Origin of the sequence: Pseudomonas sp. LM13, assembly GCF_041381355.1 — a bacterium.
Classification (GTDB): Bacteria; Pseudomonadota; Gammaproteobacteria; order Pseudomonadales; family Pseudomonadaceae; genus Stutzerimonas; species Stutzerimonas frequens.
The window spans coordinates 1-56618 of the sequence record NZ_JACBXH010000010.1 but is presented as its reverse complement, the minus strand read 5'-3'; the positions used below and the strand labels follow the sequence as shown (position 1 = coordinate 56618).

At 62.5% G+C, this 56618-nt stretch carries 53 protein-coding genes and 1 pseudogene (1 of these 54 running past the window's edge); 20 read left to right on the top strand and 34 right to left on the bottom strand.

What is annotated here, in order from left to right; genetic code table 11:
- Nucleotides 1-570 carry the 5' portion of a helix-turn-helix domain-containing protein gene (locus tag HZR81_RS09370; RefSeq protein ID WP_500127940.1) on the bottom strand. Its footprint begins 360 nt before the window's first position, so 570 of the gene's 930 nt are visible here — the first part of the coding sequence; it begins with the start codon at nt 568-570; its stop codon lies off the left edge, out of view.
- A gap of 192 nt (nt 571-762) precedes the next feature.
- Between HZR81_RS09370 and HZR81_RS09365 the strand changes: the two genes are divergently transcribed.
- The gene (locus HZR81_RS09365; RefSeq protein WP_500127939.1) at nt 763-1527 is read left to right on the top strand and encodes an SDR family NAD(P)-dependent oxidoreductase; all 765 of its coding nucleotides are present in this window, start codon (nt 763-765) and stop codon (nt 1525-1527) included.
- A gap of 68 nt (nt 1528-1595) precedes the next feature.
- Here the strand turns inward: HZR81_RS09365 and fabI are convergent, their stop codons facing one another.
- From fabI to HZR81_RS09335, 6 genes are read right to left on the bottom strand one after another with little or no spacing between them, the layout of a single operon-like run.
- Entirely contained in the window at nt 1596-2390 is a 795-nt protein-coding gene (gene fabI, locus HZR81_RS09360; protein WP_500127938.1) for an enoyl-ACP reductase FabI, read from the bottom strand.
- On the bottom strand, nt 2371-4032 hold the full coding sequence (locus tag HZR81_RS09355; protein WP_102841000.1) for an ABC transporter ATP-binding protein: 1662 nt from the start codon (nt 4030-4032) through the stop codon (nt 2371-2373). The genes fabI and HZR81_RS09355 overlap by 20 nt, the downstream gene beginning before the upstream one ends.
- Nucleotide 4033: 1 nt before the next feature.
- Nucleotides 4034-5053, bottom strand: a complete 1020-nt coding sequence (locus HZR81_RS09350) for an ABC transporter permease (protein WP_063540631.1) — start codon at nt 5051-5053, stop codon at nt 4034-4036.
- A complete protein-coding gene (locus HZR81_RS09345) occupies nt 5054-6127 on the bottom strand; it encodes a microcin C ABC transporter permease YejB (protein WP_063540630.1) in 1074 nt (357 codons plus the stop codon).
- Between the two features lie 2 nt (nt 6128-6129).
- On the bottom strand, nt 6130-8016 hold the full coding sequence (locus HZR81_RS09340) for an extracellular solute-binding protein (protein ID WP_500127937.1): 1887 nt from the start codon (nt 8014-8016) through the stop codon (nt 6130-6132).
- The gene (locus HZR81_RS09335) at nt 8013-9842 is read right to left on the bottom strand and encodes an extracellular solute-binding protein (protein ID WP_063540628.1); all 1830 of its coding nucleotides are present in this window, start codon (nt 9840-9842) and stop codon (nt 8013-8015) included. Before HZR81_RS09335 ends, HZR81_RS09340 begins: the two co-directional genes overlap by 4 nt.
- A gap of 138 nt (nt 9843-9980) precedes the next feature.
- Between HZR81_RS09335 and HZR81_RS09330 the strand changes: the two genes are divergently transcribed.
- Nucleotides 9981-11432 carry an HDOD domain-containing protein gene (locus HZR81_RS09330; protein WP_500127936.1) on the top strand — a complete coding sequence of 484 codons (1452 nt, stop codon included), beginning with the start codon at nt 9981-9983 and terminating at the stop codon, nt 11430-11432.
- An 11-nt stretch (nt 11433-11443) separates the two neighbouring features.
- On the opposite strand, the gene HZR81_RS09325 is transcribed toward HZR81_RS09330, so the two are convergent.
- Nucleotides 11444-13006 (bottom strand): LysM peptidoglycan-binding domain-containing protein, encoded by a 1563-nt coding sequence (locus HZR81_RS09325; protein WP_500127935.1) that lies wholly within the window; start codon nt 13004-13006, stop codon nt 11444-11446.
- A 100-nt stretch (nt 13007-13106) separates the two neighbouring features.
- On the bottom strand, nt 13107-13886 hold the full coding sequence (gene gloB, locus HZR81_RS09320; protein ID WP_500127934.1) for a hydroxyacylglutathione hydrolase: 780 nt from the start codon (nt 13884-13886) through the stop codon (nt 13107-13109).
- 161 nt (nt 13887-14047) lie between these two features.
- Between gloB and HZR81_RS09315 the strand changes: the two genes are divergently transcribed.
- The 7 genes from HZR81_RS09315 to nudC all read left to right on the top strand — a co-directional run bounded on the left by HZR81_RS09315 (nt 14048) and on the right by nudC (nt 21925).
- Nucleotides 14048-14818, top strand: a complete 771-nt coding sequence (locus HZR81_RS09315; RefSeq protein WP_270053888.1) for a class I SAM-dependent methyltransferase — start codon at nt 14048-14050, stop codon at nt 14816-14818.
- A 34-nt stretch (nt 14819-14852) separates the two neighbouring features.
- Nucleotides 14853-15308: a ribonuclease HI gene (rnhA, locus tag HZR81_RS09310; protein ID WP_500127931.1), complete on the top strand. Its 456-nt coding sequence runs from the start codon at nt 14853-14855 to the stop codon at nt 15306-15308.
- A gap of 14 nt (nt 15309-15322) precedes the next feature.
- Nucleotides 15323-16048 carry a DNA polymerase III subunit epsilon gene (dnaQ, locus tag HZR81_RS09305; protein WP_110776844.1) on the top strand — a complete coding sequence of 242 codons (726 nt, stop codon included), beginning with the start codon at nt 15323-15325 and terminating at the stop codon, nt 16046-16048.
- A gap of 84 nt (nt 16049-16132) precedes the next feature.
- Entirely contained in the window at nt 16133-18385 is a 2253-nt protein-coding gene (locus tag HZR81_RS09300; protein ID WP_500127929.1) for an Orn/Lys/Arg family decarboxylase, read from the top strand.
- A gap of 177 nt (nt 18386-18562) precedes the next feature.
- A complete protein-coding gene (locus HZR81_RS09295) occupies nt 18563-19375 on the top strand; it encodes a crotonase/enoyl-CoA hydratase family protein (RefSeq protein ID WP_102841007.1) in 813 nt (270 codons plus the stop codon).
- Between the two features lie 37 nt (nt 19376-19412).
- A complete protein-coding gene (locus HZR81_RS09290) occupies nt 19413-21095 on the top strand; it encodes a FimL-related protein (RefSeq protein ID WP_500127926.1) in 1683 nt (560 codons plus the stop codon).
- Nucleotides 21095-21925 (top strand): NAD(+) diphosphatase, encoded by an 831-nt coding sequence (gene nudC / locus HZR81_RS09285; protein ID WP_500127925.1) that lies wholly within the window; start codon nt 21095-21097, stop codon nt 21923-21925. The genes HZR81_RS09290 and nudC overlap by 1 nt, the downstream gene beginning before the upstream one ends.
- Here the strand turns inward: nudC and HZR81_RS09280 are convergent.
- Nucleotides 21893-22678, bottom strand: coding sequence for a TSUP family transporter (locus HZR81_RS09280; protein ID WP_267930535.1), 786 nt, complete (start codon nt 22676-22678; stop codon nt 21893-21895). The two genes, nudC and HZR81_RS09280, sit on opposite strands and share 33 nt — an antisense overlap.
- A gap of 192 nt (nt 22679-22870) precedes the next feature.
- Here HZR81_RS09280 and HZR81_RS09275 point away from each other — a divergent pair, with 192 nt between their 5' ends.
- Nucleotides 22871-23518: a hypothetical protein gene (locus tag HZR81_RS09275; protein WP_500127923.1), complete on the top strand. Its 648-nt coding sequence runs from the start codon at nt 22871-22873 to the stop codon at nt 23516-23518.
- Nucleotides 23519-23575: 57 nt separating this feature from the next.
- Here HZR81_RS09275 and HZR81_RS09270 read toward each other — a convergent pair whose 3' ends face one another.
- The 4 genes from HZR81_RS09270 to HZR81_RS09255 form a co-directional block, all read right to left on the bottom strand.
- Complete coding sequence (locus HZR81_RS09270) at nt 23576-24343, bottom strand: SDR family oxidoreductase (RefSeq protein WP_102841012.1); 768 nt, start codon at nt 24341-24343, stop codon at nt 23576-23578.
- A 56-nt stretch (nt 24344-24399) separates the two neighbouring features.
- Entirely contained in the window at nt 24400-25467 is a 1068-nt protein-coding gene (locus tag HZR81_RS09265; RefSeq protein WP_500127922.1) for a phosphotransferase family protein, read from the bottom strand.
- Between the two features lie 208 nt (nt 25468-25675).
- Complete coding sequence (locus tag HZR81_RS09260) at nt 25676-25990, bottom strand: SCP2 sterol-binding domain-containing protein (RefSeq protein WP_003296758.1); 315 nt, start codon at nt 25988-25990, stop codon at nt 25676-25678.
- A gap of 59 nt (nt 25991-26049) precedes the next feature.
- Nucleotides 26050-26748, bottom strand: a complete 699-nt coding sequence (locus HZR81_RS09255) for a histidine phosphatase family protein (protein ID WP_500127920.1) — start codon at nt 26746-26748, stop codon at nt 26050-26052.
- A 179-nt stretch (nt 26749-26927) separates the two neighbouring features.
- Here HZR81_RS09255 and sohB point away from each other — a divergent pair, with 179 nt between their 5' ends.
- Complete coding sequence (gene sohB / locus HZR81_RS09250) at nt 26928-27950, top strand: protease SohB (RefSeq protein WP_500127919.1); 1023 nt, start codon at nt 26928-26930, stop codon at nt 27948-27950.
- 14 nt (nt 27951-27964) lie between these two features.
- Complete coding sequence (locus HZR81_RS09245; protein WP_500127918.1) at nt 27965-28957, top strand: YhdH/YhfP family quinone oxidoreductase; 993 nt, start codon at nt 27965-27967, stop codon at nt 28955-28957.
- 267 nt (nt 28958-29224) lie between these two features.
- Here HZR81_RS09245 and HZR81_RS09240 read toward each other — a convergent pair whose 3' ends face one another.
- The 9 genes from HZR81_RS09240 to HZR81_RS09200 all read right to left on the bottom strand — a co-directional run bounded on the left by HZR81_RS09240 (nt 29225) and on the right by HZR81_RS09200 (nt 37196).
- Complete coding sequence (locus HZR81_RS09240; protein ID WP_011913363.1) at nt 29225-29725, bottom strand: DUF934 domain-containing protein; 501 nt, start codon at nt 29723-29725, stop codon at nt 29225-29227.
- Complete coding sequence (locus HZR81_RS09235; protein ID WP_500127916.1) at nt 29709-31367, bottom strand: nitrite/sulfite reductase; 1659 nt, start codon at nt 31365-31367, stop codon at nt 29709-29711. The genes HZR81_RS09240 and HZR81_RS09235 overlap by 17 nt, the downstream gene beginning before the upstream one ends.
- A gap of 344 nt (nt 31368-31711) precedes the next feature.
- Nucleotides 31712-31927 carry a DUF2970 domain-containing protein gene (locus HZR81_RS09230; protein ID WP_500127914.1) on the bottom strand — a complete coding sequence of 72 codons (216 nt, stop codon included), beginning with the start codon at nt 31925-31927 and terminating at the stop codon, nt 31712-31714.
- A gap of 145 nt (nt 31928-32072) precedes the next feature.
- The gene (locus HZR81_RS09225) at nt 32073-32603 is read right to left on the bottom strand and encodes an Hsp20/alpha crystallin family protein (RefSeq protein WP_500127912.1); all 531 of its coding nucleotides are present in this window, start codon (nt 32601-32603) and stop codon (nt 32073-32075) included.
- Between the two features lie 148 nt (nt 32604-32751).
- Nucleotides 32752-33201 carry a hypothetical protein gene (locus HZR81_RS09220; protein ID WP_011913359.1) on the bottom strand — a complete coding sequence of 150 codons (450 nt, stop codon included), beginning with the start codon at nt 33199-33201 and terminating at the stop codon, nt 32752-32754.
- A 28-nt stretch (nt 33202-33229) separates the two neighbouring features.
- Nucleotides 33230-34540 (bottom strand): leucine-rich repeat-containing protein kinase family protein, encoded by a 1311-nt coding sequence (locus HZR81_RS09215; protein WP_500127910.1) that lies wholly within the window; start codon nt 34538-34540, stop codon nt 33230-33232.
- Nucleotides 34541-34631: 91 nt separating this feature from the next.
- Complete coding sequence (locus tag HZR81_RS09210; protein WP_500127909.1) at nt 34632-35660, bottom strand: RNA methyltransferase; 1029 nt, start codon at nt 35658-35660, stop codon at nt 34632-34634.
- 22 nt (nt 35661-35682) lie between these two features.
- Nucleotides 35683-36831: an MFS transporter gene (locus HZR81_RS09205; protein ID WP_500127908.1), complete on the bottom strand. Its 1149-nt coding sequence runs from the start codon at nt 36829-36831 to the stop codon at nt 35683-35685.
- Between the two features lie 233 nt (nt 36832-37064).
- On the bottom strand, nt 37065-37196 hold the full coding sequence (locus HZR81_RS09200) for a hypothetical protein (protein ID WP_256332379.1): 132 nt from the start codon (nt 37194-37196) through the stop codon (nt 37065-37067).
- A 93-nt stretch (nt 37197-37289) separates the two neighbouring features.
- Between HZR81_RS09200 and HZR81_RS09195 the strand changes: the two genes are divergently transcribed.
- Nucleotides 37290-37586, top strand: coding sequence for a DUF1883 domain-containing protein (locus tag HZR81_RS09195; protein WP_473774531.1), 297 nt, complete (start codon nt 37290-37292; stop codon nt 37584-37586).
- Nucleotides 37587-37629: 43 nt separating this feature from the next.
- A complete protein-coding gene (locus HZR81_RS09190; RefSeq protein ID WP_500127907.1) occupies nt 37630-38619 on the top strand; it encodes a DMT family transporter in 990 nt (329 codons plus the stop codon).
- Nucleotides 38620-38624: 5 nt separating this feature from the next.
- On the opposite strand, the gene HZR81_RS09185 is transcribed toward HZR81_RS09190, so the two are convergent.
- Both HZR81_RS09185 and pnuC read right to left on the bottom strand, forming a co-directional pair.
- On the bottom strand, nt 38625-39149 hold the full coding sequence (locus HZR81_RS09185; protein WP_500127906.1) for an AAA family ATPase: 525 nt from the start codon (nt 39147-39149) through the stop codon (nt 38625-38627).
- Nucleotides 39146-39706 carry a nicotinamide riboside transporter PnuC gene (pnuC, locus tag HZR81_RS09180; RefSeq protein WP_500127905.1) on the bottom strand — a complete coding sequence of 187 codons (561 nt, stop codon included), beginning with the start codon at nt 39704-39706 and terminating at the stop codon, nt 39146-39148. The genes HZR81_RS09185 and pnuC overlap by 4 nt, the downstream gene beginning before the upstream one ends.
- 230 nt (nt 39707-39936) lie before the next feature.
- Here pnuC and HZR81_RS09175 point away from each other — a divergent pair, with 230 nt between their 5' ends.
- Nucleotides 39937-41043, top strand: a complete 1107-nt coding sequence (locus HZR81_RS09175; RefSeq protein WP_500127904.1) for an acyltransferase family protein — start codon at nt 39937-39939, stop codon at nt 41041-41043.
- 97 nt (nt 41044-41140) lie between these two features.
- Here the strand turns inward: HZR81_RS09175 and HZR81_RS09170 are convergent, their stop codons facing one another.
- On the bottom strand, nt 41141-41467 hold the full coding sequence (locus HZR81_RS09170) for a DUF5629 family protein (RefSeq protein WP_037000814.1): 327 nt from the start codon (nt 41465-41467) through the stop codon (nt 41141-41143).
- A 54-nt stretch (nt 41468-41521) separates the two neighbouring features.
- Nucleotides 41522-45214 carry a methionine synthase gene (gene metH, locus HZR81_RS09165; RefSeq protein ID WP_500127903.1) on the bottom strand — a complete coding sequence of 1231 codons (3693 nt, stop codon included), beginning with the start codon at nt 45212-45214 and terminating at the stop codon, nt 41522-41524.
- A gap of 162 nt (nt 45215-45376) precedes the next feature.
- Between metH and HZR81_RS09160 the strand changes: the two genes are divergently transcribed.
- The 4 genes from HZR81_RS09160 to HZR81_RS09145 all read left to right on the top strand — a co-directional run bounded on the left by HZR81_RS09160 (nt 45377) and on the right by HZR81_RS09145 (nt 50452).
- On the top strand, nt 45377-47653 hold the full coding sequence (locus HZR81_RS09160; protein WP_500127902.1) for a fatty acid cis/trans isomerase: 2277 nt from the start codon (nt 45377-45379) through the stop codon (nt 47651-47653).
- Between the two features lie 119 nt (nt 47654-47772).
- A complete protein-coding gene (gene nfuA / locus HZR81_RS09155; protein WP_063540598.1) occupies nt 47773-48357 on the top strand; it encodes a Fe-S biogenesis protein NfuA in 585 nt (194 codons plus the stop codon).
- 146 nt (nt 48358-48503) lie between these two features.
- Entirely contained in the window at nt 48504-49487 is a 984-nt protein-coding gene (locus HZR81_RS09150) for a response regulator (RefSeq protein ID WP_063540597.1), read from the top strand.
- A 2-nt stretch (nt 49488-49489) separates the two neighbouring features.
- Nucleotides 49490-50452 (top strand): sensor domain-containing diguanylate cyclase, encoded by a 963-nt coding sequence (locus HZR81_RS09145; RefSeq protein ID WP_063540596.1) that lies wholly within the window; start codon nt 49490-49492, stop codon nt 50450-50452.
- A gap of 15 nt (nt 50453-50467) precedes the next feature.
- On the opposite strand, the gene HZR81_RS09140 is transcribed toward HZR81_RS09145, so the two are convergent.
- From HZR81_RS09140 to HZR81_RS09110, 7 genes and pseudogenes are all read right to left on the bottom strand, one after another.
- Complete coding sequence (locus tag HZR81_RS09140; protein ID WP_500127901.1) at nt 50468-51568, bottom strand: DNA topoisomerase IB; 1101 nt, start codon at nt 51566-51568, stop codon at nt 50468-50470.
- 55 nt (nt 51569-51623) lie between these two features.
- Nucleotides 51624-51953 (bottom strand): hypothetical protein, encoded by a 330-nt coding sequence (locus HZR81_RS09135; RefSeq protein WP_500127964.1) that lies wholly within the window; start codon nt 51951-51953, stop codon nt 51624-51626.
- Nucleotides 51893-52585 carry a DUF421 domain-containing protein gene (locus HZR81_RS09130; protein WP_133457230.1) on the bottom strand — a complete coding sequence of 231 codons (693 nt, stop codon included), beginning with the start codon at nt 52583-52585 and terminating at the stop codon, nt 51893-51895. Before HZR81_RS09130 ends, HZR81_RS09135 begins: the two co-directional genes overlap by 61 nt.
- Nucleotides 52586-52675: 90 nt before the next feature.
- Nucleotides 52676-52957: a hypothetical protein gene (locus HZR81_RS09125; protein ID WP_063540593.1), complete on the bottom strand. Its 282-nt coding sequence runs from the start codon at nt 52955-52957 to the stop codon at nt 52676-52678.
- Nucleotides 52958-53099: 142 nt separating this feature from the next.
- Nucleotides 53100-53369 (bottom strand): hypothetical protein, encoded by a 270-nt coding sequence (locus tag HZR81_RS09120; protein ID WP_038659962.1) that lies wholly within the window; start codon nt 53367-53369, stop codon nt 53100-53102.
- A 400-nt stretch (nt 53370-53769) separates the two neighbouring features.
- Entirely contained in the window at nt 53770-54504 is a 735-nt protein-coding gene (locus HZR81_RS09115) for a methyl-accepting chemotaxis protein (protein WP_500127962.1), read from the bottom strand.
- A gap of 123 nt (nt 54505-54627) precedes the next feature.
- A pseudogene (locus HZR81_RS09110) lies at nt 54628-55314 on the bottom strand (cache domain-containing protein); the annotation flags it as partial.
- 438 nt (nt 55315-55752) lie between these two features.
- Between HZR81_RS09110 and HZR81_RS09105 the strand changes: the two are divergent.
- The gene (locus HZR81_RS09105) at nt 55753-56583 is read left to right on the top strand and encodes an undecaprenyl-diphosphate phosphatase (RefSeq protein ID WP_125869226.1); all 831 of its coding nucleotides are present in this window, start codon (nt 55753-55755) and stop codon (nt 56581-56583) included.
- Nucleotides 56584-56618 lie beyond the last annotated feature (35 nt).

Sequence of the window (56618 nt, the reverse complement as noted above, 5' to 3'; positions counted from 1 at the left end):
ACGCACCAGATGCACGGCAAGTGCCTGGGCCAGGCCGCGAACGTATAGCAGGCTGGGCTGGCGCTGGTCGATCAGCTCGTGACTGAGCTTCTCCATCAACCAGCGAACCGTGTCGTCCTGAGCGCCGGAGACATCCCGCAAGGCAACCGCTGTGCTCTGCGGCCCGAGCAGTTCCCGAGCGGCCTGGTCGATGAGCGGCAGGCCGAGATACAGGTGCATCACCTCGAAGCACTCACCTTCCAGCGTCTGCCAGCGCATCTCGTAGGGCTCATGGGTATCGGTCAGGAAGAAATCGCCGGCCCTGACGGTGGCCGCGCTCCATTGCCCAGCCAGTGCACGTTCCTCGACCCGTGCAGCACCGGCCAGTACCAGCACCAGCAGCGGCTCCAACACTGCTGGTACCTGTATCGGCTCGGCGATCGTGCGATGGCTGAACAGCTGCACCACCACGTCCTGCATCGGCGGCTGCTGTGTGGTCGCGTGCGCTTCACCAGGCAGGTAATGGCTCATCGACTGCGGGCTGGCCTGCCCCGCATGGGGCCGTGGCGGGGCTTGTGATGACCGCGGCATGACGTGCTCCTGGGAAGAATTTGAAAGCGTTCAGCGCCGAAAGGTTAGCGCACGACCCTGCGCGCCGGCAGATCACTGCTGCGCGCAAAACCGCGACAGCCAGCGCAAGCGGGCGAAAGCCCGGCCTGCTGCGATAGGCGACAGTTTGTCCATCGCGCCTCGTGGCGCAGCCCCTAAAGAGAGGAGAGCACCATGACTGATTCGAATCACACCGTCGTTCAGGAAGTTGCAGGCAAGGTCGCGCTGGTCACCGGCGCCGCAAGCGGCATCGGCAGGGCGATCGCCTTGTTGCTGCACGATCGGGGCGCCAAGGTCATCGCCGAAGACATCAACCCGGCTGTCGAGGAGCTCGCTCGTCCGGGACTTGTGCCGCTGCTGGCGGACATTACCAAGGATGGCGCAGCCGAACGTGCGGTCGGCCTGGCCATCGAGCATTTCGGCCGGCTGGATATCCTGGTCAACAACGCCGGCATCATCATCAACAAACTGGTGGTCGAAATGACCCGCGAGGACTGGGAGCGGATTCAGGCGGTCAACGCTACGGCGGCCTTCCTGCATTGCCGCGAAGCGGTCAAGGCGATGATGCCCAATCGCTCGGGGGCGATCGTCAACATTGCGTCCTATGCGTCCTACTTTGCCTTTCCGACCATTGCCGCCTATACGGCATCCAAAGGCGCGCTGGCGCAGCTGACCCGCACGCTGGCGCTGGAGGCGATCGAGCATGGCGTCCGGGTCAACGCCATCGGTGTTGGCGATGTGGTGACCAACATCCTCAACGACGTGGTCGAGGACGGCCCGGGCTTTCTTGCCCAGCATGGCGAAGCCGCACCCATCGGGCGCGCGGCGCAACCGGAGGAGATCGCCGAGATCGTCGCCTTTCTCGCCTCGGAGCGGGCCAGCTTCTTGGTGGGTTCGGTGGTCATGGCCGATGGCGGCATGACGGTGACGGCCGGCTGAGCCCGCTGCGCAGAAACACGAACCCCGCCAACAGGCGGGGTTCGGCGCTTACGTAGACGGACGCGGGATCAGTCTTCCAGCGAGCCCATCGCGGTGGTGTTGAAGCCGCCGTCGACGTAGAGGATTTCACCGCTGATGCCGGAAGCCAGGTCCGAGCAGAGGAAGGCACCGGCGTTGCCGACTTCGTCGATGGTGACGTTGCGGCGCAGCGGGGTCTGCTTCTCGTTGGCGGCGAGCATCTTGCGGAAGCTGGCGATGCCGGAGGCGGCGAGGGTACGGATCGGACCGGCGGAGATGCAGTTGACGCGGGTGCCTTCCGGGCCGAGGCTGCCGGCCAGGTAGCGAACACCGGCTTCCAGACTGGCCTTGGCCATGCCCATGACGTTGTAGTTCGGCATGGTGCGCTCGGCGCCCAGGTAGGAGAGGGTGAGCAGGCTGCCGTTGCGGCCCTTCATCATCTCGCGGCCGGCCTTGGCCAGGGCGACGAAGCTATAGGCGCTGATGTCGTGAGCGATCTTGAAGCCTTCACGGGTGGTGACTTCGGTGAAGTCGCCGTTCAGCTGGTCACCGGGAGCGAAGCCGACCGAGTGCACGATGCAATCCAGGCCGTCCCACCTCTTGCCCAGCTCCTCGAACACGTGGGCAATGTCTTCGTCATTGGCGACGTCGCAGGGGAAGCACAGCTCCGGGCCCGAGCCCCAGCCGGCGGCGAATTCTTCGACGCGGCCCTTGAGCTTATCGTTCTGGTAGGTGAAAGCCAGTTCTGCACCTTCGCGATGCATGGCGGAAGCGATGCCCGAGGCAATCGACAGTTTGCTGGCAACGCCGACGATCAGTACGCGCTTACCGGTGAGAAAACCCATGTGCTTGTCCCTCTTCTGGTTGTTCGGCAGCGCCGGGCGCCATGAAGGCGGATTCCAGCAGCTGCTGTGTATACGGATGTTGCGGCGCCGCGAATATCTCGGCAGCCGTACCCTGTTCCACCACCTGGCCTTGCTTGACCACCATCATCTGGTGGCTGAGTGCCCTGACCACCGCCAGGTCATGGCTGATGAACAGGTAGGTCAGGTTGTACTTGGCCTGCAACGAGCGCAGAAGCTCCACCACCTGGCGCTGAACCGTGCGATCGAGAGCCGAGGTCGGCTCGTCGAGCAGTATCAGCGCCGGTTTCAACACCAGAGCCCGGGCAATGGCAATGCGTTGCCGTTGCCCGCCGGAAAACTCGTGGGGATAGCGATGCCGGGTTTCCGGATCGAGACCAACCTCCACGAGCGCGTCAATGATTGCCTGTTCCTGCTCCTGCGCATTACCCATGTGGTGAATGCGCAGCCCTTCGCCGATGATCTGCCCGACCGACATCCGCGGGCTCAGGCTCCCATACGGGTCCTGGAAGACCACCTGCATCTGCCGGCGCAACGGCCGCACGGCGCCCTGTGACATGCCCTGCAGCTGCTGACCCTGGAAGCGGATCTCGCCGCGACTGGCCAACAGACGAAGGATAGCCAAGCCCAGGGTCGACTTGCCTGAGCCGCTCTCGCCGACGATCCCCAGCGTCTGCCCCTTGGGCAGGCTGAAGTTCACACCATCGACCGCCTTGACGTGATCGACGGTGCGCCGCAGCAGGCCCTTCTTGATCGGGAACCATACGCGCAGGTCCTCGACCTCCAGCAGCGGTGCCGCCTGCTCGACCGCCACCGGGCCACCGCTGGGCTCGGCCGCGAGCAGTTCCTGGGTGTACGGATGCTTGGGCGAACGGAACAGTTCTTCACACAACGCCTGTTCGACGACACGACCGCGCTGCATGACACATACACGATGGGCGACCCGCCGAACCAGGTTGAGATCGTGGCTGATCAGCAGCAGCGCCATGCCCAGCCGCGCCTGCAGTTCCTTGAGCAATTCAAGGATTTTCAGCTGCACGGTGACGTCCAGCGCCGTGGTCGGCTCGTCGGCAATCAGCAGTTCCGGCTCGTTGGCCAGCGCCATGGCGATCATCACGCGCTGGCGCTGGCCGCCGGACAGTTCGTGCGGATAGGCGCGGATGCGCTTGCGCGGTTCCGGAATGCCCACCAGCTCGAGCAATTCCAGCGTGCGGGCGGTGGCGGCCTTGCCACGCAGGCCCTTGTGGATCTCCAGCACCTCGTTGATCTGCTTGCCCACGGTATGCAGCGGGTTGAGCGAAGTCATGGGTTCCTGGAAGACCATGGCGATACGGTTGCCACGGATCTTGCGCATGGCCTTCTCGTCGGCCTTGATCAGGTCCTGTCCGTGGAAATGAATCTGCCCCTGCGGGTGGCGGGCCAGCGGGTAGGGCAGCAGGCGCAGGATGGAATGGGCGGTGACCGACTTGCCCGAGCCGCTTTCGCCCACCAGGGCCAGGGTTTCGCCCTTGCGGATGTCGAAGGAAACGCCTTCTACGACGCGCTGGACCTGATCACCGGTGACGAACTCGACGGCCAGATCGCGGACCTCGACCAGGCTCTCGCCAATCGAAACTTCGGACATCTTATTTCCTTGGGTCGAAGGCATCGCGCGCCGCCTCCCCGATAAACACCAGCAGGGTCAGCATGATCGCCAGCACCAGAAAGGCGCTGATGCCGAGCCAGGGCGCCTGCAGGTTGGCCTTGCCCTGGGCGACCAGCTCGCCCAGCGACGGCGAGCCTGCCGGCAGACCGAAACCGAGGAAGTCCAGTGCGGTGAGGGTTCCGATGGCGCCGGTGAGAATGAATGGCATGAAGGTCATGGTGGAGACCATGGCGTTGGGCAGGATGTGGCGGAACATGATCGCGCCGTTCTGCATGCCCAGTGCACGGGCCGCGCGTACATACTCGAGGTTGCGCCCACGGAGGAATTCGGCACGCACCACATCCACCAGGCTCATCCAGGAGAACAGCAGCATGATGCCCAGCAGCCACCAGAAGTTGGGCTGCACGAAGCTGGCGAGAATGATCAGCAGGTAGAGCACCGGCAGGCCCGACCAGATCTCCAGCAGGCGCTGCCCGACCAGATCGACCCAGCCGCCATAGAAGCCTTGCAGCGCCCCGGCGATGACGCCGATCACCGAGCTGATCAGGGTCAGGGTGAGGGCGAACAGCACCGAGATGCGGAAACCGTAGATCACCCGGGCGAGCACATCGCGGCCCTGATCATCGGTGCCCAGCCAATTCTCCAACGAAGGCGGCGCGGGCGCCGGTACCTGCAGTTCGTAGTTGATGCTCGAATAGTTGAAAGGGATGACCGGCCAGATCATCCAGCCATCCTTCTCGGCGATCAGTTCCTGGATGTACGGGCTTTTGTAGTTCGCCTGCAGCGGGAATTCGCCGCCGAAGGCCGTCTCCGGATAACGCTTGAACACCGGGAAGAACCATTCGCCGTCGTAGCGCACCACGATCGGCTTGTCGTTGGCGATGATCTCCGCGCCCAGGCTGAGCACGAACAGCGCAAGGAAGATCCACAGTGACCACCAGCCACGCTTGTGCGCCTTGAACAGGGCCAGCCGGCGCTGATTGAGGGGGGACAACTGCATTCAGGCCTCCCTGCTTTCGAAATCGATGCGCGGGTCGACCAGGGTGTAAGTCAGGTCGCCGATCAGCTTCACCACCAGGCCGAGCAGGGTGAAGAGGAAGAGGGTACCGAACACCACCGGATAGTCGCGGTTGATCGCCGCCTCGAAGCTGAGCAGGCCGAGTCCGTCGAGGGAGAAGATCACCTCGATCAGCAGCGAGCCGGTGAAGAACATACCAATGAAGGCGGCCGGAAAGCCGGCGATGATGATCAGCATGGCATTGCGGAACACGTGGCCGTAGAGCACGCGATTCTTGCTCAGACCCTTCGCTCGTGCCGTGATCACGTACTGCTTGTTGATCTCATCGAGGAAGCTGTTCTTGGTCAGCAGCGTCAGGGTGGCGAAGTTGCCGATCACCAGAGCGGTGACGGGCAGGGCCAGGTGCCAGAAGTAGTCGATGATCTTGCCGCCCAGGGTCAGGTCGTCGAAGTTGCCCGAGGTCAGGCCGCGCAGGGGGAACCAGTTCCAGTAGCTGCCGCCAGCGAACAGCACGATAAGCAGGATGGCGAAGAGAAACGCCGGGATGGCGTAGCCGACGATGATCGCCGAGCTGGTCCAGACGTCGAACTTGCTGCCGTGGCGCGTGGCCTTGGCGATCCCCAGCGGAATCGAAGCCAGGTACATGATCAGTGTGCTCCACAGCCCCAGCGAGATGGAGACGGGCATCTTCTCGATGATCAGGTCGGTGACCTTGGCGTCGCGGAAGAAGCTCTCGCCGAAGTCCAGCCGCAGGTAGTTGCTGAGCATGATCCAGAAGCGCTCGGCCGGCGGTTTGTCGAAGCCGTAGAGTCGTTCGATCTCGGCGATCAGCTCGGGGTCCAGGCCCTGCGCGCCGCGATAGCTGGTGCCACCCACCGCAACCTCCGAACCGCCACCGGCGATACGGCTGGTGGCGCCCTCGAAGCCCTCCAGCTTGGCGATCGCCTGTTCCACCGGGCCACCGGGCGCGGCCTGGATGATGATGAAGTTGATCAGCAGGATGCCGAACAACGTGGGGATGATCAGCAGCAATCGGCGAACAATGTAAGCCAGCATGCTTAGCGCTCCGCCTCGCCGTTATCGGCTGGCGTGCTCGCACCAGCTTCCGCGGCTTTCTTCGCTTCCACCGGATCGGCGACCGGAGCCTTCGCATCCGGCTTGCGCCACCAGGTCATCAGACCGATGTCCTGTTTGGGCGTTACCTGCGGATGCGCCAGGTGGTTCCAGTAGGCGACGCGCCAGGTCTTGATGTGCCAGTTCGGCACCACGTAGTGACCCCAGAGCAGCACGCGATCCAGCGCACGAGTATGGGCGACCAGTTCCTTGCGCGAGTCGGCGCCGATCAGCCCCTCGACCAGCATGTCGATGGCCGGTTCCTTCAAGCCGATGAAGTTGCGGCTGCCGGGATTGTCCGCACTCGCCGAATGCCAGAATTCACGCTGTTCGTTGCCGGGCGAGTTGGACTGACCGAAGCCACTGACGATCATGTCGTAGTCGCGCGAGCGCAGCCGGTTGATGTACTGCGAGACGTCGACTCGGCGGATCTCCAGCTCGATGCCCAGGTCGGCCAGGTTGCGCTTGTAGGGAAGTAACACGCGCTCGAACTCGGCCTGCACCAGCAGGAACTCCAGTTTCACCGGCTTGCCCTGGGCGTCCAGCATCCTGTCGTTCTCGACCTTCCAGCCCGCTTCCGTCAGCAGCCGATAGGCCTGGCGCTGCTGTTCGCGAATCACGCCGTTGCCCTGGGTTTGCGGCAGTTCGAAGGCCTTGTCGAATACCTCGTCCGGAACCTTGCCGCGAAGGGGCTCGAGAATCTTCAGTTCGTCTTCGCTCGGCAATCCGGAGGAGGCCAGCTCGGAATTGTCGAAATAGCTGCGGGTGCGGGTGTAGGCGCCGTTGAACAGCTGGCGATTGGTCCATTCGTAGTCGAACAGCAACCCAAGCGCCTCACGCACGCGACGGTCCTGCAGCAGCGGGCGGCGGATATTGAAGATGAAACCCTGCATGCCGGTTGGGTTGTAGTTGCGGATCTCCTCCTTGACGATGCGTCCATCCCGGACTGCATCGATGTCGTAGGCGGTGGCCCAGTTCTTCGCGCTGGTTTCGAACCAGTAGTCGAAATGCCCGGCCTTGAAGGCCTGCAGTGCTACGGTGTTGTCCCGGTAGTAATCGAAGTTGATGTGATCGAAGTTGTAGAAACCGCGATTCACGGGTAGATCCTTGCCCCAATAGTCCTCGACGCGTTCATAGCGGATCGAGCGGCCGGCCTGGACTTTCTCGACGCGGTACGGACCGCTACCCAGAGGCGGCTCGAGGCTGCCAGAGGTGAAGTCTTTGCCTTCCCACCAGTGCTTCGGAAGGACTGGCAGCTGCCCGAGAATCATCGGCAGCTCGCGATTGCCGGCATGCTTGAAATCGAAGCGCACACGTCTCTCACTTTCCGCCGTCACTTTTTCCACATCGGCGTAATAGGCACGGTATTGCGGAGCACCCTGGCTCATCAGCGTCTCGAAGGTGAAGACGACGTCTTCTGCCTTGACTGGCTCGCCATCATGAAAGCGGGCCTGCGGGCGAAGGTGGAAGCGCACCCAGTCGTTGTTCGGGCCTTTCTCGATCTTTTCCGCCAGCAGACCGTATACGGTGAACGGCTCGTCCAGGCTGTTGGTGGTCAGGGTGTCGTAGATCAGGCCGATGTCGTCGGCCGCGACGCCCTTGTTGATGAAGGGGTTGAGTGAGTCGAAGCTGCCGAAACCGGCCTGACGCAGCGTGCCGCCCTTGGGCGCCTCGGGATTGACGTACTCGAAATGCTGAAAGTCGGCCGGGTACTTGGGCTTCTCGCCATATAGCGTCAGGGCATGGCGGGGAGCGGCCTCGGACAGGGCGGCCATGCAGAGCAGACTCAGCAGGCCGGCGCGAAACAGCGAATGGCTCACGCGATTGTTCATTTGCTCTTCTCCAGGCTCTTCAGCCACCAGGCGCGCAAACCCAGCGTATAGGGCGGCGTGGTGACATGGGCGAACCGATTGCGGTACGCCAGGCGGTGGTTACTGATGAACCAGTTCGGAATGGTGTAGTGGTTCCACAGCAGTACGCGGTCGATTGCGCGGGCGGCCGACACCTGTTCGTCGCGGGTCTGTGCGGCGAGCAGCTTGCCGATCAGGTCATCGATGATCGGGTTGGCGATTCCCGCATAGTTGCGGCCGCCTTTGACGCCGACCTGGCTGGAATGGAAATAAAGGTACTGCTCGATGCCCGGACTGAGGCTCTGGGCCAGCGTCATCAGGATCATGTCGTAGTCGTAATGGTCGAGTCGTTGCTTGTACTGCGCACTGTCCACGGTGCGCAGGTTGGCCTGAACGCCAATACGCGCCAGGTTCTCGACGTAGGGCTGGAGGATCCGTTCCAGCCGTGGATTGACCAGCAGTATCTCGAAGCTCAGCGGTTGCCCGGCACTGTTCAGCAGTCCGGCATCGGATAGCTTCCAGCCTGCTTCGGCAAGCAGCCCCAGGGCGCGACGCAGGGTTTCCCTCGGGATGCCACGACCATCGGTTTCTGGTAGCTCGAATGGTTCGGTGAACAGCTCACCAGGGAGCTGCTTGCGGTAGGGCGAAAGCAGCAGCCATTCTCCGCCTTCGGGCTTGCCGGTGGCACTGAAGTCGCTGTTGGGGTAGTAGCTTTCGCTGCGGCGGTATGCGCCGTAGAACAGCGCACGGTTGGTCCATTCGAAATCGAACATCAGACCGAGCGCCTCGCGAACGCGGCTATCGGCAAAAGTCGAACGCCGGCCGTTCATGAAAAGTGCCTGGGTCTGAGTCGGGATCTGATGTGGGATCTCTGCGCGAATGATGTCGCCACGCATCACGGCCGGGAACTGGTAACCGTTGGCCCAGTTTTTCGCCTGATGCTCGATGAAGAAGTCGAACTCGCCGACCTTGAACGCTTCGAACGCCACCACGTTGTCGCGGTAGAACTCGACATCGATGCGATTGAAGTTGTACTTGCCCCGATTGACCGGGAGCTTGGCGCCCCACCAGTTGCGCACGCGCTCGAACACCACCTGCCGCCCGGGTTGCACCTGGGTGATGCGGTAGGGGCCGCTGCCCAGCGGGGGATCGAAGGTGGTGGCCTTGAAGTCGCGATTCTTCCAGTAATGCTGCGGCAGGACCGGCAGTTCACCGAGACGCATGATCAGCAATGGATTGTCTGGCTGCTCGAAGACGAAGCGGATGCGGTGCCGGTTGAGAATGTCGACGCGCTTCACCCCTTGCAGGTTGGTGCGGTAGCGCGGATGCCCGTCCTTGAGCAGCAGCCGGTAGGAGAATGCCACGTCATAGGCGGTGATCGGCTTGCCATCATGGAAGCGAGCTTCCTTGCGCAAGTTGAAAACGACCCAGCTATTGTTGTCGCTGTACTCCACCGATTCGGCGATCAGCCCGTAGCTGGACGCCGGTTCGTCGCCCGAAGGGTCGTAGACGCCGGTACCGACCATCAGCGGTTCGTTCAGCTCGCTGAAGCCGTACTGCAGGAATCCGGGGGTCGCACTTGGGCTGGTGCCCTTGAATGTATAGGGGTTCAGCGTATCGAACGTACCCGACGCCATCAGCTTGATCCTGCCGCCCTTGGGCGCGCGCGGATTCACCCAGTCGAAGTGGGTGAAATTGGCTGGGTACTTAAGAGTGCCGAACTGCGCATAACCATGGCTTTCGCTGATGGTGGCGAGGGCGGGAAAGCTCAAGGCCAGGCAGGTCAATAACAGTAGCAGGGGTCGCATCAGACGGGGGATCCGATCCTTGGCGCTTAAGGGCTTCTCGGGCCGGTACAGTAACAGCTTGTATGCGCTGGAAAAAGGCCGGCCACCTCGGGCAAACTGCCACTCATTTCCCGTACTGGCATTGTGGAGTGTGACCTCTTGGATGTACGTGCCCAGGGTCTGCAGGCGTGGATCGATCGCCTGAACCAATCCGAACTGCCGGCGCTGGCATCGGTGGTCAAGGATATCCAGCGTCTGGCCGAGCTCCAGCACGCTTCGGTCCAGCAGCTTGCCGACGTTCTGCTGCGCGATGCGTCGCTGACTTCCAAGGTGCTCCGGGTCGGCAATAGCAGCTACTACAACCCCTCTCAGGAAACCATCAAGACCATCTCGCGGGCGATCGTGATGATCGGCTTCGACAATGTCCGACTGATCAGCCTGTCGGTGACGCTGATCGACAGCCTGCTGGAGAAGGCTCCGCGGGAGCAACTGCTCGAGCTGCTGGCCCGCTCCTTTCATGCGGCCGTGCAGGCGCGCAATATCGCCGGCTATGTCCTTTCGCGGCATGAGGAAGAGGTGTTCATCGCGGCGTTGCTCTATCACGTCGGTGAGCTGGCGTTCTGGGGCTGCGGCGGCGAGCAGGCCGACGAGCTCGCCGTGCAACTGAAACAGCCGGGCATCAAGCCTGAGGAAGTGGTACAGGTCATTCTCGGCACCAGCTTCCGTCAGCTCACGCTGGGGCTGGTGAAAAGCTGGAATCTGGGCGAGCTGACCAGCCTGGCTCACAGTCAGGCCGTAAGCAATGACCCGGCTGCGCGTGCGGTGGCGTTGGGGGTGAGGATCAGCGAAGCCGCACTGGACGGCTGGGAATGCGAAAAGATGCAGGCCCTGACCAGCGCGGTGGCGGAGTTCACAGGCGTGACTGAGGCCGATGCATTGCAGCAGATCCTCGCCAGCGCCGACGAAGCGGTCACGGTTGCGACCACCTTTGGCGCCAGTCGGTTGGGCCGGCTGATTCCCAGCACCGATCCGGAGCAGATCAGGCTGCAGCAGGCAGAGCGCCAGGCTGCCTTGCTGCAGCCCGATCTGCTGTTGATGCAACAGTCGCTGCAGGATCTTGGGCTGATGGCGTCGGGCGGCGGCGATGCCAGCCTGATTCTGGAGACGCTGCTCAAGGGGCTGCATCGAGGCGTTGGATTGGAGCGGGTAATGGTGGCGGTCCTGGCCGACCAGCAGACGCGTTTCAAGGTGCGTTGTGCCGTTGGAGAGGGGGCCGAAGCCTGGCTTCAGAATTTTGCGCTGCCGGTCGACCAACCCGAGCAGCCGCATATATTCAGCTATGCGTTGCGACATCGGCAGTCGCTGTGGATGGGGGTGCCGGCAAGCTACAACCTGGCGGACCTGGTGACGCAGCCGCTGCGGCAATGGCTCGGCAACGGCATGTTCTTCATCGCGCCGCTGATGGCGGGAGCGCGGGAGATCGGTGTGCTGTACGGCGATTGTCGCTTGTCCGGGCGTGCGCTCAAGCATGAGCAGTTCATCGCCTTTCAGCGTTTCACCCAGCTGACCGGCCGTTGTCTGGAAGCCCTGAGCAAGCGTTCAGCGGGTTGACGGTCGGGCGCTCACCTTGGGAGGTAGAGGGTGAGCAGCTGGCCCGGACGGAGCACTTCGGTGCTTTTCGGGTTCCAGGTCTTGAGATTGGTCAGCTGCACATTGAAACGCTTGGCAATCTGATACAGCGAATCCCCCTTACGAACCTTGTAGTAAGTCGGGGCGTCAGCATTGTTCTTGCTCTTGGCGGCAGGTGCAGGCCCCTGCAGGAAGAGCGCCTGGCCTACTTTCAGCTGGCTGCCGGACAGATTGTTCCAGCGCTGCAGGTCGCGTACCGATACGCGCTGCGCCTTGGCGATATCCCAGAGGTTGTCACCCGATCTGACCCGGTAGCTGCGGGGTGTGGTGTCTGGCTGACGCGCTACCGCGTGCAGTAATTCTCGCGATGCACCGGCGTCGCTGGTGGCGGGAATGCTCAGCACCTGGCCGATACGCAGGGAGTCGCTGTTCAGGCGGTTGATGTCGCGGATGACATTGACGGTCAGGTGGTGCCGGTTGGCGATCGCCCCCAGGGTATCGCCTGGGCGGACAGTGTACTGCTTCCAGTCCACCAGTTCCTGCGGTTTCATCAACGCCAGGTTGGCTGCCAGCATCTCGGCCTTCTCCAGCGGCACCAGCAGTTGCTGCGGGCCGTCCAGCGTGATGCGGCGGGTGAAGGCGGGGTTCAGTTGGTACAGCTCGTCCTCGTCAAGGTCGGCCAGCTTGGCTACCCGCGCCAGGTCCATGCGCTGCTTGAGGGCGATGACCTCGAAGTAAGGTTCATTGGCGATCGGGTTGAGGTTGATGCCATAGGCCTCAGGCGCTTCGATCAGTTGCGACAACGCCAGCAGCTTCGGTACATAGTCGCGAGTTTCGCGTGGCAGGGGCAGGTTCCAATAGTCGGTTGGCAAGCCCAGTTTCTGATTGCGTTCGATGGCGCGGCTGACCGTACCCTCGCCAGCGTTGTATGCGGCCAGGGCGAGCAGCCAGTCACCGTTGAACAGACCATGCAAATAGCTCAGGTAGCGCAACGCGGCATTCGTCGAGGCGGTAATGTCCCTGCGGCCGTCGTACCAGCTGGTCTGGCGCAAATTGAAATGACGACCGGTGGAAGGAATGAACTGCCAGAGCCCGACCGCATGGGCTGGAGAGTAGGCGAACGGATCGTACGAGCTTTCGATGATTGGCAGCAGTGCCAGCTCCAGAGGCATGTCGCGCTCTTCCAGGCGCTCGACGATGTAGTGGATATAGGGGCTGCCGCGTTCGCTGGCGATTTCGATGGAGCGGGGGCGGCTGGCGAAGAGCAGGCGCTGCTGCTCGATGCGCGGGTTGCTGTCCAGATGCTCCTGCAGTTTGTAGCCTTCGCGGATGCGCGCCCAGAGGTCCTCGTGTTCGACGATGGTGCTGGTATCGCTCAGCCAGATGGGCTCCTGTACCGTCGGTCCGCTCGCACGCCTCGACTGATCGAACGCATCATCATCGCGTGCGGAGTTGCTTTGACAGCCGGCTAGGGCTATGCAGACGGCGAGGGCCAACGCACGACCAGAGGCTGCCAAGGCGTCCGTTTCGTGGCGTTTCTTGGGAGCTGGCGGCATTGGCTGGAATCTTCCCCGGAAACAAAATTCGGGGGATTCTAGGAATGCGTCCTGATGGGGTCAAGTTGACACGCCCCGTTTCGGGAACTTGTCGACCTTGTCAGAAACGATCCTTCCACGCGCGCAAAGCGGCGAAAACCGCGACTTCGCCGTCCAGCTGGCTGCCGCTGTGCTGGATCGCCGCCTGCCGTACCGTCTCGATATCGCTGCGCAGAAACGGATTGGTCCGGCGCTCGATCTCCAGTCGACTGGGCAGGCTGAAGCAACCGGCTTCGCGCAGCTGGGTCACCTCGCTGATGCGCTTGGCGATATCCGCATTGTTCGGCTCTACCGCCTGGGCGAAACGCAGATTGCTCAGCGTGTACTCATGCGTGCAATAGATCAGCGTGTGATCGGGGGCGCTGGCCAGTCGCTTCAGCGACTCGAACATCTGCTCGGGCGTACCTTCGAACAGCCGGCCGCAACCGGCTGCGAACAGCGTATCGCCACTGAGCAGCCAGGGCTGTTCTGGATCGGCATGAAAGTAGGCAATGTGTCCCAGCGTATGTCCGGGGACGGCAATGACCTCCAGGCGCTTGCCGAGCAGCTCGATGTGCTGGCCGTCACTTAGCGATTCGTCACGTGCCGGGATCTTCTCGGCGGCCGGTCCGTGAACACGTGCGCCGGTGTGTGCCTTGAGCCGTTCGACGCCGCCGACATGGTCGTGGTGGTGGTGAGTCACCAGAATGTCGCTCAGCTGCCAGCCGGGATGGGCCGACAGCCAGCCCAGCAAGGGCGCGGCGTCACCAGGGTCAACCGCTACGCAGCGCCGGCTGGCGTCGTCCTGAAGCAACCAGATGTAGTTGTCGGTGAAGGCGGGCAGGGCTTCGATCTTGAACATGGATGGGTCGCCAAGCGGATCACAAAGGCGCATCCTAGGACCTGTTCCCGCCGAGTCGCAAGCCGCGCCGGAAACGGGGGCGGGCTCTGGCAGTCCCAAGGAAATCTTGACCCTGATCGAACCCAGCGTCCTGCGAGTCCGCGGGCAAACGGAGCCGAGCGATGAACGAGCGACCGTCCACTCAGGCCAGCGACCATTGGCTGTCGATGATCAACCAGGCGTCCGACTGGTTTGCCGGCCCCTTGGGCCAGCAGCTGCTAGTACAGGAAAAGCAGGTCCTGTCTGACGAGCTGGCCCGTTGTTTCGGCAGCTATCTGGTGCACAACGGCCCATTTGCCGGCGAACCGGTGCAGCCGCAAAACATCAAACGTAGCGTTCGCCTCGGTGCACCGCTGCCGGGTGTGGAAATCCACTGCGAGGAACAGGCCTGGCCGCTCGGCGAACATGCCGCCGACGTGGTGGTCTTGCAGCACGCGCTGGATTTCAGCCTTTCGCCACACGGCCTCTTGCGTGAAGCAGCGCGTGGCGTGCGTCCCGGTGGGCACCTGTTGATCGTCGGCATCAATCCCTGGAGCGCCTGGGGGCTGCGTCATCTGGTGTCGCGCGAGGGCTTTCGCCAGGCCCGTTGCATTCGCCCGTCGCGGGTCGGTGACTGGTTGAACCTGCTGGGGTTCGCGCTGGAGAAACGCCGCTTTGGATGCTATTGTCCGCCGCTTTCCTCGAGCGACTGGCAGGCGCGATTGTCGCGTCTGGAAACCGTTGGGCAACAGCTGCAGGCGCCAACCGGCGGCTTCTATCTGCTGGTAGCGCGTAAGTTGATGATAGGCCTGCGGCCATTGCGCCAGGAACGTCGCGAGCGGATGGGCAAGTTGCTGCCGATGCCGGTAGCCAAGATCAGTCGCCGCGATGCCGAGCACCATCGGCTGCCGTAATGCCTGTCGCCGCCAGAATGAGTAAACAATCTACATGAGCGACGATTGGGTCGAGATTTATACCGACGGTGCCTGCAAGGGTAATCCTGGGCCCGGTGGCTGGGGCGCGCTGCTTGTGTACAAGGGCGTCAAACGGGAACTCTGGGGCGGTGAGCCGGACACCACCAACAATCGCATGGAACTCATGGCCGCCATTCGCGCGCTCGCCGAGCTGAAACGCCCGTGCAAGGTGCGGCTGGTGACGGATTCGCAGTACGTCATGCAGGGCATCAACGACTGGATACCCAACTGGAAGAAGCGCGGCTGGAAGACGGCGAGCAAGCAGCCGGTGAAGAATGCCGACCTCTGGCAGCAGCTCGACGAGCAGGTCAGTCGTCATGAAGTGAGCTGGCAGTGGGTTCGCGGACATACCGGGCACCCAGGTAACGAGCAGGCCGACCTGCTGGCCAACCGCGGTGTGGTTCAGGCCAAACGACAACCTATTGTGTAAGTGAGCGAAATGACATGCGCAGCGTAGTACTCGACACCGAAACCACCGGTATGCCGGTTGCCGATGGGCACCGGATCATCGAGATCGGTTGTGTCGAGGTCATCGGCCGCCGTCTGACCGGGCGTCATTACCATGTCTATCTGCAGCCCGATCGCGAGGTGGACGAGGGGGCGATCGCGGTTCACGGCATCACCAACGAATTCCTCACCGACAAGCCGCGTTTTCGTGACATCGCTGACGAGTTCTTCGAGTTCATCAAGGACGCGCAGCTGGTCATCCATAACGCGGCGTTCGACCTTGGCTTCATCAATAACGAGTTCGCCCTGCTGGGCCAGCAGGATCGCGCCGAGATCACCGACCACTGCACGGTGCTCGATACGCTGCTGATGGCGCGCGAGCGGCATCCTGGCCAGCGCAACAGCCTCGACGCCCTGTGCAAGCGCTACGGCGTGGACAACTCGGGGCGCGATCTGCACGGCGCACTGCTTGATGCCGAGATCCTCGCCGACGTCTGGCTGACCATGACGGGCGGGCAGACCAATCTGTCCCTGGCTGGCGATGGCGAAAGTGCCGATGGTGGCCGGCCGCAGCCCACTCCGATCCGTCGCCTGCCGGCTGATCGGCCGCGCACACCCGTGCTGCGGGCCAGCGATGAGGAGATCGCTGCACACCTGGCGCGCATGGCGGCGATCGAAAAGGCCGCGGGCGCAACGCCGCTTTGGACGCAACTGGACGGCTAATCGCCTTCCCGCTCGGTTTCAATGCGCTGTTCCTTTGCTGCGGACACTTCTACCCTGTAGGAAGACCGTCCGCAGAGAGTGCGCATGTATAAAGATCTGAAATTCCCCATCCTCATCGTTCACCGCGATATCAAGGCCGACACCGTTGCCGGCGAACGCGTCAGGGGCATCGCCTCGGAACTGGAGCGCGACGGCTTCAATATCCTGCCCACCGCCAGTTCCAGCGAGGGGCGCATCGTGGCATCGACCCATCACGGGTTGGCCTGCATCCTGGTGGCGGCCGAGGGAGCGGGAGACAATCAGCGCCTGCTGCATGACGTCGTTGAGCTGATTCGTGTCGCCCGGCGCCGCGCGCCGCGCCTGCCGATCTTCGCGTTGGGCGAGCAAGTGACGATCGAAAATGCGCCCGCCGAGGCCATGGCCGATCTCAACGAGCTGCGCGGACTGCTCTACCTCTATGAAGACACCGTGCCGTTTCTGGCGCGGCAGGTCGCCCGGGCGGCGCGCAACTATCTCGAGGATCTGTTGCCGCCATTTTTCCGCGCGTTGGTGCAGCACACCGGCGAGTCCAACTACTCCTGGCATACACCTGGCCATGGCGGCGGGGTGGCCTATCGCAAGAGCCCGGTCGGGCAGGCGTTCCATCAGTTCTTCGGCGAGAACACGCTGCGCTCGGATCTCTCCGTGTCGGTGCCGGAGCTCGGTTCGCTGCTCGATCACACCGGGCCGCTGGCCGCCGCGGAGGCGCGTGCCGCGCGTAATTTCGGCGCTGACCATACATTTTTCGTGATCAACGGCACCTCGACGGCGAACAAGATCGTCTGGCATTCGATGGTGGCGCGTGACGACCTGGTACTGGTCGATCGCAACTGTCACAAGTCGATCCTCCACGCGATCATCATGACCGGGGCGATACCGTTGTACATGAGCCCCACGCGTAACGAGTTGGGCATCATCGGGCCGATTCCGCTGGAAGAATTCACCCGCGAGTCGATCCAGGCGAAGATCGCCGCAAACCCATTGGCTCGCGGCCGGCCGCCGAAGGTCAAGCTGGCGGTGGTGACCAACTCCACCTACGACGGCCTGTGCTACAACGCCAACCTGATCAAGCGCACCCTGGCCGACAACGTCGAGGTGCTGCATTTCGACGAGGCCTGGTACGCCTACGCGGCATTCCATGAGTTCTACGATGGACGTTACGGCATGGATACCCGCGAGCAGGGGCCGCTGGTCTTCACCACCCATTCGACGCACAAGCTGCTGGCCGCCTTTAGCCAGGCCTCGATGATTCACGTGCTCGACAGCCAGACCCGGCAGCTGGACCGTGATCGCTTCAACGAAGCCTTCATGATGCACATCTCCACTTCGCCGCAGTACGGCATCCTGGCCTCGCTCGACGTGGCTTCGGCAATGATGGAAGGGCCGGCGGGTCGCTCGCTGATTCAGGAAACCTTCGACGAAGCCCTGAGCTTCCGTCGTGTGTTGGCCAATCTACGCCAGCACATCGATCCGGACGACTGGTGGTTCAGTATCTGGCAGCCGCCGCGGGCCGACGGCGCCGATGAACTGGTAACGCGGGACTGGCTGCTGGAGCCGACCGCCGACTGGCACGGTTTCGGCGATGTCGCCAATGATTACGTGCTGCTCGACCCGATCAAGGTCACCCTGGTAACGCCGGGTCTCACGGCATCCGGCTCGCTGGGCGAGAGCGGAATACCGGCTGCGGTGGTCAGCAAATTCCTCTGGGAGCGTGGTCTGGTCGTCGAGAAGACCGGCCTGTACTCGATGCTCGTGCTGTTCTCCATGGGCATCACCAAGGGCAAATGGAGCACGCTGCTGACTGAACTGCTCGAATTCAAGCGGCATTACGACGCCAATGTCCCCCTGGTTGATGCATTACCTTCGATCGCTCGTAGTGGAGGGGCAACTTATGCCGGGATGGGATTGCGAGATCTCTGCGATGCGTTGCATGGCTGCTATCGCGAGAACGCGACGGCGCGGGCCATGCGGCGGATGTACACGGCGCTGCCGGAGCCGGCGATGACGCCGGCGCAGGCCTACGATGCGCTGGTTCGTGGCGAAGTCGAGGCGGTACCGGTCGATGAGTTGGAAGGGCGCGTCGCGGCGGTAATGCTGGTGCCGTATCCGCCGGGTATTCCGCTGATCATGCCGGGCGAGCGCTTCACCGGCGAGACTCGCTCGATTCTCGATTACCTTGTCTTCGCCCGCGATTTCGCCGAGCGCTTTCCTGGGTTCGATGCGGATGTCCATGGCTTGCAACACGAAGTGGGGGCCAGCGGCAGCGAATATACTGTCGACTGTATTCGCCGGGAATGAGCGGCCGTCGAGCGGCCCGTCTAGTACGGTACGAACAGGTCGCTCAACGGCGTGGTCTGTATCACATCGTCTGCAACCACATTCACTCGTCGTGACGCCAGTTGTTATAGTTGCCCACCGTCGTGCGGCTTGCCTCCGACACGATGCCCCTGCGCCCTTGCTGTCGAGGATGATAGCGTGACCGAATACAAAGCCTTCCGTGTAGAGTTGGCGGACAAGATCGCCCGGGTCGAGATCAACCGGCCCGAGAAGATCAATGCGATGGATGCCGCGTTCTGGACGGAAATCATCGATATCTTCAACTGGGTCGATGCCACCGACGAGGTGCGCGTCGTGGTCCTCAGCGGGGCCGGCGACCATTTCTCGTCGGGCATCGACCTGCAGCTGCTGGCCTCGGTCGGCAGCCAGCTGGGCCGTGATGTCGGACGCAACGCCGAGCAGCTGCGCCGCAAGATCCTGTCCCTGCAGGCCTCGTTCAACGCCGTCGACCACTGTCGAAAGCCTGTCATCGCGGCGATCCAGGGCTACTGCCTGGGTGGCGCCATCGACCTCATCTCCGCCTGCGACATGCGCTACAGCACGGTAGGCGCGAAATTCTCGATCAAGGAGATCGACATGGGTATGGCCGCCGATGTCGGAACCTTGCAGCGCCTGCCTCGCATCATCGGCGATGGCATGATGCGCGAGCTGGCTTTTACCGGTCGCACGATCGACGGTGAAGAGGCGCGCAGCATTGGCCTGGTCAATCGCACCTATGCCGACCAGCAGGCTCTGATGGATGGCGTGCTTGAGCTGGCCCGCGACATCGCCAGCAAATCGCCGGTCGCCATCCGCGGTACCAAGGAAATGATCCGCTACATGCGCGATCATCGCGTCGACGATGGTCTCGAATACATCGCCACCTGGAACGCGGCGATGCTGCAGTCGGCCGACATCAAGGTGGCCATTGCCGCTCACATGAGCAAACAGAAGCCGGACTTTGCCGACTGATGCGCCATCATACGTTTGCGCGGGAGGCGCACTAGGCATGGTTACTGGAGCAACTTCTCTCGGTCTGGTCCGTGACGAGCTTTTCGCCACCATGGAGGAGGCCGAGCAGAGCCTCGAGCATTTCATCATCGATCGCAACAACGGCGGCTTGTTGCAACAGGCGGTCGAGAATCTCAAGCAGGTACGCGGCACGCTCAACTTGATCGAGCTGACCGGCGCCGAACTCCTCGCACAGGAAATCCTGCAACTGGCCACCGACATTCCCGTCGGCGCGGGCGAAGACCGTGACGTTCAGCTCGCTGCGCTGAGCAACGCGCTCTATGTACTGCGCCGCTACTTGGAGAGTGTCGATGCCAGCCGCCAGGAGATTCCTGAGCTGTTGCTTCCGGCGATCAATGCGTTGCGTCAGGCCTGCACCCAGCCTCCGTTGCCGGAGAGCTTCTTCTTCAGCGTTCGGCTCGACCATGCGCGACCCGCGACAGAGGTGTCGCCGCGGCCGGGCGGCGCACCGGCGGCCGAAGCGCGGCGACTACGTCAGATGTACCAGGTCGGCCTGCTCGGCTTCATTCGCGAAGAGAACCTGCCTGCCAGCCTGAAGCTCATGGGCCGCGCGTTGTCGCGCCTCGATCACCTTTTCATCGAAACGCCAGCCAGTCGGCTGTGCTGGATCGGCAGCGCGGCCCTGGAATCTCAGCTGGATGGCCAGCTGTTGCCACGTAAGTCGCGCAAGCAGCTGTTCTCCAGGCTCGATCGTGAGCTCAAGCAGGTACTCGGCAATCCTGCGTACGAGGCGCCACGGAGCCTGCTGAAGGAGCTGTTGTATATCGTAGCGTTGGCCGACAGCAGAGGACCGCTCGCCAGCCAGGTGCGCCAGATCTTCTCGCTGAGCCCGCTGCCCTTTACCGACCATCTGCTTGAGGATGAGTCACAGCGCCTCGCAGGTCCCGGACAGGCTGTCATGCGCTCGTTGTCCTCGGCGATCCGCGAAGAATTGGCGAGCCTTAAAGATCTGTTGGATCTGATCGAGCGGGGCACCGCCCAGGTAGAGGCCTATTCAAACCTGCACAACCTGCTGGGCAAGCTGGCCAAGACCCTGGGCATGGTTGGTCTGTCCTCGGCAGCGAGCACGCTGCAGGCGCAACTTGGCGACGTGTCCGGCTGGAGCCTGGAACGCACGCCTGACCCCGAAGTGATCCAGCGTCTGGCCGACGCGGTGCTTTACGTCGAGAGCATGGTCGCCAGCCTGGAGCGCGGGGACCGGCGGGAGAACAAGCCTCAGGTCGCCCGGCCGGGCATGGAGGCGGAAGCGTTCGCCAACCACCAGCTGACCGAAGCCTGCATCGTGGTGATCGACGAGGCGACCGCAGGGCTGGCGCTGGCCAAGCGTGCCATCACCGCCTATCTCGAGTCGAACGGGGAAAAGCTGCATTTGGCCAACGTGCCGTTCAGTCTGCAGGCCGTCCGAGGCGGCTTGCGCTTCCTCGAACAGGAACGTGCCGCCGAGCTGATCGGTGCCTGTGCCGATTTCATTCAGAAACACATGCTCGAGTCGAACCAGATGCCACCCGAACAGCTGCTCGAGACCCTCGCCGACGCCCTGACCAGCCTCGAGTACTACCTTGAGGGTGGTGCCGTCCTGAGGCGCGATGATTCGCGCCTCAGTGTGCTCGATCTGGCCAGCGAGAGCGTACGCGCGCTGGGCATGCCGGTCGCCGCCTGATGAGTCTGCGCTGGCAGGCGGCGCTGCTCGACCCCTCGCTGGCGGGGGGCTGGGCGGTGGTGCATTGCCGGCAACAGTTTCTGGTCGACGACAGTGGCGTGCTGTTTCCACGGGACTGGCTCAAGCGTCTGGAGCTGCCGCTGCTGAGCGAGCAGGGACTCGGACATTTCGATGGCGAGCCGGTCTTTCTCTTCGAACTGGACTTTCCCGCTGAAGTGCCTGGTGCGCGTTGGCAGGGGCTGCGTCAGTTCATGCAGCAGGCCGACCAGGACCTGTTTCGCCTGCTCGGCTACGCCACGCAGATCGGCACCTGGGTCAGCCAGCATCGCTTCTGCGGCAGTTGCGGCTCGCGTATGCAGGCGCGACCCGGTGAGCGCGCCATGTACTGTCCAGCCTGTGGCGTTCAGCACTACCCACGGCTTTCGCCCAGCATGATCGTTCTGGTTACCCGTGGGGACGAGCTGCTGCTGGCGCGTTCACCGCGCTTCGCAGCCGGCGTCTACAGTACGCTGGCCGGCTACGTGGAGCCGGGTGAGTCGGTCGAGCAGTGTGTGGCGCGTGAAGTGCGTGAAGAGGTTGGGGTGGAAATTCACTCGCCGCAGTACATTGCCAGCCAGGGCTGGCCGTTTCCCCATTCCCTCATGCTCGGGTTCCATGCGGAATATGCCGGCGGCGAGATCGTCCCGCAGCCCGAAGAAATCGAGGATGCACGCTGGTTTCATATCGACAACCTGCCGGCGTTGCCCGCGCGCCAGTCAATCGCGCGCTATCTGATCGAGCTGTACCTGGCGCGTCGCCTAGGCCGCCCCGAACCAGTGCTGCCAGGCTAGGCGCAGGCTCATCGCCAGTACCACGAGGATGAACACCGGGCGTATGAAGCGAGAGCCGCCGCCGATGGCTGTGCGTGCGCCGAAGTAGGCGCCTGTCATCAGCGCCAGCCCCATACCGATCCCCAGTACCCAGGCGACATGCCCACCCACGATGAACACCGCCAGCGCCACGGCGTTGCTGACGAAGTTCATCGTTCGCGCCAGCCCACTGGCCCGCAACAGGTCGAGGGGATAGAGCAGCATGCTGCTGACGGTCCAGAAAGCGCCCGTGCCGGGCCCAGCGACGCCGTCGTAGAAACCGAGCGAGAGACTCTGCGGCCACTGCCGTCGACGACCGATTTCAGCTGCATCACCGGCAGCCTTCGCCGGCACTTTGCTGAACAGCAGGTAGATGCCGCAGGCGGACACCACTAGCGGCAGCAGCTGATTGAGCCAGCTTGCCGGCATGTATTGCGCGAGCAATGCACCGAGCGCTGCGCCAACGGCGGTGCCGAGCAGCGCTCGTCGCCACAGACCCGGCTCGAAAAGCCGGCGTCGGTAGAAGGTGTAGCTCGCGGTCGCCGAACCAAAGGTGGCGCACAGTTTGTTGGTCCCCAGCACCAGGTGCGGCGGCAGACCTGCCGTCAGCAATGCAGGAATCGTCAGCAGTCCACCGCCGCCGGCAATGGCGTCGATGAACCCAGCGGTGAAGGCGACTGCGAAAAGTAACAACAATGTAGATGGATCGAGTGCGAGCTCAAGTGCGAAGGGCATACAGGTCTCGCCGGGCAAAAAGGACAGCGGAGAATAATGCCGCGGTCGCGACCGCGGAAGTGGGCGTCAACTTGAACTATCAGAAGATCGACCAAGAACAGTACCGCCGCGTGACCGCCATCCCATGCCGGCTCTGGCTGCCCGGGCGGGGGCCGCGGATAATATCGCACCCAATGAAAAGGACGCTTGGTTATGCAATATCTTGGGCTTGCGATCGTGGTTGCCGTGCTGGCAGTGATCGTGTTGCTGGTGGCGCTGCGCTTGTTGCTGGGGGGGCAGTGGCTGATGGGCTGGCTGAGGGGCACCTGCGGCTTTCTGGCTCTCGCCCTTGCCGGTCTGATTGGCCTGATCGGCTACGACATGAGTACCTATGCGGCGCTTCCGGATGCGCGGGCGCTGGCGACCCTGCGCTTTCAGGCCGTAGGACCGCAGCGTTATGAGGTCAGCCTGGAACAGGAAAAAACAACCCGAACGTACGTGCTAGAGGGCGATCTTTGGCAACTCGACCTGCATGTGCTTCGCTGGAAAAGTCTCGCTGAGCTTATCGGGCTGGAGTCGGGCTACCGCCTGGAAAGACTCTCCGGACGTTACCTGGCGGTGGAACAGCAGAACCTGGCGCGTCATGCGCAGGTTGAGCTGAGTGAGAAGCTGCTGGGGGTGGATATCTGGCAGTCGCTGCAGCTGGAACGGCGCAACTTGCATTTCCTCGAGCCGCAAGTGTTACGCGTCGATTACATGCCGATCGCCGATGGCGCCAGCTATGCGGTGGAGCTTGCACCGACCGGCCTGCTGGCCAGGCCGTTGAACGCAGCGGCGACCGAAGCGTTGAAGAACTGGTAAGCGTGTAGATGACAAAAGGGAGCCATTCCGGCTCCCTTTTTCATTTGGCTGGTCGGATCAGGCCAGATAGCCGCCATCGACATTGAGCGACACGCCGGTGGTGTAGCTCGATGCCTCGCTGGCCAGGTAGAGCACAGCGCCGGCCATCTCGCTCGGCTGGGCAACGCGGCTCAGCGGAATGTGCTGCAGGGCCATCTGCAGGATCGAGTCGTTCTTGACCAGTGCCGAAGCGAACTTGGTGTCGGTCAGGCCGGGCAGCAAGGCGTTGCAGCGAATGCCGAACTGCGCGCACTCCTTCGCGAACGCCTTGGTCATGTTGATCACGGCGCCCTTGGTGATCGAGTAGATCCCCTGGAAGTTGCCTGGCGAAACACCATTGATGGACGCGACGTTGATGATGCTGCCGCCGCCGTGCTCGCGCATCAGCTTGCCGGCCTCGACGGACATGTAGAAATAGCCGCGAATGTTCACGTCGACGGTCTTCTGGAAGGCCGATACGTCAGTGTCCAGCACATGGCAGAACTGCGGGTTGGTGGCGGCGTTGTTGACCAGGATGTCGAGGCGGCCGAACTGTTCGCGGATCTGCGCGAACACCGCCTGAATCTGCTCCAGCTCGCCAATGTGACAAGCCACCGGGGTGGCCTTTCCGCCAGCTGCGACGATGGCATCGGCGACCGCCTGGCAGCCTTCGATCTTGCGGCTGGAGACGATTACGTGGGCGCCTTGCTGGGCGAGCAGTTTGGCGATCGCCTCGCCGATACCGCGGCTGGCGCCGGAAACGAAGGCGATCTTGCCGTCTAGGTCGAACAGGGTGGTCTTGGACATGGTCGTTCCTCTTTCTTGTTCGTTTCTGTGGCAGGCCACAGACGGATTGGGTGGGGTCAGAGCTTCGATTGCCCGATCACTTGCAGCGCCTTTTGCTCGAGAAGCTTGTTTATGTGGATGAACTGGGCAAAACGCTTGTCCTGGGTCTGGCCGTGATGGAAGCGGTAATAGATCTGTTGGACGATTCCGGCCAGGCGGAACAGGCCGTAGGTGTAGTAGAAGTCGATGCAGGGGATCTCGATGCCGGCGCGCTGGGCGTAGTAATCGACGAAGCCCTGGCGGGTGTGCATGCCGGGCAGGTGACTCGGCTGGCGGCGCATTGCCTGTATCGGCTGGGGATCGTCGGCTTCGATCCAGTAGGCCAGGGTGTTGCCCAGATCCATCAGCGGATCGCCGATGGTGGTCATTTCCCAGTCCAGCACGCCGATGATCTCCATCGGGTTGTCCGGATTGAGAATGACGTTGTCGAAGCGGTAATCGTTGTGAATGATCCCGGGTTTTGGGTGGTCGGCCGGCATCTTGTCCTTCAGCCAGGCCTTGACCGCTTCCCAGGCTGGCGCGTCAGGGGTCATGGCGCGCTCGTAGCGTTCGCTCCAGCCTTCGATCTGGCGCTTCACGTAGCCTTCCGGCTTGCCCAGATCGCCGAGCCCGCAGGCCTGGTAGTCGACGTTGTGCAGCTCGACGAACTTGTCGATAAAGCTCTCGCACAGGGCGCGGGTCTGGGACTCGTCGAAGTTCAGCTCAGGCGGCAGTTCCGAACGCAGGATGATGCCGTTGACGCGCTCCATCACGTAGAACTCGGCGCCGATCACCGATTCATCGGTGCAGTAGACATATGCCTTGGGACAGTAGGGGAACCCAGCGTTGAGCTGATTGAGAATGCGGTACTCGCGGCCCATATCGTGAGCGGACTTGGCCTTGTGGCCGAACGGCGGGCGGCGCAGCACCAGGTCCAGGCCGGGGTATTGCAGCAGGTAGGTCAGGTTCGACGCGCCGCCGGGGAACTGGGAAATCTGCGGTGTTCCGTCCAGTCCCGGGATATGTGCCTTGAGGTACTGGTCGATGACATCGGCGGGCAATTCCTCACCCGTGCGGACAGGGGTGCTTTGATCTGTAAGCGCCATTGTTATCCCTTCTGCTTATGTTTGGTGCCCAAGATGATTCAACAATCTAATGCCCGCGGTGCGTGAGACCAAGCGCAGCCGGCCGTTATTGGCCGGAGTGTTGGCTGTCAATCAAGCTGCCTGATTCGCTGTTCACGGCTGCATTCGGCATAAAAAAACCGAAGTCATGGACTTCGGTTTCTTGTGTCTCTCGACCGCCGACTGAGGCTCAGGCCGGGAAGAGCTCGCTGAGCTTCAGGGCCAGCATCATGTCGCCCTCGGCGCGCAGCTTGCCGCCCATGAAGGCCTGCATGCCGTCGGTCTCGCCGCTGACGATGCCCTGCATGGTTTCGCTGTCCATGATCAGGGTGACGTTGGCATCGCTGGACTCGCCCTGCTGCAGATCACAGGTGCCATCCTTGACGACCAGATAGTAGTTCTCGGCATCGGTGATATTGAACTGGAACACCAGATCCAGGCCGGCGGCGGCGCTGGGGTTGAACTTCGACTGCATGCCTTTGAAGGTTTCGGCGACGTTGCTCATGAGGGTTTCCTTTTTGCTCGTTATGGTTACACGCAGCTTTGGGCCGCTTGGGGCTGGGCTCATCTATGGGTGATGAGCTCCGGATTCTTTAGAAGTTGCAGGTGCGCATGACTGTTGAATGACGCGAGCGCGACGTCACGATCACGAAACTTCAGCAGGCTGAGCGACGTGTTGACGATCTGCCAGTTCATCTCGAAGGCCTTGATCGGCGGTACGCCAATGATCAGTTGCAGCAGCGCGGTAATGGTTCCGCCGGACGTGAAGATGGCGATGCGGTCGCGCTTGCCGGCTCGTTCGAGCACCCGTTCCAGGCCGCCGCGCACGCGATCAAGGAAATGCTGCCAGCTTTCCAGTTCGTCTTTCTCGTGCTCGCCGGAGATCCAGCGATGGACCACATAGGTGAAAAGTCTCTGGAAGTCGGCACGGTGATCGGCGGCATTGCGCAGGATATGTATGGCGTTGGGCTCGACCTTCAGCAGGTCGGGCAGGTGGGCGCGGATCACCGCGTCGGCATGGAATTCGTTGAAGGCCGCATCGATTTCAAGATCGGGTTGCGGACCGAGCCGCGCCAGGGTCGCTCTGGCGGTGTCCTGCTGGCGATCGAGTTCGCCACTGAGGCAGCGGTCGAAGCTCACGCCGAGTTGCGCCAGGTAATCGCCCAGCGCTTCGGACTGGCGATAACCCAGGGGGGAGAGCACGTCATAGTTTTCTGCGCCGAAAGACGCCTGACCATGTCTGATCAGGTAGATACTGCCCATGCTGCTGCTCCGGCCGGCACTGTTTTTTCGCGAGGGTAGGGACATCGTTCCGGAGTGTCAACGATAATTCGAACGTTTGTTTGAATTGCGCCGACTGGCTCAGCCAAGGGGCCATCGGTATGCTGGCGGCTCGGCGTCAAGAGCTGCGGCGAACGCCTGAAACTCATCGAGGGGGATACGTGGAATTTCTTGTCGACTACGCCAGCTTCCTGGCCAAGACCGTCACGCTGGTGGTGGCTATCGTGATCGTGCTCATCGCGCTCGCTTCCATGCGGCGCGGACGCAGCAAACAGGGTGGTGGGCATCTGGAGGTGCACAAGCTCAACGAATTCTACAAATCCATGCGCGAGCGCCTGGAGCAGGCGGTGCTGGAAAAGGACGAGTTCAAGGCGTTGCGCAAGCGTGAGGCGAAGGCGGCCAAGCAGACGAAGAAGTCGGAGACGCCCGCTCGGGTGTTCGTGCTCGACTTCGATGGCGACATCCGTGCGTCGGCGGTGGAAAACCTGCGCCATGAGATCACCGCGTTGCTGACCATGGCGACACCTCAGGACGAAGTGGTGCTGCGCCTGGAAAGCGGTGGCGGCATGGTTCACGGTTACGGTTTGGCCGCCTCGCAGCTGGTGCGCATCCGCGATGCCGGCGTGCCGCTGACGGTTTGCGTCGACAAGGTCGCGGCCAGCGGTGGTTACATGATGGCCTGCATCGGCAACCGTATCCTCACGGCGCCTTTCGCGATCCTCGGCTCCATCGGCGTGGTTGCGCAGCTGCCCAACGTTCATCGCTTGCTGAAGAAGCACGACGTGGACTTCGAGGTGCTCACCGCCGGTGAATACAAGCGCACGCTCACAGTGTTCGGCGAGAACACCGACAAGGGGCGGGAAAAATTCCAGGAAGACCTGGAAACCACGCACGAGCTGTTCAAGAACTTCGTTGCCCGCTATCGCCAGAACCTGTCGATCGACGATGTTGCGACGGGCGAGGTGTGGCTGGGGATCGCCGCACTCGGCAAGCATCTGGCGGATGAGCTCAAGACCAGCGATCAGTATCTCGCCGAGCGCGCGCAGGAGGCCGAACTCTTCCAGCTGCATTACATCCAGAAGAAGAGCTTGCCGGAACGTTTCGGCATGGCGGCCAGCACGATCATGGAGCACGGCTTGCTGAAAGGCTGGAGCCGGCTGAACGAACAACGTTTTTGGCAATGACAAGGGGAACCGCGATGAGCAGCTTCAAGGCACTACAAGTCAGCGAGACCGAAGGTGGCCGTTTCGAGTCGAAGGTCGTCGAGCGAACCACCGAAGACCTGCCCGCCGGTGAGGTGCTCATCCGGGTGCGTTATTCCTCGCTGAATTTCAAGGATGCGCTGTCGGCCAGTGGCAATCGTGGCGTGACCCGGGCCTATCCGCATACTCCGGGGATCGATGCCGCCGGTGTCGTGGCCTCGTCCAGCGTGGCCGAGTTCGCCGAGGGCGATGAAGTGATCGTCACCGGCTATGACCTGGGCATGAATACCGCCGGCGGCTTCGGTCAATACATCCGGGTTCCGGCCGCCTGGGTCATCAAGCGTCCGCAGGGGCTGTCACTGCGTGACGCGATGATACTCGGCACAGCCGGTCTGACGGCGGCGCTGTGTGTCGACAAGCTGGAACAGGCTGGTCTCGAGCCAGGAGACGCGCCGGTGCTGGTGACCGGTGCGACCGGCGGTGTCGGTAGCATTGCGGTGGCGTTGCTGGCCAGCCTCGGCTACAAGGTGGCTGCCGTGACCGGCAAGGCCGACCAGGCCGATTTCCTGACCCGCCTGGGGGCCACGCAGATCGTCGAACGTGCTGCATTGCAGGCCGGCGTGGACAAGGCCTTGCTGAAGGAGCAGTGGGGCGGGGCGGTGGATACCGTGGGCGGCGACATCCTGTTCAACGTGGTCAAGTCGCTGCAGCGCGGCGCCAGTGCCGCCTGCTGCGGTCTCACTGCCGGCACGCATTTCCAGGCCAGTGTACTGCCGTTCATCCTTCGCGGCGTGAACCTGCTGGGCGTGGACTCGGTGGAGATTCCGCTGGTGGTCAAGGCATCCATGTGGGACAAGCTGTCGTTGCAATGGAAGCTGGCCAACCTCGATGAGCTGGCCTATGAGATCGGTCTGGAGCAACTGCCGGAGGCCATCGAGCGCATCCTGGCGGGCGGTCAGGTCGGGCGCGTGCTGGTGCGTCTGGATTAAGGGCTGACGCAGCCTCGTCTGGTCAATCGGTACGATAGCGGCAATGAATTTCCTCGGGCGCTGTGTTTGGTCGAATCTATCGCCACTCCTGACCGCAACCGAGGAAATCGCTCATGAAAAAGCTCGCCGAAAAGATCAAACAGATCGCTTCCGGAAAAAAGACCGCTGCAGTGCCCGTGCCGGTCGAGCATCCGAACTTCTGGATGTATCAGTGACGCCAATGAAAAGCCCGCCAATTGGCGGGCTTTTCACTTGCTGGCGTTGTCGTCAGACCTGACGGCGACGGAACAGCGGGCGTTCGTCGTCGGCCGCGGCCTGATAGGTCACCGAAAAGTCCTTGAGACCTTCCAGTGCATCGACGGGATCGCGATCGGCGCGGATGGCGAAGGCGTCGAAGCCACAGCGGCGCATGTAGAACAGCTGGTCGCGCAGCACATCGCCGATGGCGCGGATCTCGCCCTTGTAACCATATCGTTCACGCAGCAGGCGCGCGCTGGAGTAGTGACGACCATCGGTGAAGCTCGGGAAGTTCAGCGCGATGACCTGGAAGTACTGCAGGTCGTCTGCGATATCCTCCACCTGCTCATGGGCATCGAGCCACACACCCAGGCCACCGTCACGGGCTTTGAGCGCATGGGCATGATCGAGCCACAGGTGCAGCGGCACGATCAGATCGTCGCTGTTGCACAGGTCGTCTAGGGTCTGCTCCTTGGGGAGCAGGTGCCAGGTTTCGTCGACCAGCTGGTCGTTCTTAATGATTCGCTGCATAGACGCGCTCCTTGAAGGGATCAATGCCGATGCGGCGGAAAGTATCGATGAACTGCTCATCTTCGGTACGCTGCTCCACGTAGACGGTGATGATCTTCTCGATGACGTCAGGCATCGCATCCTGGGCGAAGGACGGGCCGAGTATCTGGCCGAGGCTGGCGTCGCGGCCGGAGCTGCCGCCCAGCGAGACCTGGTAGAACTCGGCGCCTTTCTTGTCCACGCCGAGGATGCCGATGTGGCCGACATGGTGATGGCCACAGGCGTTCATGCAACCGGAGATGTTCAGGTCGATGTTGCCCAGATCGAACAGGTAATCGAGGTTGTCGAAGCGACGCTGGATGGCTTCGGCGATCGGAATCGACTTGGCGTTGGCCAGGGAGCAGAAATCGCCGCCCGGGCAGCAGATGATGTCGGTCAGCAGACCGATGTTTGGCGTGGCCAGGCCCAGTTCGCGCAATTCGTGCCACAGCTCGAACAGCCTGGCCTGTTCGACGTCGGCCAGGATCATGTTCTGCTCGTGGGAGTTGCGCACCTCGCCGAAGCTGTAGCGATCGGCCAGATCGGCGATGGCGTCGAGCTGCTTGTCGGTGACATCGCCCGGCGCAACGCCGGTTGTCTTCAGCGACATGGTGACTGCTGCGTAGCCGGGCTTCTTATGCGCGACCACGTTGCGCTGGCGCCAGCGAGCGAAACCGGGATGCTCGGCGTCCAGCTGGGCGAGGGCGGCGTCCTGATCCTGCAGAGCCTGGTAACGCGGATCCACGAAGAACTTGCTGACGCGCTGCACTTCGGCTTCGGTCAGGGTGGTCGGGCCGTCTTTCACATGCGCCCACTCGGCGTTGACGCGCTCGGCGAATACTTCCGGCGTCAGCGCTTTGACCAGGATCTTGATGCGCGCCTTGAACTTGTTGTCGCGGCGGCCGTATCGGTTGTAGACCCGCAGGATCGCATCGAGGTAGCTCAGCAGGTGCTGCCACGGCAGGAATTCATTGATGAAACTGCCGACGATCGGAGTGCGACCGAGGCCGCCACCGACCGAAACGCGGAAGCCCAGCTCGCCTGCGTCGTTCTTTACTGCTTCCAGTCCGATGTCGTGCACTTCGATCGCGGCGCGATCGCTCACGGCGCCGTTGACGGCGATCTTGAACTTGCGCGGCAGGAAGGCGAATTCGGGATGGAAGGTGGACCACTGACGGATGATTTCGCACCAGGGACGCGGGTCGATCAGTTCGTCGCGGGCCACGCCAGCGAACTGGTCGGTGGTGGTATTGCGGATGCAGTTGCCGCTGGTCTGGATGGCGTGCATCTGCACGGTGGCCAGCTCGGCGAGGATCTCGGGTACGTCTTCCAGCTCGGGCCAATTGAACTGCACGTTGGTCCGGGTGCTGATATGGGCATAACCCTTGTCGTAGCGACGGGCGATCTCGGCCAGCTTGCGCACCTGCGTCGAGGAAAGCAGACCGTACGGCACGGCGATGCGCAGCATCGGCGCATAGCGCTGGATGTACAGGCCGTTCTGCAGGCGCAGTGGGCGGAACTCCTCATCAGCGAGTTCGCCAGCCAAGAAGCGGCGGGTCTGGTCGCGGAACTGCCGGACCCGATCCTCGATGATGTGTTGGTCGTACTGATCGTAAACGTACATAAATGTCCTGTTTTCAGGCTGCAACAGCTTTCGCGCGCACGGCCGCGCACCCATTTAGGGAGGGCGGCACGATACCAGCTAGTTGTTATGCGCAAAAGTGATGTTTGGGAATATGTTTAGAACTAAACCAAGCGAAATGGACTTACGGCCGACGCACCTTGAGCAACCCCGATCCCTGGTCTTAACTGCGTGAAGAGAGGCTGTTGATCGAAGCTGTTAGAGGAGAAGTCACGTGAGAAATGACCAGCGCGACGACAGTGTAGTGGACGCCGCGGCTATATTTGCCTTGATCATGCTCGCCGTGGGTACGGCGATATTCTGGGTCAGTCACCAGTAGCCGTGGCCTATAGGCCCGCGAGGTAAAGCACGAGCTTCACCACGCCCAGTACGAACAGTACGAACAGTACGGTGAATCCGACGCCTAGGATGATGAAATGACTCGGCTTGCCGTGGCGGAAGTCTCTTGCCCGATTCTTGCCGCTCTGCACGCCTAATGCCGCAGCCAGCACGCTGCCGAGCATTTGCCGCAGTGTCAGGTTCTTTTCCTGCTCATCGTTCATGGCTGCCTCGGTTCAGGGTTTTCCGAAGTCTAGTCGAGCGATTCGAGGTTGCGGAGCGTAAGCAAATACCGATGAGGATCGCTGACCGCGCGGGATCAGCGAATAGAACAGGGCCGACAGAACTGGCAGCCGGCCCTTTTGCTGGTTATTCGGCCTTGACTGAGATGGTTTTCGCAGCGTCGCTGGTGCCGGGTTGCTTGGGCAGTGAAACGCGCAATACACCCTTGCCGAACTTGGCTTCGATCTGCTCGCGATCCACCCCGTCCGGCAGTGCGAAACTGCGCTGGAAACTGCCGTAGGAGCGCTCGGACAGGTGATAGCCGTCCTTGTCCTCCTTGTGTTCCTGGCGCTTCTCTCCCTTGATGACCAGGCTGTTGCCGACCAGCTTCACCTCGACGTCCTTTTCGTCCAGGCCGGGCAGCTCGGCGGTGATCTCGAACGAGTTTTCCTTCTCGACCACGTCCACCGCCGGCATACGGCTAGGACCGCCCTGCCAGAGAGGTGTGGTTTCAAGGCCATGGCGGCTGAACGGCAGATGCCAAGGCCGATCGAATTCGTCGAAGAGGCGGTCGACCTGTCGACGCAGGGTGTCGAAGGGGCACCATGGGTCTTGTGGTGCCGTCGGCACCTTCTTTTCATCCGTACTGACTGCAGGTTTGTTCGAAGCGTCGTTCATTTCACAAACTCCTGTAGAAGCTCGGGAAGGTCAGAGCGCATCTAGTTTTCTGCCAAAGCACGGATCGCGGTTTGATTCCGATCAACCCCGATCCACTCTGCGGACGCCATTCAGCGTTGCGCCCTGGCAATCGCCAAGACGCAGGCGGTCAGAGGCTCTCCTTGAACCAGTCCCAGAGTCCGAGGGAAAAATCGGGGAACAGATTGATGCCCAGCGCGGATTTGAGCAGGTAGAGGATTACCAGCCCGACCAGGGCGGAAAACAGCAGGAAGAGGGTCGCCAGCGCAGCCTTGGCGATCAGCGACAGGTTCTGCTGCGGGCGGGTCAGGTTGCGCTTGTTGCGCCCCGCGACGATCGCGAAATAGTAGTGATTGCGCCACAGCCGCACCGTGCCGCGCAGGTCGACCCGGTGCCTGACCCAGGAGCGTGCGCCGAACACACCGCGCAATGCCGCCAGCTGCTCCTCATTGAACGAATCGCGCAGGTGCTCGGGCAGCCGCTGCTTGAGTCCACGAACGAAGGGGTCCTGGTCCAGCGGAGTGTCGGCGTAGGGCTTGGGATAGGGCGAGCGCGGTTCGTCCGCTTCGGGTGAGGTCATGGCGGTGTAATCGCTCCGGTAATGCGCGTCAGAGCGCGGCGAGAAGGCTATGCAGGCGGTCGAAGTCCGGTCGCTGCTCGATGTCGTCGTTCAGGCAATGTCGTTGCAGATCCAGCAGGACATGCTGACGTGGATCGGTGTCCGGGCAGCGTTGCAGCAATTCTTCCAGCAGGCAACCGAAAGCACGGGCTTCGATGCGCTTGAGGCGTTGTCCGGCGGCGCTGTCGGGCTCGAAGAAGGAGGCCGCGCCGAAATCGCTGAGCAGGCAGGCGCCACTCGGATCGGCCAGCAGGTTGTGGGCATAGAGGTCGCCATGCAGGATGCCGCGGCGGTGCAGGTGAGCAACGGCGGACGCGACGCCGCTGGCGATGCTCAGGACCTGTTCGAGGCTGAAGCGCTGCTCGGCACCGTAGCTGTCGCGCGTGCAGCTGACCAGTGAGGGTGGCCCGGCCAGCGGCTGGAAGCCAGGGTCGACGAGATCCATCAGCAGACCGGGCGTCAGCTCTGCGTGGTCGGCAAGCGGGCCTGCGACGTCGATCAGATTGGCATGGCTGCCCGCCGCCACGCAGGCGGCCATCTCGCTATGGGGCAGGCCGTCGCTGGTGACGTGTCCCTTGAACAGCTTCGCCGCCATGGGTCGCGGCGCCTGGCCGGGCACCTGCCATTGCGCTCGGTGAATGACGCCGGAGGCTCCTTGGCCGAGCTGTTCATGCAGCATGACTTGCGCCCGAGCAATTGCCGGCAGCGAGTGGCGTGCAAGACTCGCGGCCTCGTTGGCGTCGCTGAAGGGGTTGCCGGCGAAGGCCAGCCAGCTCAGGCGCGGCAGTGTCAGCAGCCAGTCTGGCAGCAGCTGCAGGCGGTTGGCGGCGATGCGCAACAACTCCAGTTGGGTGCATTCGGACAGGGACAGCGGCAGGCTGGTCAGCCGGTTGCCGGCGAGCATCAGCTTCTGCAGCCTTCGGCAATTGGCGATCTCGGCGGGCAGGCTTTCCAGCTGGTTATCGGTAAGGATCAGCCAGCGCAGAGCCGGCGGCAAGGAATCGGCAGGCAGATGACGAATACGATTGGCCTTGAAGCCGACCATTTCCAGCTGCGGGCAATCGCCGAGGCACTCCGGCACCTCGGTGAACGGGTTGTCCGAGCAGAACAGGATCCGCAGCTTGCGCAGCCGGGATAGGTCGGCTGGCAGGCTGTCGAGCTGGTTGCCCGAGAGGTTCAGCACTTCCAGCGTATCGGCAAGGCCGAAGATCGCGTCGGGAAAGACGTCAAGGCCGGCGGAAAGATCAAGGCGGCTGATGCCGGCCAGTTCGCCACATTCGAGTTGTTCCAGGGTATGCATGCGGTGTTGCGCTTTCCTTGCTGAGATGAACACCGAAACGGCGTCTGCTACAGCGCTCCGACAGCCGTTGGCGAGGTGGGTTCAGGCCCGATCAGCGCGGCCGCCTGCGCCCGAGCACTTGCTCGGCGCGGGCGCGCAGCTGGCCGCAGCCGCCATCGATATCCTGGCCGGCCGAATTGCGCACCTTGGTCAGCACGCCGCGGCTGTGCAGATAGCGCACGATCTGCACGATGCGCTCACCCTCAGGCCGCTGGTACGCGTCGTCTTCCAGGCTGTTATAGGGGATCAGGTTCATCACCGCATACTTGCCCTTGAGCAGGCGCAGGATACCGTCCATCTCCTCCTGGTTGTCGTTGATGCCCTTGAGCAGCGTCCACTGATACTGGATCGGGAAGCCTGTCGCGCGGGCGTAGGTCTCGCCAAGCTCGACCAGTTCCTCCGGGGCGATCTGCGGTGCGCGCGGCAGCAGCGCTTGGCGCAAGGCACTGTCGGTACTGTGCAGCGACAGCGCCAGGGCCGGCTTGACCCGCTGCTGCGGCAGGCGCTCGAACACGCGCAGGTCGCCGACGGTGGAAAACACCAGGTTTTTGTGACCGATGCCGCCCTCGGTACCGAGCAGGTCGATCGCCTCGAGTACGTTGTCGAGGTTGTGCGCCGGTTCGCCCATGCCCATGAACACTACCTTCTTCACCGCGCGGAAGCGGCGGGCGAGGGCGACCTGAGCAACGATCTCTGCACTGCCCAGCTGGCGCAGCAGGCCGCTCTTGCCGGTCATGCAGAACACGCAGCCCACCGCGCAGCCGACCTGGCTGGACACGCACAGCCCGTCGCGCGGTAGCAGCACGCTTTCCACCATCTGCCCATCGCCAAGCTCCACCAGCAGTCTTGCCGAACCATCGGCGGCCGGGTGCTCGGAGCGCAGGCGGGCCAGTGCATCGATTTCCAGGCTCAGCGCCGGCAGAGCTTCGCGCACGCTCAGCGGCAGGAAGTCCTCGGCCTGCTGCTGGCGCCGCCCGACATCGAGCGGCAAACCTTTGAGCCAGGCGCGGGTCATCCGCCCGATATGACGGGGCTTGGCGCCGATATCGGCGAGGCGTTGCTGGAAGTCTAGGATGCGCATAGGGCGCGCATTCTAGCCGGGCTCACGCCGCGAAGCGACGGCAGAACGGCACGATACCGAGCAGCAGGACGGCGAGCAGCGCGAACGCCATGCCCAGCGAACTGAAATGGGCGACCACACCCATCATCGCCGGGCCGGCGAGCACGCCGGCAAAGCCGATGGTAGTAGCGACGGTGACGGCCAGCTGTACCGGCATGCCGTCCTGCCGGCTCAACGAGGAGATCAGTACGGGCGAGACGTTGGCGCACCCCAGGCCGCACAGCCCATAGCCGACCAATGCCAGCGCCCAGTGCTCGGCGGTCAGGCTCAGGCCGATGCCGAATGCCGCCAGCAGGCCGCCGAAGGCGATGACCCGCGCCGTGCCTAGGCTGTTCACCAGCGGAGCGCCGGCGAAACGGGCGACGGTGACCATCAGCGCGAAGGCCGCATAGCCGAGCCCGCCTCTGGCGACTTCCAGGCCTTTCTCGCCGGTCAGGTAGAGCGCACTCCAGTCCAGCACCGCACCTTCAGCCAGGTAGACGACGAAACACATCAGGCCGACCAGCATCACCAGTCCGGTCGGGCGGACGAATGCGAGGCCGCCACCGGGCGCCCGATTCGGCAGGTAGCCGCGTGCAATGCCCAGGTTCGCCGCCACGATCACGCCGATCATCATGAAACTACCGACCTCCGGTGCCAGACCCAGGCTCAGTAGGCCGGTCAGCACCAGCGCACCACTGATGGCGCCGAGGCTGTACATGCCGTGAAAATTGGACATCAGCCGGCGCCCGACAGCGGTTTCCACCAGCACCGCCTGGATGTTCATGATCACATCGATGACGCCCAGGCTGCCGCCGAAGCAGAATAGTGCCGGGCCCAACCACCCGATCGACTCGGTCAGCGCCATGCCGGCCAGCGCCAGGGCCAGCAACGCGACGCTGCACAGCTGCACCGGGCGAATGCCCCAGCGGGCCACCAGGACGCCGGAAATGGGCATCCAGGTCAGCGAGCCGATCCCGATGCACAGCAGCAACAGACCGAACACCGCATCGGTCATCTCGATGCGTTCACGGACGTAAGGCACCAGCGGCGCCCAGACGGAAAGGCCGAACCCGGCCATGAAGAAACCGCAACGGGTCGCGTTGCGCACGATGGGGGCATCAATCTGAACGGTGTTACGAACCGCGAACATGGGCGGCGGACCTCGATAAGCAGGAAATGGATGTGCAGGAAAAGGCGCGACTGGGCGCCATCACCACACGGCCAGCAATCCGGTATCGAAGAGAAACAGCAGCCGACTTCCTGCGGGCAGGCTGACAGAGCAGGGACGTGACGTGCTGTACATGGCAGGAAGCAGACTTTCGGACAGGTCGGCAGAGCATACACAACCCGGTCCGTAGGACAACCCGCTCGCGGCGAGCGCGGTCAACCTCGGCGCATCAGGCCCAGGGCGATTCCTAGGGCGATGCCTATGCCGATACCGGCGCCTATGTCGCCCATCCAGATGCCGATGGTCACGCCGAGCAGGATGCCCTGGGTCAGCCACTTCGGCTTCACGGCCTTGCGCGGTCCGGGGCTGTCGGCAGACCGGTTCCAGCGGTATGCATGCTATCGTTCTGCGCTTTGCCGCAAACCGTGTCGGAGCAGTCGATGAAGTTCATACACCAGCGCGAGCACCTTGAAGAAGGTGACATCGTCGTTATCCAGTGTTCGCAGACCTGCAATATTCGTCTGATGAACGACGCGAACTTTCGCAGCTTCAAGAATGGCGGCCGGCACACATACCACGGCGGTGCGTTCGACCGTTTTCCAGCGAAGATCGTCGCGCCAAGCTCGGGTTTCTGGAACATCACCCTGGACACCGTCACTCGGCGGCCGATCAGCGTGACGCGCAAACCGAACCTCACCTATTCCATCAAGGTCATTCGACGGTCGGCGTCGCGTTAATAGACGCCGCGCCAGCCCGAAACCATCCCGCCGGAGCGAAGATTTGAGTCGTCGCTATCAAGAGCCCAGCCATGCGCCCACTATCAGCCGAGACGATCCGCGCGCAGGCGCGACGACGCGCGGCCATGAGCGCAAGCGTGTCATCCAGGCCCATCTCGGCATGCTGCTCTGGGCGCTGTTCGTCGGGCTTTCCTTTCCCGCGGTCGGGCTGCTCAGTGACGGCCTGCCCCCGCTGCTGCTGACGGCGATGCGCTTCGGCATCGCCGCGCTGGTACTCGCACCGCTGGCGTGGCGCCAGAGCGACGGGCGCCCGGGCTGGCGAACCCTGTTGCTCTATGCGGCCATGGGGCTCTGCCTGGCGGGCTTCTTCGGCACCATGTTCTGGGCGGCGCATAGGGTCAGTGCATTGTCCATGGCGACCCTGTTCGTCAGCGTGCCGCTGCTGGCGTACTGCCTCGGCCGGGGGCTGGGCGTCGAACAGCGCGCGGGCAGGCTGCTCGCCATCCTCGCGCTCGGGGCGAGCGGGGCGCTGGGGCTGGCCTGGGCCGAGAACGGCGGCGACTTCTCCGGGATGCAGCTGGGCTTCGGCGAGCTGGGTTTCTTCTTCGGCTGCGTCGCCTCGGCGCTCTATCCGGTGCTCAGCAAATGGGGGCTGGCCAACGGATCGTTGCCGACCCAGGCGGGCCTGCGCACCTTCTGGAGCCTGGTGGCGGGCGCTGTGCTGATCGGCCTGATGGGGGCGATATGGGAGCGCCCGGCGGCGCTGCTGCACATGAATCTGCTGGACCTGCTGCTGGTGACCTACCTCGGCATGTTCTCCAGCGCGATGACCTTCTTCCTGCAGCAGCGCGCCACCAGCGCACTGACCCCCGGGGCGGTAACGGCCTACAGCTACCTGGTGCCCTTCGTCTCGATGCTGTTGCTGTTCTTCGATCAGCCCGCGCGCATGGGTTGGCACTGGCTGCCGGGCAGCCTGCTGGTCATCCTCGCCATCGGCCTGCTGCTGCGCCGGGACGGGCAGGCAAGCCGCTGAGGCGGTCAGCCATCCAGCAGCGCTCGTGTCGAAGCGATTGCCTGACGTTCGCGCTCGGCCCAGTTGCCAGCGACTTCGACGAACGGCTGACGATGCTGCCGAAGCCAGTCTCGGCATTGCTCATAGAAACGCTGCCTGTCGTCGAGCTCCGGCTGGCAGCGCTGGCCGTCCGCATGCCACTCGGCACCTGCGGGGGAGAGCAACAGGTGCTGGTGGTATTCGCGCGCCTGCAGTTCGACTTCCAGCCAATCAGGGCAGTCGCCGAACAGCGTGCGGCTCCAGAGCATGTTGCTCAGCAGATGGGTGTCGAGGATCAGCAGATGCGGTGCGGCGGCCCGTGCGGTGTCTTCCCGGGCCAGTTGGCCGCGGGCAATGGCCGGGATGTCGGCCAGCGTCGTGTCGCGTTGCGTCCGCTCGATGTAGTGACGCACGTACTCGTCGACCAATAGACCGCCAAAGCGGCGTCGCAAGCGATCGGCCAGCCAGCTCTTGCCGGTGGATTCCGGTCCGGTGAGCACGACGACTTTCATCGGGAGGCCACCAGGGTCGCACGCCATTCACGCAGCCCCAGCACCGCCAGTGCGGTGAACAGCGCGTAGAGCCCGGCCGTCAACCAGTAGCCTTGGAAGCTGAAGAAGCCGACAAACAAGGCATCGATCACGATCCACAGCGGCCAGCACTGCAGGCGCTTGAGTGCCATCCACAGCTGCGCGAGCAGGCTGAAGGCGGTCAGGCTGGCATCGATCCAGGGAAACGCCGCCTCGGTGAAGCGAGCCATTGCGCTGCCGAGCAGCAGGCTGCCTAACACCGCCATGCCGATGCCGACCAGCACTTCCGGCCCGCTGGCCAGGCTCACGCGCCGGCCGTGTCCATCGGCGCCGCGGGTCCAGGCCCACCAGCCATACAGCTGCATCGCCGCGAAGACGCCGTGCAACAGCACCTGGGAGTACAGCCTGGCATCGAAGAAAAACCACGCATACAGCGACACCATGCCCAGCCCGATGGGCCAGCACCAGCTGTTCTGCCGCACCGTCAGCCAGACGGCGATAACGCCCAGCAATGAGGCGATCAGTTCGAGAAGCGACATGGCGGTGACCGGTGGCGAAGAACGAGGGGCGCGATCATAACGGAGCCGGGCCTCGTCCGGATCGCGGCCGGCGAGATTGAACGACCCCGACATCGACCTGTCTTGGACAATGCAAAGGCGCAGCGGGAGGCTGGCCTGATGTCGAACGAGGCCGCGAGGCGATGGAATCGATCCTGAATGACCGAGGCAATGGCTGGTAGTCGCGGCGGCTGGCGAACAACGGATGGCTTATGAGTGATGCCGCAGCGCGGCACGGCAAGAATCGCAATATTCAATTTCTTCGTGGCCTGGCAATCGTGCTGGTGCTGCTGGCCCACGGCTCGGTCATGCTGATAGGTGCCGAGGCTGTCTGGTGGGATGGGGTGCTGCAACGCTTCCTGCCGGGTGTCGGAGTCGACCTGTTCTTCCTGATATCCGGCTTCCTGATGGGTGCAACCTTCCTGCGCAAGCACAGGCAATTCGACGCGGCGGCGGTGTACGGGTTCTACAAGAAACGCATTCGCCGCGTGCTGCTGCCGACCTGGTTCTGGTCCGCGGTGGTATTGCTGTTCGCCGTGCTCGAGCCGCCACGCGGCGCACCCAGCTATTCGCTGGACACCCTGCTGGGCGTGACGGCGAGCGCGGCGTTCTTTCTCGCCAATGTGTTCAACGCGCTGCACGAGACGGATTTCGGCTACTTCTGGTCGATCGCCCTGGAAGTACAGTTCTACCTGCTTTTCCCGCTGCTGCTCCTGCTGGGCAGGGCGTTCTGGCCGGCGGTGATCGGCATCGTGCTGTGGTTCAGTTTTGCCAATCCGTTTGCGCCCGAGTGGCTGTTCCGCGCCAACGGGCTGTTCCTCGGCCTGTTGCTGTGGAAACTGTCGTCCCTGGAATCGTTTCGGCTGGTCGAACGGGACATCGAGGCGATGTCGCCTGTGAGCAAGGTGCTGGTGATGGGCCTGGCGGTGCTGGCGGTGCTGGCGGCCAGCGTGCTGGCCATCGCGCTGGAGCCGTTCGCGTCGTTCCGCTGGGCGGCGGCGACGCTGGTGCTGGCCGTTCCTTTCATGCTCGCGGCCTGTTCCGGCGAAGCCATCTTCGGCAGCCTCTCGCGCCCGCTGGAAGCCATAGGCCAGGTTTCGTTCTCGCTGTACCTCTGCCATATCCCGGTCTGGCTGCTGTGCATGCACTGGCTGGACGATCAGCCGGTGCTACCGCGCGTTGCGCTCTGCGTGGCGGTCTCGCTGATCGTCGCCGGGCTCAGCTACCGGTATATCGAGCGACCGCTGACCGAAGGGGCGGTATCGCGTGAACCGGCGATTGACGAGGTGGGCACCCGCGCAGCCGTCCGCAGCCGTTGACGGATGGGGGCGCCTAGCTGGGGGCGCCTTTCTGGCGTGCCTGGATGGAGGGCGCCCGATGGGGCGCCTCAACGGGGTGCGGCTGAGGTGCAGTGGACTACTCGTCCTCGTCCTCGCCGCCAATGGCGCTGAGGCATTGCAGGCGGTGCGGGCCTTCCAGCAGCCAGCTTTCATCTTCGGCGTCGCGCTGCGCCTCCATGATCTGGTTGTAGCTGAACTGCCACTGGCGGCGGGTCCGGCCGTCCACCAGGTCGATGGTCAGCAAGGTGGCCTCGCTGGCGAACGGCTGGTTGGCTTCGGCGGCTGCGTCGGCCTGATCCAGTACGGCTTCGTCGAGCGCGAACTGCCACGCGTGCAGGCCGTCGATGATCAGCATGTCGGCATTTTCGAGTTCGTCGATCAGCCAGGGTGTTTCCGATGACATGGTGCACTTGCTCCGTGGATCGAACGCAGGCGTCGGCAGACGCCCGCGTCGAGATCAGTTGTCGTAGCCCAGGCTCGGCATCAGCCAGCGCTCACTGATGGCCAATTCCTGGCCCTTGCGCTGGCTGTAGCTTTCCACCTGATCCTTGTCGATCTTGCCGACGGCGAAATACTGCGCCTCGGGATGGGCGAAGTACCAGCCGCTGACCGCCGCGGTGGGCAGCATGGCGTAGTGCTCGGTGAGCGTGACCTGGCTGATGCCGTCGGCATCCAGCAGCTGGAACAGCGTGCCCTTCTCGGTGTGGTCCGGGCAGGCCGGGTAGCCGGGGGCAGGGCGGATGCCCTTGTACTGCTCGCGGATCAGTTCCTCGTTACTCAGCCGCTCGTCAGGCGCATAGCCCCAGTAGTGCTTGCGCACCTGCTCGTGCAGCCATTCGGCGCAGGCCTCGGCGAGGCGGTCGGCCAATGCCTTGACCATGATCGAGTTGTAGTCGTCGCCTTTGTCCTGATAGGCCTTGGCCAGCTCCTCGGCGCCGATGCCGGCGGTACAGATGAAGCCGCCTACATAGTCGGTGATGCCGCTGTCCTTTGGTGCGACGAAATCGGCCAGCGACAGGTTCGGCTTGGCGTCCGGCTTGATGGTCTGCTGGCGCAGGTGATGCAGGGTGGCCAGCTTCTCGCCGTTGTCACCGTACACTTCCAGGTCATCGTCCTGGACCTGGTTGGCTGGCCAGAAGCCGAACACCGCACGTGCGCGGATCAGCTTCTCGTCGACCAGCTTTTTCAGCATGGCCTGGGCATCGTTGAACAGCGAGGTGGCCGCTTCGCCAACCACCTCGTCCTCGAGGATGCGCGGATACTTGCCGGCCAGGTCCCAGGCAATGAAGAAAGGCGTCCAGTCGATGTAGTCGACCAGGGTGCGCAGATCGATGTCTTCCAGCACCTGGCGGCCGGTGAAGCTCGGTTTGACCGGGGCGTAGCCGCTCCAGTCGAACGGCGGCTTGTTGGCGATGGCATCGAGGTAGCTCAGGCGTTCGGTGCGCGCACTGCGGTTGGCGGTGCGCTCGCGGATCATCGCGTACTCTTCGCGTGTCTTGTCGACGAACGCCGGCTTGAGTTCCTTGGACAGCAGGGTGGTGGCCACGCCGACTGCACGCGAGGCATCGGTGACATAGACCACTGCATCGTTGCTGTACTGCGGGTCGATCTTCACCGCGGTGTGCGCCTTGGAGGTGGTGGCGCCGCCGATCATCAGCGGCAGGCTGAAGCCCTGGCGCTGCATTTCCTTGGCCACATGAACCATTTCGTCCAAGGAGGGGGTGATCAGCCCGGAGAGGCCGATGATGTCGCACTTCTCGGCGATGGCGGTCTGCAGGATCTTTTCCGCCGGCACCATCACGCCCATGTCCACCACGTCGTAGCCGTTGCAGCCCAGTACCACGCCGACGATGTTCTTGCCGATGTCGTGCACGTCGCCCTTGACGGTCGCCATGAGGATCTTGCCCTTGGCTTCCGGCTTGTCGCCCTTTTCCGCTTCGATGAAGGGGATCAGGTGTGCCACGGCCTGCTTCATCACACGGGCGGACTTGACCACCTGGGGCAGGAACATCTTGCCAGCGCCGAACAGATCGCCCACCACGTTCATGCCGCTCATCAGCGGGCCTTCGATCACCTCGATGGGGCGTGCGCACTGCTGGCGGCACTCCTCGGTGTCCTCGACGATGAAGGCGGTGATGCCCTTGACCAGCGCGTGCTCGAGGCGCTTGTCCACCGGCAGATTGCGCCATTCCTCGGTCTCGGCTTCCTTGACCGAGCCATCGCCCTTGTACTTGTCGGCGATCTCCAGCAGCGCCTCGGTGCCGCCGGCGCTGCGGTTGAGCACCACGTCCTCGACCGCGTCGCGCAGCTCCTTCGGGATCTCGTCGTAGATCTCCAATTGGCCGGCGTTGACGATGCCCATGGTCAGGCCCGCCTTGATCGCATGGAACAGGAACACCGAGTGGATCGCTTCGCGCACCGGGTTGTTGCCGCGGAAGGAGAACGACACGTTGGACACGCCGCCCGAGGTCAGGGCATAGGGCAGGTTGTCGCGAATGAAGGCACAAGCCTCGATGAAGTCGACGGCGTAGTTGTTGTGCTCTTCGATGCCGGTGGCGATGGCGAAGATGTTCGGGTCGAAGATGATGTCTTCCGGCGGGAAGCCCACCTCGTTGACCAGGATGTCGTAGGAGCGCTGACAGATTTCGCGCTTGCGTGCAGCGGTATCGGCCTGGCCGGCTTCGTCGAAGGCCATCACCACCACGGCGGCGCCGTAGCGCTTGCACAGGTGGGCGTGGTGCTTGAACTGCTCGACGCCTTCCTTCATGGAGATGGAGTTGACGATGCCCTTGCCCTGGATGCACTTGAGGCCTGCCTCGATCACTTCCCACTTGGAGGAGTCGATCATGATCGGCACGCGGGAGATGTCCGGCTCGCCGGCGATCAGGTTGAGGAAGGTGACCATGGCCGCCTTCGAATCCAGCATGCCCTCGTCCATGTTGATGTCGATCACCTGGGCGCCGGCTTCCACCTGCTGCAGGGCCACTTCCAGCGCTTCGGTGTAGTTTTCCTCGCGGATCAGACGGGCGAACTTGGCCGAACCGGTGATGTTGGTGCGCTCGCCGACGTTGACGAACAGCGAGCTGCGGTCGATGGTGAAGGGCTCCAGGCCCGACAGGCGGCAGGCCTTTGGAATGTCCGGGATCACGCGCGGCGGGTATTTGCTGACAGCTTCGGAAATCGCCTGGATATGCGCCGGTGTGGTACCGCAGCAGCCGCCGATGATGTTGAGAAAGCCCGACGCGGCGAACTCCTCGACCACCGCGGCCATTTCCGCCGGGCTTTCATCGTACTCGCCGAAGGCGTTGGGCAGGCCGGCGTTGGGGTGGGCGGACACATGGGTGTCGGCCTTGGTCGCCAGCTCCTCCAGATAGGGGCGCAGGTCCTTGGCGCCCAAGGCGCAGTTCAGGCCCACGGAGATCGGCTTGGCATGGCGTACCGAGTTCCAGAACGCCTCGGTGGTCTGGCCGGACAGCGTGCGGCCGGAGGCGTCGGTGATGGTGCCGGAGATCATGATCGGCAGCTCGACGCCATCTTCCTCGAACACCTGCTGCACGGCGAAGATCGCCGCCTTGGCGTTCAGCGTGTCGAAGATCGTTTCAATCAGGATCAGGTCGGCGCCGCCCTCGATCAGGCCGCGGGTGGCTTCGGTGTAGTTCTCTACCAAGAGGTCGAAGGTGACGTTGCGGTAGCCGGGGTTGTTGACGTCCGGGGAGATGGAGCAGGTGCGGCTGGTCGGGCCGAGCACGCCGGCGACGAAACGCGGGCGATCCGGCGTCTCGGCGGTCTTGGCGTCGGCCACTTCCCGGGCCAGGCGCGCGCCTTCCACGTTCAGCTCGTAGACCAGTCCTTCCATGCCGTAATCGGCCTGGGAGACCCGGGTGGCATTGAAGGTGTTGGTTTCCAGAATGTCGGCCCCGGCATCGAGATAGGCTTTCTCGATGGCCTGGATGACGTCGGGGCGGGAGAGCAGCAACAGGTCGTTGTTGCCCTTCACGTCGCTCGGCCAGTCAGCGAAACGCTCGCCGCGGTAGTCGGACTCTTCCAGCTTGTAGCTCTGGATCATGGTGCCCATGCCGCCGTCGAGGATCAGGATGCGCTCCTTGAGTGCTTGCTGGAGGGCCTGAAGTCGAGCGATGCGAGTGGACATGGGAACTACCTGAAAAACGGAAACGAAAAGAGCGCGAATGATAGCAAAGCTGCATGCTTTTTTAGCTTCTGCACTTTTTCATGAAGATTATTCAAGATGATCGGGCAAGCGGCGCTCATTCCACATGCCTAGAATGCAGGCTCACTTCCAGGCGCTCGTTTCATGTCCCTTCGTTTCTGGCTCGGTTGTCTGTTCCTGCTCACCGGCAGCGTTGCACAGGCCGAAGCCCTCTCGTATCAGCGTGATATCCAGCCGATCTTTACCGCCAAGTGCGTGGCCTGCCATGCCTGCTATGACTCACCGTGCCAGCTCAATCTGGGCAGCGGCGAGGGTGTCGAGCGTGGTGCGAACAAACTGCCGGTCTATAACGGTGTGCGTTCCAAGGCGCAGGCGCCGACCCGGCTGTTTCTCGACGCCGAGGGAACAGACGCCTGGCGGCGCAAGGGGTTTCATGGGGTGCTCGATGCCCAGGGCACCCAGGCTGCGCTGATGGCGCGCATGCTGGAACTTGGTCGCAGCCAGCCACTGACGCCCAATGCCAAGCTGCCTGCCGAGCTGAACATCGGCATTGGCCGGGAGAACAACTGCCCGCTGCCCGAAGAGTTCGATGGCTATGCGCGCAAGAACCTGCACGGTGGCATGCCTTTCGCTGTGACCGGCCTCAGCGATCAGGAATACGCGACGCTGCAGCGGTGGCTGGAGCAGGGCGCTCCGGTCGAGCATCGGCAGCTGCAACCGTCGCCGGCGGAAGCACTGCAGATCGAAGAATGGGAGCGCCTGCTGAACACGCCCGGCCCGCGCGGCACGCTGGTCGGACGCTGGCTGTATGAGCACCTCTTCATTGCGCACCTGTATTTCGAAGATGGCGAGCGCGGGCATTTCTATCAGCTGGTGCGCTCGCGTACACCCAGCGGTGAGCCAATCGATCCCATTGCCACGCGGCGGCCGAACGACGATCCGGGTACCCGCTTCAGCTACCGCTTGCGGCCCATCAGCGATGTGATCGTGCACAAGACGCATATCACCTATCCGCTGAGTTCGACGAAGCTGGCAAGGGTCAGATCACTGTTCTTCGAGGGCGACTGGGTCGTCGAATCGGTGCCGGGATACGGCGCCAACCACCGGGCCAATCCGTTCAAGACCTTCCAGGCGATTCCGGCCGAGGCGCGTTACCAGTTCATGCTGGATAACGCCGAGTATTTCGTGCGCACCTTCATTCGCGGGCCGGTCTGCCGTGGGCAGATCGCCACGGACGTGATTCGCGACAACTTCTGGGTCTTTTTTCAGGACCCGCAGCATGACCTCTATATCACCGACCTTCGCTTTCGTGAGCAGGCCACACCGCTGCTAGCCATGCCGGGTCAATTCGACGAGATGGGCGATCTGCTGGCGTTCTGGAAGACCTACCGCGTCAAGCGCAACCAATATGAGCAGCTGCGCACCAAGGCCTATGCCGACGCGCCGGCGGACTGGCCGCAAATCTGGTCCGGCAACGACAATGCCTTGCTCAGCGTGTTTCGTCAGCACGATAGCGCCTCGGTACGCAAGGGGCTGATCGGCGAGATTCCACAAACGCTGTGGTGGATGGACTATCCGTTGCTCGAGCGCACCTACTACCAGCTGGTGGTCAACTTCGACGTGTTTGGCAACGTATCCCACCAGGGCCAGACGCGGCTTTACTTCGATCTGATTCGCAACGGCGCCGAGCTCAATTTCCTGCGTCTGCTGCCGGCCAACAGCCGCCAGGCGATTCTCGATGACTGGTATGAAAAGGGCGGCCAGCTGAAGCTGCTGCTGGCCTACACCGCCATCGACAGCTCGACCCCCTCGCTGGTGGCGTTGAGCAAGGCGGACCCCAAGCGTGACTTCGCGCAGAGGCTGCTCGTGCGCCATGCCGCTATCAATGCCGCGCCTGATCCGATCAACCGCTGCCACGGCACGCATTGCTATCGTGAGGACCAGCCGGTCGAATTGCAGCGCGTCGAACAGGCGCTCGCTCGACTGACGAACCGGATGGCAGCAGGCTTGCCCGCCATCTTGCAGTTGCCGGAGGCGACACTGCTGCGGGTCGAATACGCTGATGACCGCCGCGAGATCTACAGCCTCCTGCGCAACCGTGCCCACAGCAACGTCGCGTTCATGTTCGGTGAATCACTGCGCTGGCAACCGAGACTGGACACCCTGACCGTCTACCCCGGCATCCTCAGCAGCTATCCGAACTTTCTTTTCAGTCTGCCGGCAAGCGAGGTGCCCGCATTCGCGGCTGCAATGGAGCAGGTCCGGAACAGGGGCGATTTTGAGCAGGTGGTAGAACGCTGGGGCATTCGCCGCAGCCACCCGCTGTTCTGGAGCTATTTCAATGATCTGACTCGCTATCTCGAGCAGGTCGAGCCACTCGAGGCGGGCGTACTCGACATGAATCGCTACGAGAATCTCTGATCTTCGAACCGGATGCGGGCGTGCTGGAACTGTAAGCAAGCTATCCCGACTAAAATACTAGGACTTAACCGCGGCAGTGGTTTGGCGTACACTGCCGCGCATGTCTGCGAGGAGTTCTCATGAGCGCGATCACCATTACCGAAGCTGCACACGATTATCTGGCCGACCTGCTCGAAAAGCAGAACACCACCGGCATTGGCATTCGCATCTTCATCACCCAGCCCGGCACACCGTACGCCGAGACCTGCATCGCGTACTGCAAGCCGGGTGAGGAGAAGCCCGATGACATCGCCATGGCTTTGAAGAGCTTTACCGCCTGGATCGATGGCACCAGCGAGCCCTTCCTCGAAGACGCACTGGTCGACTATGCCACTGACCGGATGGGTGGCCAGCTGACTATCAAGGCGCCTAATGCCAAGGTTCCCATGGTCAATGACGACAGCCCGCTGAACGAGCGCATCAATTACTACCTGCAGACCGAGATCAACCCTGGCCTGGCCAGTCACGGAGGGCAGGTGACCCTCATCGATGTAGTCGATGAAGGCATCGCCGTATTGCAGTTCGGTGGCGGCTGTCAGGGCTGTGGTCAGGCCGACGTGACATTGAAGGAAGGAATCGAGAAGACGTTGCTGGCTCGGATTCCAGAGCTCAAGGGGGTCCGCGACGTCACCGACCATACCAATCGCGAGAACGCGTACTACTGATCTTCGGGCCCGGTGGAGCAGGTCCGCCGGGCCGTTCAGCGGATTAAAGGCAAAATGCCATTATTTTGCCGCCATGACGCACACAGCGCGTCTTTCCTGCGATAAGCTCTGGCGCTTCGGTCGATCGGGCAACGAGAGCTCGTACCATGTCTGCCATTTCACTGCTGATCTGCGATGACTCCAGCCTGGCCCGCAAGCAGCTGCTGCAAGCGCTGCCTGCGGGCTGGCCGGTAGTCGTCAGCCAAGCGGCAACCGGTATCGAAGCCCTGGAGAGGGTCCGGCAGGGCGACATCGACGTGCTGCTGCTCGACCTCACAATGCCCGAGCTGGACGGTTATCAGGTCCTTGCGCAGCTGCGCGAAGAAAAACTGCCGTGCAAAACCATCGTGATTTCGGCCGATATCCAGGATGAAGCCGTACGTCGGGTGCTGGCGCTCGGCGCGCTGGCCTTCATCAAGAAGCCTGCGGACCCCGTGCACCTGCAGCAGACGCTCGCCAGCCTTGGCCTGCTGGACGATCTTTCGACGCTGATCGGTCGAGAGGAGGGTGAGCGGATCGGTTTCCGCGACACCTTCCGCGAGGTCGTCAACATCGCCATGGGGCGTGCCGCGGCCCTGCTTGCGCGTGTTCTGGGCGTCTTCATTCAGCTGCCGATTCCCAACGTCAACATTCTCGAGGTCGGCGAACTGCACATGGCGCTGGCCGATGCTGCGCGCGGTGACCAGTTGACCGCGGTTTGTCAGGGTTACATCGGTGGGGGGATCGCCGGAGAGGCGTTGCTACTGTTCCACGATTCGGAGGTCGCGGACATGGCGCGCCTGATGCGCCGGCAGGATTACCTGGAGATGGAGATGCTCCTGGATCTGTCGAGCCTGCTGATCAGCGCGTGCCTGAGCGGCATCGCCGAACAGATCGAGGTCGTGTTTTCCCAGGGGCATCCGCAGGTGCTCGGGCAGCATGCGTCGATCGAGGAGCTGATACGCCTCAACAGCGCGAGATGGAAAAAGACCTTGGCGGTCGAGATCAGCTATAGCCTGGAAGGGCATGACATCCACTTTGACCTGCTGCTGTTGTTCACGGAAGATTCGGTCGAGCTGCTAACCCGCAAGCTCGCCCACCTGATGGATTGAGCATGAGCGATACCACCGAGTTGACTGAGCTTCACTGGTTGCTGGCCATCGTCCAGAGCATCGACGTGGGTGTGGTGGTTCTGGACCGCGACTTCCGTGTCGAGGTCTGGAACACGTTCATGGAGAATCGCTCTGGCCTGCCGCCGGCAAAGGCGCGCAATCGCTCTTTTTTCTCTCTCTTTCCCGAAGTTGACGAAGATTGGTTCCGCCGCAAGGTGGAGGGCGTCATGACCCTGGGTACGCCTTCGTTCACCATCTGGGAGCAGCGGCCGTATCTCCTGCGTTTCAAGAACTACCAGCCGATTACCGGGCTGGAAGATTTCATGTACCAGAACACCACGCTGCTGCCGCTCAAGGGCATCGACGGCAGCATCGCCCAGGTCTGTCTGATCATCTACGACGTGACCGACGTTGCGGTGAACCGGCGCCAACTGCAGGCGGCCAACGCTGAGCTGCAGCGCCTGTCGAGCACCGATCGGCTGACCGGTTTGTACAACCGCGGCCATTGGGAGGAGATGCTGCAGCTGGACTATGCACGTCATCGCCGTTACGAGAGTCAGGCCGCGCTGGTGATGTTCGATATCGATCACTTCAAGGCGATCAACGATACCTATGGTCACCAGGTCGGCGACGCGGTCATCCAGCAGGTTGCCGATCTGATCCGCGAGAACCTGCGGGAGTCGGACGTAGCGGGGCGGTACGGCGGCGAGGAATTCGTCGTGCTATTGCCGGACACCGACAAGCAGGGCGCCATGACCTTCGCCGAGCGCCTCCGGCATGCCGTTGAGAGCCATGAGGTGCAGCACGAGCAGCACCGTATTCGTTTCACCATCAGCCTCGGGGTAGCTGATCTCAGCGAGCCTACCAGCAGCCATGCCCAGCTGATCGAATGGGCAGACTCGGCACTTTATGCATCCAAGGCGGCCGGACGCAATCGGGTCACCCTGCATCAGCACGACGCCTGAGCCGGGGGCGCGCCTTCAATCCGCTGCGCTCCTGAGAAAGGCAAGCAATCCAACTTCTTCCGCACTCAGCCATCTGCGCTTCCTGGCACTTCGCAATCCGGCCAGTGCACCCTCACTGAATGCCTGCAGGATTGCAGGATGGATGTAGCACTGACGACATACGGCGGGCGTGTTCCCAAGCTGGCTGGCGACCTGCCTTACCGTCTCAACTAGATTGTGCCGGGCCATGCTCTCGGGGGAGCATTCGAGCTGGCGCAGACGCGCCAGTGCCAAGGCACTTCCGGCCCACGTGCGGTAGTCCTTGGCGGTGAAGTCGCGGCACGTCATGTCCTGCAGGTAGGCATTCACATCGCTGGAACTGACTGCCCGGCGTTGCCCCTCGTCATCCAGATACTGAAACAACTGCTGACCCGGTAGCTCCATGCAGCGGCGCATAAGCCTGGCCAGGCGCTTGTCGCGCAGGGTGACCTCGTGCTTGACCCCGCTTTTGCCGCGAAAGTGGAAACGGATTGCGGTACCGCGGATATCAACATGGCGCGTACGCAGGGTAGTCAGCCCGTAGGAGCGGTTGTCCTTGGCGTAACGTGGATTACCGATTCGGATTAGTGTGGATTCGAGCAATAGCACCACCAGCGCCATGACCTTCTCGCGCGGCATGCCCCGGAGCGCCAGGTGTTTTTCCAAGTCTCGGCGCAGCCGTGGCAGTGCTTCGCCGAACTCCAGCATCCGGTCGTACTTGTTGCTGTCTCGGATCTCTCGCCACCGGGGGTGGTAACGGTACTGCTTGCGCCCACGGGCGTCGCGACCGGTAGCTTGAAGATGACCTTCTGGATCGGAGCAGATCCAGACATCACGGTACGCCGGCGGTATCGCCAACTTGTTGATCCTGCGTATCTCGTCTTCGTCGCGGATGCGCTCGCCGTCAGTATCGAAGTAGGCGAACTTCCCACGTAACATCCGGCGGCGGATGCCGGGTTGCGAATCATCTACGTAATGCAGGTCCGGTGGTAACGCAGGGCATAAGAGGGTGCCGGTGTCGCCCGCTTCGTCCCTGGGAACGGGGCGCTCGCCCTCCGCCAGGGGAGGGGGCTCTTGCATCGTGCTGTCGTCGCGCATCTATTGCGAGATCCTCTAGGCCTCGCCAGCCTGGCTGGCGAGGCGATGGAGCGGCTCAGTTGTCCTTTTCGTTGCCGTTGCGCATCAACAGGCGGATTGCTGCGACGAGTTCGTCAACCGCTTCGCGGTAGAGCTCTGGCTTGGCCTCGGTTTCAGCCTGGTCTGCGTGCTTGCGCGCGGTTTCGAGGTGGTCGTTGATCGATGAATAGTCGCCAAGCATGGTCTGCTCCTGCTTTTGATCTGGATTGAAGGCGGACAGCCGCAACGGAATTGGCTGGCCTCTATCAACTGACCGGTTAGAGCGATGGCGGTTCGTACCGTGTATCAGCGTGATCGCAGCGTAGTCAGCGCCTTTGACCAGGTCGGATTGGAGCAGCGCGGGCATCGCTGAGTCTGTTGGCTTTCCAACGCCTGGGGGAAGCCGCAGCGGCCGCATGCATACATGCCGGCCGCGGGAACCTGGCGGAATTCCGGCCGGTATTCCGGCGGCAGAACGGAGAGTCCGGGACGTACCGCTTCGGGTTCATGGAAGAACAGACTGACGTTGCCGTCGTTTTCCAAAATGCCGAGCCGTACCTGACCAAGGTGCTCGACCCCCTGCTGGCGCAGTTCCATGAAGAATTCGTCAGCCGAGATGTTCAAGCTGTCCAGGCTGCGCAGCTCGTAGATGCCGTCGCGAATGATGGTGACCGGTCGACCTTCTAGCCACACACCGAAGCGCGGGCTGCGATTCATCAGATACACGGTGAAGCGATACAAGAACAGCAGGGTGGCGAACACCGCCGCGACCGGTAGCAATGGCACGTCTTCGTAAAACGAGACGTCGCCGGCGGCGGAACCGAGGGTCAGGATGATGACCAGCTCGAACACCGAGAGCTGGCGAATGCCCCGACGGCCGCTGACCTTGAGAAAGATGAAAACCGCTGCGAAAGCGAGCAATGCCCGTAGCGCCACTTCCGCTACGAACATCAGCGGAAACTCATGCAAAAGCATGCGCTGCAGATCAAAGGGAGTCATCTTCGGTGTTCCTTCGGAAAAGCCGGCGTTCGTCGGCGGGCATCACATTCGGCTTATCCTAGAGTGCCAGCGTCGAGGAGTGCAGCCCCGTTATTCGGCTGCTGCTATCTCGAATTCCAGGTCGATGGCATCACCACTACCGTCACCGACCACCGAGCCGACTACTGGCTTGCGGGTGACCTTGCGCCCGCCATAGGCCTCGCTCAAGTGCCGCTGTGCGACGTCACCGATGTGGTCGATGAGTCCGGGCGTCTGTGTGTCGCGCGGAATGACGAAGTGCAGTTTCACCAAGTGGCCGCCGGAGTCTCGAGGTAGATCGGCAAGCCCGCAGCTTTGCCATTGATCGTTGACGTAGGCTTCTGCACCTTTCATGGGTCTCTCCTGTTATGTCCGTTGCTGTTGAGACCGTTAAACAGCCGAATGGATCAGTCGAGATCATCAGGACAGCCCAATCGCCGGGCATGAAAAAAGGCCTGGAGCGCGTGCCGCAGGCCTTCGTTCGGGCGAGCCATGCTTATTCAGGCATGTGCCAAGGGGAGAAGTGGGCGCCGTCGCGGCTGAGTTGCTCGCGAGTCTGCTCCAGGGTTTCACCGAGCTTCACAGGATCGGTGAAAACGCTGCTGGACATCTTGCAACGACCCAAGAGGCGGGCTTCGTCGCGATCGACAACGGTGATGCTGACTTCGCCGTTTCCTTCGGGCAGCGTCCAGGCAACGCACTGGAATGGTTTGAACGCGCGGTCGGTGATCAGAAGGGCTTCATTGATACGCAGCGGGGTGTGCATGGGGCATGTCTCTCTGTGTGATACCCAAAATACCTGCAGCCAAGCTCGTTGGCATTGGCCTTACATTGCAGTTGATGTACCCAGAGGACTGATGAGTCACATGCGAGTTCGAAAAAATTTGAAGGCCTTTGCAATTAGCCAAAGGTATAACGTTGAGGCATGGTCGGCCGGGGGCTCCAGGTTCGATCTAAACCCTTGTCACTGCTAGAGAATTTCACTGGCGAGGTGAGGGAGGTGGGCTTGCTAGGCCGCAGTGGGAAAAGGCCCGTGCGACAACCTGTCGCGAGTGGAGATGTTGAGGTTAGGCTGGCGCCTGCTTGCTGATGGTGCAAGCGGGAGGGGGCACTGCTTCAGTAGGGTGCCGGCGGTCCCGCTCGCACGAGGACCGCCGGGTGGGGGATCAGACCCTGAACTGACTGAGCAGGCGATTGAGCTGGCTGGCGAGTTCGCCCAGACGCTTGCCCGCCTCACTGGACTGCTCGGCTGCCAGCGTACTCTCTTGCGCCAGGCCGGCGGCCTGGGTCACGTTCTGGTTGATCTCCTCGACCACATGGGACTGCTGCAGGGTGGCGCTGGCAATCGAAGCGTTGACGCCCGACAGGTTGCGCAAAGCCTGAGCGATCTCGCCAAGACTTTCGCCAGCCTGACTGGCCTGCTCGACAGTGAGCTGCGAGGCCCGGTTGCTTTCCATGATGACGTTCACGGCTGCACCTGAATTCTTCTGCAGGCGCTCGATCATGCCTTGGATCTCCGCTGTCGACTGTTGTGTCCGCTGAGCCAGCAGACGCACCTCGTCGGCTACCACGGCGAAGCCACGGCCCTGCTCGCCAGCTCGTGCAGCTTCGATTGCGGCATTCAGTGCCAGCAGGTTGGTCTGCTCGGCGATGGAGCCGATGACCTCGAGAACGGAGCCGATCTTGGTGGTTTCATCGGCCAGCGACTGGATCACGTCCACCGCCTGGCTAATCGTTGCCGACAGCTCATCGATCTGTTGCAGGCTCGTCTCGATGTTGCGCTGGCCGAGCCCGGCCTGGTTCTCTGCTGCGCCCACTTCGCTCGACGCGTGTTCGGCGTTCTTGGCGACTTCCTGCACTGCGTAGGTAACCTCGTTGACTGCCGTGGCCACCTGTTCCATTTGCAGCATCTGCTGCTGGCTCTGTTCGTGGGTCTGGCTAGAAAGCTCGCTGAGCGAGCGCGAGGATTGATCCAGGGCTCCGGCCGTTTCGAAAAGCTGACCGACAACGGTACGCAGTTTCTGGGTGAATCGGTTGAAATCTCGGCCGAGCGTGGTCAGCTCATCATTGCCCGACACATCCAGTGTGTGGGTCAGGTCGGCTTCACCGCTGGCGATATTGGCCATCGCCGCCATCGTGTGGCGCAGCGGCGCAACGATACTGCGGATCAGGATGGCGACCACCACGGCCATGATCGCGGCAATGAACAGGCCGATGATGGAGAAGCGCGTCACGTAGTTCCAGAACTCCTGCTCCACGTCATCGACATAGATGCCTGAGCCGATGATCCAGCCCCAGGGCTTGAACAACTGCACATAGGAGATTTTCGGTACCGGGTTCTCTTCGCCCGGCTTGGCCCACATGTAGTCGACCAGGCCTGCACCGTCACGACGAGCGATGGCGACCATCTCGTTGAACAGCTCCTTGCCTTCCGGATCCTTGATCTTCGAAAGATCCTGGCCGTCGAGCTTGGGCTGCATTGGATGCATGATCATGGTCGGGCCGAGATCGTTGATCCAGAAGTAGTCCTGGCCGTCATAGCGCAGCAGCCGGATCTGCTCCATGGCAGCGCGTTGCGCCTCGGCAGTACTCATCGCACCGCTGGTTTCCAGCTTGTGGTAGTGCTCGAAAACACCGGCGGCCGCTTCAACCACGTTACGCGTCGCCTCCTGTTTGCCTCGGTAAAGGTCGGAGCGAACCTGCTGGATCATCAGCAGACCGAGGATGAACAGCATGGCGATGGCGACCACGGGGATCAGCCAGAGGCGCTTGCTGATAGGAACATTGCGCAGCAGATTCATGAATACGGCTCCTGGAGGTGTCTTTCTTATCGTTCTTGTCTTGTGGTGGCTCGGACGATGCTTGGTTTGTTGCAAGTGGTAGCGCCATGCTGGTGACGACAACCACCTGAGCCTGCGCCCGCTCAAGCAACCAACGGGTCGCCTGTCAGCTGCGTGCGGCCTGCTGGTTAGAGCCGGGCAATGGCTTCTAAGTAGCTTTTCGGCCGCTTGTGACTAAAAATGAGCCCCCGTTTCGTCTGCCGTGGAATTTAGTTCCCCGCGGCGAGTCAGAACAGCGTTTCGATGGCTTTGTGACATATACCTTGGTTGCATTCATGTGCGATGAGTGGCATCGCTTTTGGGGAGTAGATGGATCTTTGGATTGCGGTTCAGGCACTGATTCTGGGCGTAGTAGAGGGAATAACCGAGTTTCTACCGGTCTCCAGTACCGGCCACCAAATCATCGTCGCGGATCTGATCGGCTTCGGCGGTGAACGCGCACTGGCTTTCAATATCATCATCCAGCTCGGCGCGATCCTCGCAGTGATCTGGGAATATCGGCGCAAGATCATCGATGTGGTGGTCGGCCTGCCCAAGGAGCGCCAGGCACAGAAGTTCACCGCCAACCTGCTGGTCGCCTTCATGCCGGCTGTGGTGCTTGGCGTGGCCTTTGCCGATCTGATTCACGAATACCTGTTCAACCCGATCACAGTGGCCACCGCGCTGGTCATCGGTGGCATCGTCATGCTCTGGGCCGAGCGTCGCGAACATGCAATCCGCGCCGAGACGGTCGACGACATGACCTGGAGCCTGGCGCTGAAAGTCGGTTTCGCCCAATGCCTGGCGCTGGTGCCGGGCACTTCGCGGTCGGGCTCGACGATCATTGGTGGACTGCTGTTCGGCCTGTCGCGCAAGGCCGCCACCGAGTTCTCGTTCTTCCTGGCGATGCCAACCATGGTCGGCGCTGCTGTCTATTCCGGCTACAAGTACCGCGAGCTGTTCCAGCCGGGCGACTTCGCCGTGTTCGCCATCGGCTTCGTTACCTCGTTCATTTTTGCCATGCTAGCCGTGCGGGCGCTGCTGAAGTTCATCGGTAACCACAGCTATGCTGCATTCGCCTGGTACCGGATCGGTTTCGGTCTGTTGATCCTGGGCACCTGGCAGCTGGGGATGATCGACTGGAGCACGGCAGTCGGCTAGAACCACCCATGAAAATGAAAAAGCCCCGCGGATGC

Excerpts from the sequence above, each read along its gene's own strand:
- HZR81_RS09365 (WP_500127939.1), top strand. The coding sequence starts at position 763 with ATGACTGATTCGAATCACACCGTCGTTCAGGAAGTTGCAGGCAAGGTC.
- fabI (WP_500127938.1), bottom strand. The coding sequence starts at position 2,390 with ATGGGTTTTCTCACCGGTAAGCGCGTACTGATCGTCGGCGTTGCCAGC.
- HZR81_RS09355 (WP_102841000.1), bottom strand. The coding sequence starts at position 4,032 with ATGTCCGAAGTTTCGATTGGCGAGAGCCTGGTCGAGGTCCGCGATCTG.
- HZR81_RS09350 (WP_063540631.1), bottom strand. The coding sequence starts at position 5,053 with ATGCAGTTGTCCCCCCTCAATCAGCGCCGGCTGGCCCTGTTCAAGGCG.
- HZR81_RS09345 (WP_063540630.1), bottom strand. The coding sequence starts at position 6,127 with ATGCTGGCTTACATTGTTCGCCGATTGCTGCTGATCATCCCCACGTTG.
- HZR81_RS09340 (WP_500127937.1), bottom strand. The coding sequence starts at position 8,016 with ATGAACAATCGCGTGAGCCATTCGCTGTTTCGCGCCGGCCTGCTGAGT.
- HZR81_RS09335 (WP_063540628.1), bottom strand. The coding sequence starts at position 9,842 with ATGCGACCCCTGCTACTGTTATTGACCTGCCTGGCCTTGAGCTTTCCC.
- HZR81_RS09325 (WP_500127935.1), bottom strand. The coding sequence starts at position 13,006 with ATGCCGCCAGCTCCCAAGAAACGCCACGAAACGGACGCCTTGGCAGCC.
- gloB (WP_500127934.1), bottom strand. The coding sequence starts at position 13,886 with ATGTTCAAGATCGAAGCCCTGCCCGCCTTCACCGACAACTACATCTGG.
- HZR81_RS09315 (WP_270053888.1), top strand. The coding sequence starts at position 14,048 with ATGAACGAGCGACCGTCCACTCAGGCCAGCGACCATTGGCTGTCGATG.
- rnhA (WP_500127931.1), top strand. The coding sequence starts at position 14,853 with ATGAGCGACGATTGGGTCGAGATTTATACCGACGGTGCCTGCAAGGGT.
- dnaQ (WP_110776844.1), top strand. The coding sequence starts at position 15,323 with ATGCGCAGCGTAGTACTCGACACCGAAACCACCGGTATGCCGGTTGCC.
- HZR81_RS09300 (WP_500127929.1), top strand. The coding sequence starts at position 16,133 with ATGTATAAAGATCTGAAATTCCCCATCCTCATCGTTCACCGCGATATC.
- HZR81_RS09290 (WP_500127926.1), top strand. The coding sequence starts at position 19,413 with ATGGTTACTGGAGCAACTTCTCTCGGTCTGGTCCGTGACGAGCTTTTC.
- nudC (WP_500127925.1), top strand. The coding sequence starts at position 21,095 with ATGAGTCTGCGCTGGCAGGCGGCGCTGCTCGACCCCTCGCTGGCGGGG.
- HZR81_RS09280 (WP_267930535.1), bottom strand. The coding sequence starts at position 22,678 with ATGCCCTTCGCACTTGAGCTCGCACTCGATCCATCTACATTGTTGTTA.
- HZR81_RS09275 (WP_500127923.1), top strand. The coding sequence starts at position 22,871 with ATGCAATATCTTGGGCTTGCGATCGTGGTTGCCGTGCTGGCAGTGATC.
- HZR81_RS09270 (WP_102841012.1), bottom strand. The coding sequence starts at position 24,343 with ATGTCCAAGACCACCCTGTTCGACCTAGACGGCAAGATCGCCTTCGTT.
- HZR81_RS09265 (WP_500127922.1), bottom strand. The coding sequence starts at position 25,467 with ATGGCGCTTACAGATCAAAGCACCCCTGTCCGCACGGGTGAGGAATTG.
- HZR81_RS09260 (WP_003296758.1), bottom strand. The coding sequence starts at position 25,990 with ATGAGCAACGTCGCCGAAACCTTCAAAGGCATGCAGTCGAAGTTCAAC.
- HZR81_RS09255 (WP_500127920.1), bottom strand. The coding sequence starts at position 26,748 with ATGGGCAGTATCTACCTGATCAGACATGGTCAGGCGTCTTTCGGCGCA.
- HZR81_RS09245 (WP_500127918.1), top strand. The coding sequence starts at position 27,965 with ATGAGCAGCTTCAAGGCACTACAAGTCAGCGAGACCGAAGGTGGCCGT.
- HZR81_RS09240 (WP_011913363.1), bottom strand. The coding sequence starts at position 29,725 with ATGCAGCGAATCATTAAGAACGACCAGCTGGTCGACGAAACCTGGCAC.
- HZR81_RS09235 (WP_500127916.1), bottom strand. The coding sequence starts at position 31,367 with ATGTACGTTTACGATCAGTACGACCAACACATCATCGAGGATCGGGTC.
- HZR81_RS09230 (WP_500127914.1), bottom strand. The coding sequence starts at position 31,927 with ATGAACGATGAGCAGGAAAAGAACCTGACACTGCGGCAAATGCTCGGC.
- HZR81_RS09225 (WP_500127912.1), bottom strand. The coding sequence starts at position 32,603 with ATGAACGACGCTTCGAACAAACCTGCAGTCAGTACGGATGAAAAGAAG.
- HZR81_RS09220 (WP_011913359.1), bottom strand. The coding sequence starts at position 33,201 with ATGACCTCACCCGAAGCGGACGAACCGCGCTCGCCCTATCCCAAGCCC.
- HZR81_RS09215 (WP_500127910.1), bottom strand. The coding sequence starts at position 34,540 with ATGCATACCCTGGAACAACTCGAATGTGGCGAACTGGCCGGCATCAGC.
- HZR81_RS09210 (WP_500127909.1), bottom strand. The coding sequence starts at position 35,660 with ATGCGCATCCTAGACTTCCAGCAACGCCTCGCCGATATCGGCGCCAAG.
- HZR81_RS09205 (WP_500127908.1), bottom strand. The coding sequence starts at position 36,831 with ATGTTCGCGGTTCGTAACACCGTTCAGATTGATGCCCCCATCGTGCGC.
- HZR81_RS09195 (WP_473774531.1), top strand. The coding sequence starts at position 37,290 with ATGAAGTTCATACACCAGCGCGAGCACCTTGAAGAAGGTGACATCGTC.
- HZR81_RS09185 (WP_500127906.1), bottom strand. The coding sequence starts at position 39,149 with ATGAAAGTCGTCGTGCTCACCGGACCGGAATCCACCGGCAAGAGCTGG.
- pnuC (WP_500127905.1), bottom strand. The coding sequence starts at position 39,706 with ATGTCGCTTCTCGAACTGATCGCCTCATTGCTGGGCGTTATCGCCGTC.
- HZR81_RS09175 (WP_500127904.1), top strand. The coding sequence starts at position 39,937 with ATGAGTGATGCCGCAGCGCGGCACGGCAAGAATCGCAATATTCAATTT.
- HZR81_RS09170 (WP_037000814.1), bottom strand. The coding sequence starts at position 41,467 with ATGTCATCGGAAACACCCTGGCTGATCGACGAACTCGAAAATGCCGAC.
- metH (WP_500127903.1), bottom strand. The coding sequence starts at position 45,214 with ATGTCCACTCGCATCGCTCGACTTCAGGCCCTCCAGCAAGCACTCAAG.
- HZR81_RS09160 (WP_500127902.1), top strand. The coding sequence starts at position 45,377 with ATGTCCCTTCGTTTCTGGCTCGGTTGTCTGTTCCTGCTCACCGGCAGC.
- nfuA (WP_063540598.1), top strand. The coding sequence starts at position 47,773 with ATGAGCGCGATCACCATTACCGAAGCTGCACACGATTATCTGGCCGAC.
- HZR81_RS09150 (WP_063540597.1), top strand. The coding sequence starts at position 48,504 with ATGTCTGCCATTTCACTGCTGATCTGCGATGACTCCAGCCTGGCCCGC.
- HZR81_RS09145 (WP_063540596.1), top strand. The coding sequence starts at position 49,490 with ATGAGCGATACCACCGAGTTGACTGAGCTTCACTGGTTGCTGGCCATC.
- HZR81_RS09140 (WP_500127901.1), bottom strand. The coding sequence starts at position 51,568 with ATGCGCGACGACAGCACGATGCAAGAGCCCCCTCCCCTGGCGGAGGGC.
- HZR81_RS09135 (WP_500127964.1), bottom strand. The coding sequence starts at position 51,953 with ATGCCCGCGCTGCTCCAATCCGACCTGGTCAAAGGCGCTGACTACGCT.
- HZR81_RS09130 (WP_133457230.1), bottom strand. The coding sequence starts at position 52,585 with ATGACTCCCTTTGATCTGCAGCGCATGCTTTTGCATGAGTTTCCGCTG.
- HZR81_RS09125 (WP_063540593.1), bottom strand. The coding sequence starts at position 52,957 with ATGAAAGGTGCAGAAGCCTACGTCAACGATCAATGGCAAAGCTGCGGG.
- HZR81_RS09120 (WP_038659962.1), bottom strand. The coding sequence starts at position 53,369 with ATGCACACCCCGCTGCGTATCAATGAAGCCCTTCTGATCACCGACCGC.
- HZR81_RS09115 (WP_500127962.1), bottom strand. The coding sequence starts at position 54,504 with ATGGAACAGGTGGCCACGGCAGTCAACGAGGTTACCTACGCAGTGCAG.
- HZR81_RS09105 (WP_125869226.1), top strand. The coding sequence starts at position 55,753 with ATGGATCTTTGGATTGCGGTTCAGGCACTGATTCTGGGCGTAGTAGAG.